The organism is Marinicrinis lubricantis (assembly GCF_042658665.1).
Classification (GTDB): domain Bacteria; phylum Bacillota; class Bacilli; order Paenibacillales; family KCTC-33676; genus Marinicrinis; species Marinicrinis lubricantis.
This window is the reverse complement of sequence record NZ_JBHSQV010000178.1, coordinates 1-57,671: the sequence shown is the minus strand read 5'-3', so window position 1 is coordinate 57,671 and position 57,671 is coordinate 1. Positions and strand designations below refer to the sequence as shown.

Here is a 57,671-nt window from a genome sequence, read left to right as displayed (position 1 = left end):
TATCTCCTTCATAGCCCTCTACCACTTCACCGAGCTTTTCTTTCAAACTTTCAAGGCCTTCTTCCTTCGACACGAAGCGGATTTCATTCACCCCGCCAATCGCGCCGATCTCGTTTTGAATCGATTTCAGCTGCTCGTCATCGACGATGACATCCAGGTAAACGCGGATTTCCACTTGCTCTTCAAATTCACCGGCCAGATGATCCACGTTCAATGCCAATAAGGAGAAAACACCTAATATAAATAATGAAATCGCGATGGCGCTCGTCGAAGCGAAAGACATCCAGCCGTTGCGGAATACGCTTTTGCTGCCTTCCCGGACGTGCCGGCGTATGGTGCTAATCTTCATAACCGTATTCACCTCTGTATTGATCCCTCACGATTTTACCGCCTTCAATCGCGATCACCCGTTTTCGGAACGTATTTACAATATCTTTGTTATGGGTGGCCATGACAATGGTCGTTCCTCGCAAGTTGATTTCCTCAAGCAGCTTCATAATGCCGATGGAGGTCTCCGGGTCAAGATTCCCTGTCGGCTCGTCAGCAATAATGACGCTCGGATTATTGACAATCGCGCGTGCGATCGATACCCGCTGCTGCTCTCCGCCTGAAAGCTGGGAAGGAAGAGACTGCGCTTTGTGCTTCAACTTGACCAAATCGAGGACTTCCAAGGTACGTTTGCGGATCATTTTCTTCGGCGCTTCGATGACCTCCATCGCGAAGGCCACATTCTCATAGATTGTCAGCTGGGGAAGCAGTCTGAAATCCTGAAAAATGACGCCTATATTTCTGCGGATGTATGGGATTTTGCGCTGTTTGAGCTTAGCGAGGTTAAAGCCGTTGACAAAGATTTGCCCTTTCGTTGGCTTTTCCTCCCGGTACATCATTTTCATAAAAGTCGATTTCCCCGCTCCGGAGGGACCGACAACATATACAAATTCATTACGATCAATTTTTACATTGATGCCTTGGATTGCCGCATTCCCGTTCGGATACGTCTTCCATACATCCTGCATCTCAATCACGCACATCACATCTCCTCATGTTGTTAGCCGTAAGCAGTAAGTGTCCAAAATTTAACTTTTCAAGAGAAGTCATGCTTTTACGGGAACATTCAGTCAAATCGCTATGGTTCCACATGCCATACTTAAAGTTCGACACAAAGCTCTAAAATCCTTTCATTTCAAAGAAAAAGCAACAGCATTTATGCCCCCGCCCATTATATCACGGACCTTTTGTCACGATCTGATGGCGAAGAGCCAATAACATGGATAAGCCCTTCCATACGCTCATATACATGGTTATAAGCTGACTTTCTGCAAATATTTCCGCCTTGTATTTATGGCTTACAGTTCGTCAGCCAGCAAGAACAATAACGAGAAAACGGAAGTGATCATGATGCTGCCCCCAGCCTGGCAACCGCGACTTAAAAAGCTGTGCATTGGACTCGGGCTCGCCGCTGTTGTCCTGCTGCTTTCTATTTACTTTTACGGCAAGGTAAACCGGGTCCCGCCGCAGATGACCATCAACGGAAACTCCCTTCCTTCATTCAGCTACAAACAGCTGGCACAAGCACTGTACTCGCTCGAAGCAGAGCTGCAGCAGCTTACGGTGACACTGCACGCAGAGAAGCCTTGGCCGCATGAGGCAAAGCTAACCGCACAGCAGCTCGGGGTATACACGAATGCCAAGGAAATCATTCATGATCTGCATGAGCTGCGTCAAGGGTCGATTTGGCAAAAAGCCGCGAAGCGCTGGGAAAACCGTTCGAAAAACTGGGAGCTCCGCGTGTATGTAAACAATGATACGCTGCAGAAAACCATTACACAGCAGTGGAAAGCGATGCATGACATGCAGCCGGTCAATGCGAAACGGGAGCTGACTGCAAAAGACCAAATCCGATATGTCCCTGAAAAAAGTGTGTTCCGAGCGGATCTTGCCAAGCTGCAAAATCTAATCACCGCACAGCTGCAGATGCAGCTCGATCAAAGCCCGCTGCTCACGCCGAAGCTGCCTGACCGTATGGCGCTCCCGCTGCGAGTCGTACAGCCGACCGTCACGGTTGATATGCTGAAGCAGCAAGGCATTGAGCAGCTTGTGAGTGAATTTACGACAACGTTCCCGACCAGCCAAAGCGGCAGAAACCACAACATACAAGCTACCGCCAAAGCGCTGGATATGACCGTCCTGAAGCCCGGTGAGGAATTCGACTATGGCAAGATTATCGAAGAAACCCGCAGTGCATACGGGTTCAAGGAAGCCCCGGTCATTTTGAACGGAAAAATGGTGCCCGGTATCGGAGGCGGGATTTGCCAAGTCTCGTCGACGCTGTACAATGCCATTCTATTGTACGGACTGGACGCTTCGGAGCGCCGGAACCATTCCCTGCCCGTCAGCTACGTGCCGCTCGGACTGGACGCGACTTTTTCCACCGGGTATATCAATTTCAAATTCAAAAACACGACCAAGCATCATTTATTGATTCATGCTGAAGTAATAGACGGATCCATTACCGTCAAGCTGTTCGGGAAAAGAACAGATCCCTATACCTATTCGCTGCGGTCAGAAGTGATCGAAACGATTGAACCGACCGTCAAATATGTACATAACGGAAAGCTCTCGCCAGGGGAAACGGAGACCATACAGAAAGGAAAACCCGGTTACGTCGTCAAGACAGTTCGCGTCAAAAAGCAAGACGGCAAAGTTATCAGTACGGAGGAACTTTCGAAGGACAGATACAATGCACGTCCCACCATTATCGCAGCCAATTTGGAGGGAATTGAATCGAAGACTGAAAAAAGGCCGAAGAAGCAAATTATTGAAGATGGCGTCGAAGCTCCATCGTTTGGGGACAACGGGTCACCTGAGCCGATGGAAACCTTCTTCCCTTATGAATGACCCGAAGATCGCAAGAGCAGTACGCGATATTTGTAGTGCAAAGAAATCTTTTAGAAGCCTCTGCATATACTATTTCCATTCCGATGATGTGTCCTCCGGACGCGGGTGGACCTCCTGATTTGATTTCGTGTGACAGAAAGGGAGAGGAAACAATAAGATGAACAACCTACACATGCGCTGGGCGGGATGGATAATGATGATGCTGTGCGGCTGTTTCGTGCTTGCCAGCTGTGGACATCAAGTTGTGCATGCTTCCTTTTTGAAACAGGGTGAGTTCGAGGTGTTTCTAGAGCTGCCGGACACAGAGCTGCATGCAGGCGAAAGCTTTGTCGCCGAGACCTCGCTCGTCAACTTAACAGACAAAACGTATGAAATTCACCACGGAGTGCCGCTCATTTTCATTGAAATTGAGACGGATCATTGGTCCGATGTGGAGCCCAAGGTGAATCTAGTATTGGATGTGGAGGCTACGATGAACCCCCATGAAGTGTACGATCCCGATACCGAAAATTTCATTAATGGGCGCCGTACCCTCATGATTACGTCACCCGGTAAATACAGACTGACCGCGTCCGCTCACTTCAACGTGTACAATCCAGACAAGGAAAAGTATGAAGGCGTTGTGCTCCGTTCGGAACCGATGGAAGTCGAAGTGAAGCCATGAGTGAAAGAGGTTGGATGCTCTGAAAGTGAGGATGTATAGTGAAAGTTGAATTACGCAGGCGCTCCTCCACCAGATACGAGACCCTTCCCTCGTATTCGGCGCCTGCTTACATCACGCAACATGGGGCATCTCGTTTTTTGGGGATGAAATGAAATAAGCTAGACTCCACCGCGATTCACAGCAGCGGAGTCTAGCTTATTTTGAGCTATTAAAAATGTATTAAACCACGATCTTCCATATCATCGAAATACCATCAATGGCGGTTTCCTAGGCTATTGCTCTTATTTTTCCTCTACCGCCGACTTCTCGGCTACCCACTGTCTGGTTTGCTCCAGCGCCGCTTCCGCACGCACAATTGCGCCTTCCACCTGTGGTTTGGCCGTTCCGCCGTATACGTTCCGTGCATTCACGACTTGCTCCGGCTTCAGTACTTCGTAGATATCCCCATCGAACAGCTCCGAGAACTGACGGAACTCGTCCAATTCTAGATGGAGCAGGAATTTGTGATGCTGAATGCAGTACAGTACCGTTTTTCCAATGACTTCATGCGCCTGACGGAACGGCAGTCCCTTATTCACCAAATAATCGGCGATATCGGTCGCATTCGAGAAATCCTGATTCACGGCTTGTCTCATCTGTTCGCCGTTCACCTTCATCGTGGCGATCATCGGCGCAAACAGCTGCAGTGCTCCCTGCAGTGTCTTCACCGTATCCAGCATGCCCTCTTTGTCCTCCTGCATGTCCTTGTTGTATGCGAGCGGCAAAGATTTCAGCAGTGTCAGCAGGCCGACCAAATGGCCGTACACGCGGCCGGTCTTTCCACGGACCAGCTCCGGTACGTCCGGATTTTTCTTCTGCGGCATAATGCTGCTGCCGGTGCAAAACGCGTCGTCCAGCTCAACGAAGTTAAACTCGGTGCTCGACCAAAGGATCAGCTCCTCGCTCATCCGCGACAGGTGCATCATAATCAGTGAGGCCGCAGCCAAGAACTCTACGATAAAGTCACGGTCGCTGACCGCGTCAAGACTGTTCTCGTATACCGAAGCAAAGCCCAACTGCTCCGCCACGAAATGGCGATCGATCGGGAACGTCGTTCCCGCCAACGCCCCTGCGCCGAGGGGAAGCACGTTAATCCGCTTGTACGCATCCTGCAGCCGTTCGATGTCTCGTTGGAACATCGAAACATAAGCCAGGAGATGATGTGCGAACAAAATCGGCTGAGCCCGCTGGAGATGGGTATATCCCGGCAGGATCGTGGACGTATGCTGCTTCGCCTGCAGCAGCAGCGCCCCCTGCAGCTTTTCCAGCATATCGACGAATTCTACGACTCTGCGGCGCAAATATAAGTGCATGTCCGTTGCCACTTGGTCGTTACGGCTTCTGCCCGTATGCAGCTTGCCCCCTACGGGGCCGATTTCTTCAATAAGCATGCGTTCCACATTCATGTGAATGTCCTCATCGCCGATCGTATATTCCGCTTCGCCGCTGCGAATTTTTTGAAGCACCTTTTGCAGGCCCTCACGAATCGTCTGCGCGTCTTCTTCCGGAATAATACCTTGCTTGCCCAGCATCGTCACATGGGCAAGGCTGCCCTGAATATCTTCCTCGGCCAGCTCTTGATCAAAGCCGATGGAAGCTGTATATTCCTCAACGAGCTGGTTTGTTTTCTTCGTAAACCGTCCGCCCCACAATTTCGACACGTATGTAGCTCCTTCCTCATCCGCTTGCTTGTTTCACCATAACACATCGGTGTGCTATGGCGCATGAATATTTGAGGCCGCTGTGCACTTATGGCAAACAGCGGCTCGCCTGCAATCTATTTGCTTTGCTGTACACCGGCCGACACTTTCAAGCGCAGCGCGTTCAGCTGAATAAAGCCTGTGGCGTCGTCTTGATTGTATGCTTGTGTCGGATCGGCTTCCATCGTTGCAATATCCGGATTGTACAAGCTGACCGGACTTTGTACACCGGCGGTGATCACATTGCCTTTGTACAGCTTCACTTTTACTGTTCCGGTTACGTTCTTCTGGCTCTCCGTCACTAAAGCCTGCAAGCAAAGACGTTCTGGAGCAAACCAGAAGCCGTTATATACCAATGTGGCGTATTTGGAGATAAGGCTGTCCCGCAAATGCATTACGTCGCGATCCATCGTCAGAGATTCCATGACGCGATGAGCGTGGAACAAAATCGTTCCGCCCGGTGTCTCGTATACACCGCGGCTCTTCATGCCGACGAAACGGTTCTCCACCATATCCACGCGGCCAATGCCGTGCTTGCCGCCCAATTCGTTCAGCTTCTCCATCACTTGAAGCGGCGTCATCGACTCACCGTTCAAGCCGGTGCAGTTGCCCTGCTCGAAGCTGAGCTCCAGATACTCCGGCTGATCCGGCGCATCCTCAGGAGATACGCTGAGCACGTACATTCCCTTATTTTCTTCACTGCTGGCGTCAAACCACGGATCTTCCAGCATGCCGCTCTCGTAGCTGATGTGCAGCAGGTTGCGGTCTGTGGAATACGGCTTCGCCGCCGTTGCCTTCACTTCAATGCCCTGCTTCTCGGCGTAAGCGATCATTTCCGCACGGCCTGGAAACTGCTCGCGGAACTGCGGGTCACGCCATGGCGCGATGACTTTGATCTCAGGTGCCAAAGCGGCCGCCGCCAATTCGAAGCGAACTTGGTCGTTGCCTTTACCGGTTGCACCATGTGCAATCGCCGTAGCTCCCTCTGCACGAGCGATCTCGACCATCCGCTTCGCAATTAATGGGCGAGCGATGCTTGTTCCAAGCAAATATTGACCTTCATACAATGCTCCCGCTTGAAACATTGGATAAATAAAGTCCTTGGCAAACTCATCGCGCAGGTCGTCAATGTACACTTTGGAGGCTCCGGTTTTGATCGCTTTTTCTTCAAGTCCTTCCAGCTCATCCTGCTGACCCACGTCAGCCGTGAATGCAATGACCTCCGCATCATACGTTTCCTTCAACCATGCCAAAATAACAGATGTATCTAATCCGCCGGAATAGGCGAGTACGATTTTCTCTTTTGCCACTTGCAGCTCATCCCTTTCAACATCAAAATAACAGCTGTGTATATGTTCGGCGAAACGGCAGCGGTTCGCCGCCGTCTCAGCTTGGTTTCTTTATTAAAAGTGTTACGCCATCAAAGCCGCCATAACCGCTTTTTGCGCATGAAGACGATTTTCGGCTTGATCAAAAATGACCGAGTTCGCTCCATCGATCACACCTTCCGATACTTCCTCCCCGCGATGGGCCGGCAAGCAGTGCATGAACAGATAATCTTCCTTCGCGTATTTCACAAGCTCCTCATTCACTTGGAAGTTTTTGAATGCCTGCTCCCGCTCCTGCTGCTCTGCTTCGAAGCCCATGCTGGCCCAGACATCGGTGTATATTACGTCTGCATCCGAGATGGCTTCCTTCGGATCGTTCGTTACGAGCAGCGAGCCTTCGTTCTGCGCCGCATGCTCCTTCGTCATTTCCGTCACTTCCGCATCCGGCATATAGTTATCCGGACTAGCTACTGCCATATGCATGCCGAGCTTTGCAGCGCCCATCATGAGCGAATGCGCCATGTTGTTGCCGTCTCCGATGTAGGCGACCTTCAGGCCCTTCAGTTTACCCTTAATCTCATAAACGGTCTGATAGTCGGCAAGCGCCTGGCACGGATGGTATAGATCCGTCAAACCGTTAATGACCGGAATCGTCGCACCTCTCGCCAGCTCTACCACACCACGATGAGCAAACGTGCGGATCATAATGCCGTCCAAATAACGGGACATGACCTGCGCCGTATCCCAAATCGTCTCTCCCCGTCCAAGCTGGAGATCATTACGGCTTAAAAATAAAGCATGGCCTCCGAGCTGAAACATGCCCACCTCGAAAGAAACCCGCGTTCTGGTAGATGATTTTTCGAAGATCATTCCCAGCGTCTTCCCTTTCAGCGGATGAAAGACTTCTCCGGACTTTTGCTTCTTCTTCAACTCGATTGCAAAATCGATTAAGTATCGAATCTCGTCAGGTGAGTAGTCCGCCAACGACAAGAAATCCCTTCCTTTAAGCTGCATTGCAATATCCTGCTTCGTCATCGTTTCTGTCATCTCTCAGACTCCCTTCATCCTTATATGCACTTCATGATGATGAAGACACCGATGCGGTATCAAACACCACGTTATGAATCGTATTTACCGCTTGATCTATCTCTTCTTCGGTCACGAGCAAATTCGGCAGCAAGCGCAGTACGTTCGGCCCCGCCTGAACCGCCAGCAGCCCTTTCTGTTGAGCTTTGGCAATATACTCTCCGACAGGCTCCGAAAATTCGATGCCGACCATAAGACCTTTGCCGCGGATCTCCACGAATTGCGGATGGCCGCTCAGTGCGGTGCTCAGCTTCTGCTTCAACAGCTCACCCATTTCGGCTGCACGCTGAGGCAGATTTTGCCCCGTGATGGTTTCCACAACGGCCAGGCCGGTCGCCGCCGCAATAGGAGTGCCACCGAAGGTCGTTCCGTGTGATCCCGCACCAAATGCTTCCTTCAGCTTCGCTTTACCCAGCATCGCGCCGATCGGAAATCCGTTGCCTAAGCCCTTGGCTAATGTGAAAATATCCGGCTCCAGCCCGTAGTGCTCGAAGGCGAACATTTTACCGGTTCTGCCCATGCCGGTTTGAATCTCGTCGACGATGAGCAGCAAGTCATGCGCTTCGCACAGTCTTACGATTTCCTTCACAAACTGGGGATCCGCCGGATTGACGCCGCCTTCGCCTTGCACCATCTCCAGCATAATCGCGCAGGTCTTATCCGTGATCACATTTTGAAGCGCTGCTGCATCGTTATACGGCGAGTAGACAAATCCCTCGGGCAGCGGATGGAAGCCTTCCTTCACCTTATCCTGTCCCGTCGCCGTTAGTGTCGCCAATGTTCTGCCGTGGAATGATTGCTGGAATGTAATCACTTCATAACGATCTTTTTTCAGCACTTGATGATTATATCTTCTAGCCAGTTTGATCGCGGCTTCATTCGCTTCCGCCCCGCTGTTGCAGAAAAATACCGCATCCGCGCAGCTGATTTCTGTCAGCCGCTTCGCCAGCTTTTCCTGGTTCGGGATATGGAACAGATTGGACACATGCCACAGCTCATCAAGCTGCTGCTGCAGCTTTTCCTTCACTGCCGGATGGGCATGCCCTAAGTTCGTTACGGCTAGCCCGCTCATAAAATCTAAATATCGATTTCCTTGATCATCCCACAGCCAGCTTCCTTCTCCCTTCACTAATGCAATGGGATATCTGGCGTAAGTCGGAAACAACGCATGTTGTTGCTCCATAGAGATTCTCTCCCTTCCGTTTATCCATGACCGCCTGCCATGTGATGATGTCTCCCTACATATGACGATGCAGCACCGCTTCGGGATGCAGCTGTCTTCATAATCACTGCGATTTGCGAATCCGCGTCCCCTCGGCTTCTCCTCGCAGTACTCTGCCGAGCACGCCCGGCTTCGTACCGCTGACAATGACAACCTCGGACACTCCGCCCTGCAGACACTTCAGTGCTGCTTTCACTTTCGGAATCATGCCGCCGTAGATTTCGCCGCTTTGGATCATTTCCTGGATTTCTGCTTCCGTCGTCGCCGGCAGGATGACCTTCTCTCCATTCACGGTTTTCATCATCCCCGGAACGTCCGTCACGACGATAAGATGCTCCACGCCAAGGGATGCAGCCACTGCTCCTGCTGACGTGTCAGCATTAATGTTATACCTTTGTCCCTTCGCATCAATACCCAGCGGCGCAATGACAGGGATCGCTCCAAGCCCAATGATGCCCTCAATCAGATCCGCACGCACCTGTGTGACGTCTCCTACAAAGCCGATCTCCTCATGACCTTCCACCGGCTGCGCTTCGATCAAATTGCCGTCAATCCCGCTTAGTCCGATCGCGTGCGCCCCTGCTTGATTGAGCTTGCGCACGATCTGTTTATTGATTTGGCCGGAGAGCACCATCTCTACCACATCAAGTACTTCTTCACTTGTTTTGCGCAGTCCATTCACAAATTGTGTTGGAATTTCCAGCTTTTCGAGCGTTGCCGAAATTGCAGGTCCTCCGCCATGTACAATAACCGGTACGATCCCATCCGATTGCAGCTGTTTTAATTCTTCGAAAAAAAGGTCAGGAAGAGCAGCCAACGTGCTCCCCCCGCATTTCATCACAAATGATGGCATAACTGCAGTTCTCCTTTGATCTCTTGCTTTTACCCAAATTCCGTTCATTCCGGCTTAAGTACGGTAAGCGGCATTAATTCGAACATATTCGTAGGTCAAATCGCAGCCCCAAGCAACCGCTGATCCAGGTCCATCATTCAAATCCACCTGAATGTGCACGAGGTCCGCGACCTTTAAATATTCGCAAGCCGCATCATCATCGAACGGCACCGGTGCGGACTGCTCCAGCACTTTAAAATCGCCGACGGCAATATCTACCTTCTCGGTGCTGACCTGCACACCCGCACGTCCTACGCATGCAATAATGCGTCCCCAGTTCGCATCAGCTCCGAATAAAGCCGTCTTCACCAGGCTCGAACCCATGATCGTCTTGGCGATGGCACGTGCTCCGTCCGTCGTTGGCGCTCCGGTCACTCGAACCTCGACCAGCTTCGTAGCTCCTTCGCCGTCACGGGCAATCGCCTTGGCGAGCACCTCCGCCACATAGCGGAACGCGTCTGCGAAAGCTTGCCAATCGGGGTGCTGCGGCGTCAATGGATTGTTGCCGGCCAGACCGCTGGCCATTGCCACCAGCATATCGTTCGTGCTGGTGTCGCCATCCACCGTGATCATGTTGAACGTCACATTCGTCACTTCACGCAGCAGACTTTGAAGGACAGACGACTCAATCTGCGCATCCGTCGTCATGAAGCCCAGCATCGTCGCCATGTTCGGATGAATCATACCCGAACCTTTAGCTGCGCCGGAGATGATCACTTCTTTCCCGTCAACGAGGACCTTGCTGCTGGCCGTCTTTTTCACTAAATCGGTCGTCAAAATGGCCTGACAAAAATCGTCGCTTCCATTCGGAGAGATGACAGCAGGCAGACGCTCAATGCCGTTGAGTACTTTTTCCATCGGAAGCAATTCACCAATGACACCCGTCGAACCGACCGCCACCTCATGCTCGGATACCCCAAGCGCTGCGGCCATTGCGGAGCGCATTTTGCGCGCATCCTCTTCCCCTTGCTGGCCTGTGCAGGCATTGGCGTTGCCGCTGTTGACCACAACCGCTCGGAGCGTCCCGCCTTGAGCCAAGCTTTCGCGTGTAATTTTAAGAGGCGCCGCCTGAAACAAATTCGTCGTATATACCGCCGCGGCAGACGCGGGTACCTCGCATAATATAACGCCCAAATCATGGCGCTCGGTTTTTTTCAGGCCGCAATGTAATCCGCCTGCGCGAAAGCCTTTCGGAGCCGTGACCTGACCTTCCTCCAACACTTCAAACGATGCATTTGCCATAGCCTTTTTTCACCTATCCCTTATCTGTTTTACGGATAGACGGGGGTAAAGTCGAGTCCAAGACCCTCATCCCAACCCATCATCAAATTCAAGTTTTGTACGGCTTGCCCGGCCGCTCCTTTGACGACATTGTCTATCACGGAAATGATCGTTACCCGATTCGTGCGCTGATCGACAGCGAATCCGATATCGCAGTAGTTGGAGCCCCAAACTTCCTTCGTAGCCGGCCAAGTACCTTTCGGTCTAATGCGGACGAACGGTCTTCCTTCATAAAATTGCTCATAATATTCAATAAAGTCCTCTTCCGTCTTTGAATCCGTCAGCGTCGCATAAGATGTGCACATGATGCCCCTGGTCATCGGCACCAAATGCGTTGTGAACGTGGTCACCACCGGCGTTCCCGCTTCATCAGACAGCGCCTGCTCAATCTCCGGAATATGCTGATGCTTATTCACCTTGTACGCTTTGAAGTTCTCATTCACTTCCGAATAATGAGACCCTAGGCTCAGACCGCGTCCTGCTCCGGAAACGCCGCTCTTCGCATCGACGATGATCGATTTCAGATCAATCCAACCGGACTTCACTGCAGGAATTAATCCTAACAGCGTGGCCGTTGGGTAGCAGCCAGGATTCGATATGAAGGATACATTCTCATTCACGCGATCCCCATAAATTTCTGCAAGTCCATATACCGCCTGATCCAAGTAAGCTTGCTCCGCAGCCTCGCGCTTATACCATTCCTTATAAGCTTCTCGCGATCTGAGGCGAAAATCTCCGGACAAGTCGATCACCTTCAGCCCCGCATCCAGCAGCTGAGGCGCGATCTCCGCGCTTACACCATGGGGCGTCGCCGTAAACACAACGTCCGCTTTGCTGCGAATGAGCTGAACATCTACTGGATCCAGCTTATCGCGGATAATGGTATGCAGATGAGGGAACCCCTCACTAATCGGCGCTCCCGCCGTGGAGGACGAAATCACGGATGTTATCTCCACATGTGGATGACGAAGCAGCAATCGGATCAATTCCACACCTCCGTATCCTGTAGAACCGATGATCGCTGCCCTTATCGATTTATTCATTTTCGTTCCTCCTGTTCCGAATCATCAATATGTATAATTATACTGGTCCTAGTATAATAATTCAATCGCATTTTTCTCTGAAAAAGCTTATATCCTCGGGAGTATACTGCCTAAAATGAGTCAGGAGACACAATATCTAAAGCGTGTATTTTATCTCGAAAGCATGGATTCACCGCACATCTCCATCATTCCCCCGAGAAACCGACTAGGCCGAGATGTTCAGACACTCTTACGCTCCCGACTTAAAGCCTTCACCCAGCACCTCTGTTGCATCGCTCAATATAATGAACGCCCCTGGATCTACATCGCGAACCAAGGCTTTCAGCTTCGTTACCTCGGTCTGTCCGACGACCACCATCAGCACTTCCCGGGAAGCTCCCGTAAAGCCTCCATACGCGGTCAGACGCGTGAGCCCTCGGTCCAAATCATGCAGTACCGCTTCGCGAATTTGCTGCTGCTTTTCAGAGATAATAAAGGCCATCTTCGATGTCGAAAGTCCGACCTGTACGATGTCAATCGTCTTGCTCGTAACAAACAATCCGATCAGCGCATACAGCGCCTTCTCGGGACTAAACACAATTCCAGCGGTCAGCATCACGAGACCGTCCAGCATCGCCACGCATAACCCGAGACTGATGCCGGAATATTTATGTATAATTTGCGCTGCCGTATCCAAGCCGCCTGTCGAGCCTCTTCCGCGGAATACGATGCCGAGCCCCGCTCCAACACCGATCCCTCCGTAAATCGTCGCGAGCAGCAAATTGTGCGTTGGCGGCGTCCACTCGGACGTCAGCAGAACAAACAGCGGCAGGATGACAGATCCTACGGCCGTCTTCACGCCAAAACGCCCTCCAAGGAGCCATAACCCAGCTATAAACAAGGGAATATTGAGTGCCCACTGGACAATGGCAGGCTCCCAGCCCAAAAGACTCTCTGTAATCGTCGAAATCCCGCTAACGCCGCCAGAGACGATTTCGTTCGGGTTTAGGAACAAATTAAAGCTGGCTGCCACAAGAAACGACCCAACGAACAAATACATGTATTCCATGATCTTAAACATCATCGAATTCATCGGCAGCCTTGGCGCCCTTCTGCGATGCTTCGATGGAAGCGGTTCTGTGGGTCTTGTTTCGTCTTGTATCGTGCTACTATTCATACGATCAATCGTGCTTGCCGCAAAGTCCGGAGCATGTTTCATGTGCTCACCTCGATGTCCATTTTGGATGGTTTCCGCTCCAGTGTCAATCCTGTCTTTTCCATGCTTGAAAGCAGCCTGGGTTAGTTCTTGCAACTTCAATTCAAAACGATGATCTCCTTGGAGCATAGGCTAGAAAAAAATCCTACACTTCCGTGTAGGATCATCCAGCCTGTGAAGCTTCGGAAGCAACCCGCTATATATTTACCGCCAGCGTCCGGCGTTATTCCATAAGCCCCTTACTGCTGCGAAACACTTCATTTTTGAGTAACCTTGCTAATCGCGGCGAATCATTTTGCGCAAATAGGCGTCAATAAACATGTCCAGCTCTCCATCCATGACCGCATCCACGTTCCCTGTCTCCGCTGAGGTACGGTGATCCTTCACCATACTGTATGGATGGAACACATACGACCGGATTTGGCTGCCCCATGCGATATCGGACTGCTCTCCGCGAATGGCTGCGATCTCCTGCTGCTGCTCTTCGATTTTGCGCTCATACAGCTTAGAGCGAAGCACCTTCATGGCACGTTCGCGGTTTTGAATTTGTGAACGCTCCGATTGGCACGTGACTACAATGCCTGTCGGTATATGGGTAATTCGCACAGCGGAGTCCGTCGTATTGATATGCTGTCCGCCTGCGCCAGAAGCGCGATACGTATCGATCTTAATGTCCTCGGTTCTTATCTCGATATCACCGACGTCCTCTTCGATCTCCGGTACCACATCACAGGATACGAACGAGGTGTGCCGTCTGCCGGAAGCATCGAACGGCGAGATCCGCACCAAACGGTGAACTCCCTTCTCTGCCTTTAAGTAGCCATAGGCGTTGTATCCCTTAATAAGCAAGGTTACGCTCTTCACCCCTGCTTCATCTCCAGGTAAATAATCCAGCACTTCTACCTTATAGCCCTTGTCCTCCGCCCAGCGGCGGTACATTCTCAGCAGCATCTCCGCCCAATCCTGGGACTCTGTGCCGCCCGCACCGGGATGCAGCTCAAGGATGGCATTCGACTTATCGTACGGCTCGCTCAGCAGCAGCTGCAGCTCGAAGCCTTCCACGTCCGCTTTCAGCTTCGGCAGCGTACTCTCTACCTCCGCAGCCATCTCCGCGTCATTTTCCTCCTGCGCCAGCTCCGCCATCATCTGCAAGTCATCGTACTCGGACTGCAGCTTCTGATACTGCTCGACGACGGCCTTGACTGCATTCGCTTCAGCGATCAGCTTTTGTGCCTTTTCGTTATCGTTCCAAAAATCAGGTTCGCTCATTTTGACTTCATAGTTCTCGATCTGCTCCAGCTTGAGATCTAAGTCAAAGAGACCCCCTTAATTCACTTAATCGACTGCCCAGCTCTTTCAAATCCTGTCTTACCTCTGCCTCAAACATTCCATTCACCTCGTGATTGATTATATTAGATCGCTTCATTTTCAAAAAAGAGTATACAGCACGAATGAGGGGTGGGTATAACCCACTCCCCCATCTATCAAGCCTCACATTGCAGCTCATACTGAACGATTCTCCATCGGAGTGTTCCGATTACTGAGCACCGTGACACTGCTTATATTTCTTGCCGCTGCCGCATGGGCATAAGTCGTTGCGTCCGACCTTCTCTTCACGACGTACCGGCTTCTTCGGCGCAGGCTCTCCCTTAGGATCCACCGCCTGACCTTCAGCAACAGCTTCACGCTCCAGGTTTTTCTCTACAACGGCTTTCATAATGTAGCGAGTCACTTCTTCTTGGATCGTCTCAATCATCTGCTCGAACATTTCGAAGCCTTCGAATTGGTACTCACGAAGCGGATCAGTACCGCCATAAGCCCGCAGATGGATACCTTGACGCAGCTGATCCATCGCATCGATATGATCCATCCATTTGCTGTCTACCGCACGAAGCGTAACGACCTTCTCGAATTCGCGCATCGTCTCCGCACCCATTGCTTCTTCACGCTCGTTGTACAGCTGTTCTACCAATTTGGTGATATGCTCGATAACCTCATCCTGCTCTTTGTCTTTCAGGTCATCTACGCTCAGCATACCCTCTTGCAGGAAGGTCACATTCGCATAATCGACCACGGCCTGCAGATCCCATTCCTCCGGAATGACATCCTTCGGACAATGTGCTTCGACAATGCGCTGGATGACCGGTGTAATCATGCCCCATACGACTTCGCGAATGTTCTCGGACTCAAGCACTTCTTTACGCTGCTTGTAGATGATCGTCCGCTGTTGGTTCATCACATCGTCATACTGCAGGACGATTTTACGCACATCGAAGTTATTGCCTTCCACTCGTTTCTGGGCGGATTCGATCGCACGGCTGACCATCTTGCTTTCAATCGGCTGATCTTCTTCGAATCCGAGACGGTCCATCAAATTCTTGATGTTGTCCGAACCGAAACGGCGCATCAGCTCATCTTCTAATGAGATAAAGAATTGAGAAGATCCAGGGTCTCCCTGACGACCCGCACGACCGCGCAGCTGGTTATCAATACGACGGCTTTCATGCCGTTCTGTACCGATAATGTGAAGACCGCCCAACTCAGCAACGCCTTCACCGAGCATAATGTCGGTTCCGCGGCCGGCCATGTTCGTGGCAATCGTAACGGCTCCTGCTTGGCCAGCCATCGCAACGATTGCCGCTTCTTCCTCATGGTATTTCGCGTTCAGCACTTTATGCGGAATACCTTTTTTCTTGAGGAGTGCGGAAATGTATTCCGATTTCTCGATCGAAACGGTACCTACGAGCACAGGCTGCTTCCTCGCATGTCTTGCCGCGATTTCTTCCACGACCATATTAAATTTGCTTTTTTCCGTTTTATATACGACATCCGGCATATCTTGACGGAGCATCGGACGGTTCGTCGGAATGACGATAACCTGAAGACCGTAGATTTTGCTGAATTCTTCTTCCTCGGTCTTCGCCGTACCGGTCATACCGGACAGCTTACGGTACATCCGGAAGTAGTTTTGGAACGTGATCGTCGCCAGTGTCATGCTTTCATTCTGGATTTTGATCTGTTCTTTCGCTTCAATCGCTTGATGCAATCCATCGCTGTAACGACGACCCGTCATCAGACGACCGGTAAATTCATCGACGATGATGACCTGATCCTCTTCCACGACATAATCGACATCGCGCTTCATAATAACGTGTGCTTTCAGCGCTTGCGTAATATGGTGGTTCAAGGTTACATGCTGATGATCGAACAGGTTCTCGATCCCAAAGGCACGCTCCGCCTTAGCTACCCCTTCTTCGGTCAATGCTACGTTCTTCAGCTTCACATCTACCGTATAATCGGTTTCCGGAACCAGCATCCGGACAAAACGATCCGCTGCAATATACAGCTGAGTCGATTTCGCTGCTTGACCGGAAATAATCAGCGGGGTTCTCGCTTCATCGATGAGAATGGAGTCCACCTCGTCGATGATGGCATATTTTAAAGGTCTTTGTACCATTTGCTCTTTATATAAAACCATGTTGTCGCGCAGATAGTCGAATCCGAATTCGTTATTCGTTCCGTACGTAATATCGCAGGCGTACGCTTCTCTTTTCTGCTCGTGGGATAAGCTGTTCAGGTTGCAGCCCACGGTCATGCCAAGGAAGTTATAGACCTGGGACATTTGTTCGCTTTGTGTAGACGCCAAATAATCATTGACCGTAATGACATGCACGCCTTCTCCGGCCAGTGCGTTCAAGTACGCAGGGAGTGTCGCAACGAGCGTTTTCCCTTCCCCTGTGCGCATCTCGGCGATTTTCCCTTCGTGAAGCACCATTCCCCCGATCAGCTGCACATCAAAGTGACGCATCCCGAGCGTGCGTTTCGAGGCTTCCCTTACCGTAGCAAAGGCTTCTGGCAGAAGATCGTCCAGAGTTTCCCCTTTTTCTAATCTCGCTTTAAATTCATCGGTTTTCCCGCGCAACTGCTCATCGCTTAATTTCTGAAAATCGGGCTCCAATTGGTTAATTTGCTCTACCTGTTTATATAAACGCTTGAGCTCTTTTTCATTTGGGTCGCCGAAGATTTTTTTAACAAGTCCTAGCATCGGTGGGTTGTTCCCCTTTCAACGTTCAATATCTCGATCATATAAATTTTAACAGTTTGCACCTATGTATTCAATCATTTCAGCCGATGTTCCACTGTTCTCCTATTGCAGGCGAATACTTGAAACTGCGGACACATCCCCATCATGCCTTACGGCGCTTATGATCTTAGCATTTGACGAATAAATAAAAAAAATGCCTGCTGTGAATATCCGTATGACGAACCATACAGCTCCCAGTCCTGATCACTACGTTTACCCCGCTTACATACCAACAATAAAAGAAAACGAATACCTTCCATAATAATAAAAGCCCCGCCCCATAATTACAGGGCGAAGCTCGTGTCTCTTCCTATTTAATTAGCGGGTTCGATGAGGCCGTATCGGCCGTCGTTTCGTTTATATACGACATTCACTTCTTCGGTATCCATATTCGCAAAGACAAAGAAGCTATGTCCGATCATATTCATTTGTAAAATCGCTTCCTCCACGTCCATCGGCTTCAGATCGAAGCTCTTGGTCCGCACCAGTTCATAATCATCATCCAGCTGCTCTGCGACAGCTACACTTGACGTTTCTGCGTTTTCCTTGAAAAGGACTCTAGGACTGCCCTGCTGCCGCAGCTTGCGGTTCAATTTTGTCTTGTGCTTGCGGATCTGCCTTTCCAGTTTATCGAGCACAAGGTCGATAGAAGCGTACATATCTTCGCTCTTCTCCTCGGCTCTTAGCAGCACCCCGGACAACGGAATCGTCACTTCAACCTTCTGGCGATCCCGCACGACGCTGAGCGTCACATGTACATCAGAAGTAAGGGGAGTATCAAAATACTTTTCCAGTTTGCTCAGCTTTTTCTCTACGTACTCTCTCAAAGCTGTAGTCAGTTCCATGTCTTTTCCACGAATGTGAAATCTCATATGCAACTCCTCCTTTTCTGACTCCATTGTAACACAGGCGGGCATGGCACTTCAAAGGAATTGTGTAGAATATATTAAATTTTCTGAATATTTTGTCCGATCGTTGAAATTACGCGGGTTGTGAGGTGTGTCATTGTTAAAATTTTGCTAAATCATAGGCCATTTCATGTTCTGTCCACAGGCTAATAGTATCCGATTGATTTTACTCGAACAGCTTATCCACAGTGGATAACATCTACAAGCTGAAATCCCTAAAAATACTATAAACATGAAAAGCACCCTGTTTCCAGGGTGCTTGGTTTGCTAAACCGTTCAAAATGAAACCATCTATATGTGAGGCCTCATCAGCCACGATGATTAAATTTTTACTACGTTAGCTGCTTGAGGTCCGCGTGCGCCTTCAACGATGTCGAACTCAACCGCTTGACCTTCTTCAAGAGTTTTGAAACCGTCCACTTGGATCGCGGAAAAATGAACGAATACGTCTCCGCCTTCTTCAGTTTCGATAAATCCGTAGCCTTTCTCAGCGTTGAACCATTTAACTTTACCTTGCATGTAATACATTCCCTTCATCTTCAAATACGTGAATTGGGTATCCACACTTAGAATATATCACCCGAGGATGCCAATGTCAACGCAAATAAACCGAAGGAAAAGCCCTTTTTTCGGGCAAAATTAAGGGATGTCGAGATTTGACATCATTCGCTAAAAGGGCGTATATTTTTTAGTTTTTAAATTGGTTTTATTTACAAGTTTCGCTTCATTCCTCCGTTTCATTCGTGAAGAAACCCTTTGATTAAATTCCGTTAAACTTCGTCCACACTCCGTAAAATCCTTATCTATAGAATCGACTCCTCATTGGCCGAGAAGCGAATTAGGTATAAACTACTGAATATGGATGTCGAATTGTCTGAAAATTCGACTATTTACATGTTATTCACTTTATGAAAGCTTATTTTCATTGGTTATGCACAGTTTTATCCACATTATCCACATGTATTTCGAACCGATTGTGAACAATTTGTCCCCATAGATATAGAGTTATAAACAAAATATCCACCCTTCCTGTGGATAAGTGGGTGGATATTGGTGGATATTTTATTTTTTTCGGTCAAAAAAGAAGCTTTCGGATGAATAATTCGATTCGTAAACATTTCTTTGAGTTTTGGCCGTTCTTAATTTATTCAGTCCTTGCTTTGCCTCCAACAATTTCAAATGCATCTGATTGAGGATCTGTTCATCATAGGATAACAGCTTCTTTACTCGATCGGAATAAACTTCCTTCTGTGAAGAATCTATTGAAATCTTCTTCATCTCATCGATCAGGGATTGCCTCTGGTTCACATAATACTCGAAATCTTGAGCTTCCATTTTATCCAATTCATTCAAAACATTGGAGGTTAGTGCTTCTAATCGTTCAATCCATTCATCCATACGTTGCACCACTATATGAACTTCCAATACTTTTTGAGGCTTGATACCATGTTTCCCGGAGTTCAGTTAAATACCCAAGAACTTCATGAATTGGTTCAATATTTTTCTTGGTATTGGACTCAAACAATCTTCGATTCATATATTCATACAGAGGAATCAAATTGGCAGACAGTTCGCTATTCTTATCCATTGTGATGATAAATTCATTAATGATCGCCTGAGCTTTCTGCAGCTCCCGATTCGCTGCAGGTATATCCCTATGTTCGATCGCATCAATCGCTAATTTACATGACCGAATCGCACCGTCAAATAACATAATTAGCAGCTGTGCTGGAGATGCAGTCTGTATGGAGTTTTCTAAATATCTATTCCGTTGTTGCTGATTCATCTATGCTGCCCCTCCTTACAGAGAATATTACGCAAATGCATTCGTCAAATATGCAGACTGACTATTGTAATTACTAATCACTTGTTCCATTGTGCTAAATTGTTTGTAGTAATTATTTTCTAAAGTCACTAACCTATTATTCATTTGAACCAAACGACTCTTGAGGTTATACAATTCGTTACCAAGAGTACTCGTATCCTCAGTCGAAGCATTTGGATTACCTGCCTTACTGGTCAGGTCATCTAGATTTTGTTTCAGATTCTGGTACATTTTTTCAATGACGCCTTTATCCGATCCATCTGCTGCCGTTCCTTTAGATAGAAAGATTTGTTCCACGGCATCGGGGTTTTCCTGAAGTGCTTTACGAAGCTTGTCCTCATCAATAACGAGATTACCGTTCACGTCACTATTCTTACTGTAACGCGTTGTCTCTACACCGATGGATGCTAGAGAATTATACTCGCTTCCTGTGGCATAAAGTGTTGTAATAGCAGACCTCATATCATTGATGGCGTCTTTTAATATGGAATCGTTTCGGATTAATCCACTTCTTGCTAAACTTGTCCACTCATCAATATCATAGCCACTTTCTTTAAACTCTTTTCGCTGGTCATCAGTTAATGGCTCATAATCCTTATGTCTTTCTTCATTTACTTTAGAGGTGAGTAAGTTCAAAGTTTCATTGTATTTCGTCATGAACTGCTTTATGTTTTCAACAATCTTATCTATATCCTTCCCTACTTCAACGGTGGCAGTGCCTCCACCCTCTTTCAACAATGTGATATCCATACCATTGATACTGAAAGTATTTGTATTTCTAGTTGTCTCCATGCCATTTATGACGACCGTCGCTTTATTACCTACTGTCGCATTATTGGTATCTGGATCTGTGGCACCATCGGCTTCTGTATAATTATTTATCTTTAAAACTTTTTGAAGGAAATCCCCGCTTGTATCTTCAAAGGTTATATTCGCTAAATTTCCGCCAACTCCATTTACTTCTCCAGCTTCTTTAGCTACAAAGGAAAGTTTTCCGGAAGAATCATCAAAGAATACAGATACATTAGCATCAGAATCCTTATTGATTTTCGATATTACATCATTGAGCGACTCCTCGGCCGTATTTACAGTAAACTCTTTACCATTGACTTTAAAAGAATATGTACTGTTCAGCCCAGTCATTTGTGTAGAAAGCTTTTCACCAGCGCTAAAAGAAGTCAACCCAGCAGTAATACTGCCATAACTATTCTTAGTCGCTGCCTTCGCTAGCTCCTTAACTTGAATCGAAAGTGATCCCGTTGCAGTACTGGATGCATTAACCGACACTGCAGAAGTATCTCCACTCAAATTTGCTTTTTGAGCATCAAATGGATTCCCAAGAATCACACCATCAAATAAATAATTGCGAAATTCTAAGATTTTCGTGTTCATATTGCGATAGTCTTCTTGCTTCCATTCAACAATCTGCTGCTTCTGCTCCAACTTCGTTACAGGTATTTTATGAGCAGACATCAACTGTTGAACAATGCTTTCCGTATCCATGCCTGAGGCTAAACCGCTCATACGTAAAACCATTTTGAAATTCCTCCTTTTACTTTCTCTCGTCTATAAATAGTCCGGCCATCTCCCAGACCTTAGCTAAAAAATCGAGATTTTTCTCAGGAGGAATTTCCTTCACGATTTCTCCTGATTCATTATCAATAATCTTCACCATGATTTGCTTGGTCTGCTCGTGAACGGAAAACTTCAATGAAGTCGCTTTACCTTCCACAGCCTTGATTGCTTTTTCAATCGCTTTGATCAACTGTTCATCGCTGACCGGAATATCGGTGCCAGATATTTGTGCTTTCTCTAATTCACGGGTCGAATGAATGAATCTGACGACTTGCTGCACTTCACTTTTCTTCCCCTCCATCGAAGGGGTGTGAACGGGTATATTTCCCGTCGTTTGGAAGGACACATCAGGCCTCATCACACATCATTCCTCGCATTCTCCATATATAATTACTACATATATCGGCGTTTTTCAGCGAGAACGTTAGAGAATTTCAAGAAAAAGAAGCGACAGTCGCAATATTTTATTTCCTATAATAATCCAGTACCTTCTTGACCGTTTGAACCACATCTTGTACATCCCTATCGGTCATCCCAGGGAATAGCGGAAGCGTAAGTACTTCTTCATACCAGTGCTCGGCTCGTGGACACAAGCCTTTAGCGTACCCCAGCTCCCTATAATAAGGATGGTAATATACGGGAATATAGTGAACGTGTACGCCGATGTTCTCCGCACGAAGCGCATTAAATATTTGTTTGCGGTCTACCGTAAACAAATCCATCTGCATGCGCAGCATATACAAATGCCAAGCCGAATCGCTGTATGGCAGCTGGTACGGTATGATCACACCTGCCACGCTGCTGAACTCCTTCGAGTAATAGGCTGCAATATCCCTTCGTCTTGCGAGAAACGTGTCCAGCTTGTCCATCTGAGAAACGCCCAGTGCAGCTTGCAAGTCCGTCATACGGTAATTGTAACCGAGCGCCTGCATCTCGTAATACCATGGCCCTTCATCATCACGCTGCAGATTCTCCCGTGTGATGCCATGACTTCGGAACAGTCTCAGCTTATTATCATATTCATCCGAATCGGTGACAATCATCCCGCCTTCACCTGTCGTAATATGCTTAACAGGGTGGAAGCTGAACATCGTCATATGCGCTAATGTGCCAACCTTTTTCCCTTTATAAAGTGCCCCGAGCGAATGTGCGGCATCTTCGATCACAACTAATCCACGCTGTTCAGCAATTTCCATAATGCGCTCCATATCCGCAGGCTGTCCTGTAAAATCAACAGGAATGATTGCTTTCGTACGCGGAGTTATGGCTTTTTCCAACAGGGATGCATCAATGTTATACGTCCATTCGTCGATATCCACAAAGCGTGGTGTTCCACCGCAGTATAATACACAGTTGGCGCTTGCCGCAAAAGTGATGGGTGTCGTCAGCACCTCATCGCCGGGCCCTACCCCTGCAGCAAAGCATGCAGCGTGAAGGGCCGCCGTCCCATTGCAAAATGCAACGGCATGACGAACGCCCACGTAAGAAGCAACTCTTCGTTCAAATTCCTGAATGGCAGGTCCCTGGGTAATATAGGGGCTTTTCAATGTTTCTAGAACATGCTCGATATCCCTGTCATCTATGATCTGCTGTCCATATGGCAAAAAGGATTCCCTCACTGGCTTTCCGCCGTTCACTGCTAATTCCATGTCAGCCCTCCGTTCCTAAAAAAAGAAGGTGCAGTACAACACTACACCAGGTTCGTTTCTTTAATCCAAGCTTCGGTACGGCGAATGCCTTCTTCTAAGTCAACTTGCGGTTCCCATCCCAGCAGCTGCTTGGCTTTATTATAATTGCATAGCAGCTTAGCAATCTCACTCTGCGGATGAATGTGTGGAACGTGCTCAATTTGATCTGCTCCCGCAATGAGCTCAGCTAATGCATTAATCGAGATATCCCTACCTAGACCGGCATTCACGATGTGTCCATCCACCTTTGAGGAATAGCCAGATTGTACGACAAAGCGAGCACAATCCTCCACATACAGCAGATCACGGGTTTGATTGCCGTCTCCGTAGATTTGAAGCTTTTTGCCGTTTAATTTATTTTTTATGAAAATAGCTACAACTCCGCCTTCACCACCGGTCTTTTGAAAGGGACCATAAGTATTAAACGGACGAATCACCACAGCGGGCAGACCATACGCATGGTAATAGGACAGCACCATGTTCTCTGCAGCAATTTTAGCTCCGGCATACGGAGAAGCGGGTTTAATCGGATGAGCTTCTGTAATCCCTTGTTCATCGGTACACCGATCATAAACCATGCAGGTACTCATCAGTACAATTTTCGTTTCATGTTTCCGGCATTCCTCAAGCACGTTAAACGTGCCAACTGTATCATTGTTGAAAGTCGTCTCCGGATCGTCGATGGAATCCTGCACATTAATCGAAGCACCCAGATGATAGCACAATGCAAATCGATGATCCTGAAACAGCTGCTCCAGCAGCTTACGATCCTTTATATCCCCCTGGATAAAATCGATCAAATTCGGATGATCCTTAAACTCAGCCAAATTTTCTTCTCGCCCATTCGATAAGTCATCCAGCACCCATACGTGATGCTGATCTTCTAAAAGACGTTTCACGACCCAACGACCGATAAATCCGGCTCCACCGGTAACAAGTACGTTCATCATTGTTCTCCTATAAATTCAGTAGTATTTAAAATGCTTTTACCAACGGCGGCTCATGCTGCGGCAGCTCACCGTCCAAATATTTATCAACAATATCGTTGTTAAAAGTATTATAAATCAGTCTCAAATGCTGAGGATGCCAATCCGCCGAAGTAAACAGCTTGCCGGATGATTTCTGGGGTACCGGCGTCATTTCCTTCCCATTCATCTTCAAATCCAAAATGTGTACGAGATCTTGCGCTGCCTGCATAACGGCTTTGCATGCTACATCATGAATTCCGTCGCCCCGCTCCAATTCCGGTACGGCATGATGAATAATATCTCCTCCATCTAAACGTGAGGTCAGCTGATGAATCGTCATGCCTGCCCAATTCGGCTTCAAGAAATAAAATGGCCAGAACAACGTTATATTCCCTCTGTACCAAGGCGATAGTCCGCCATGAATATTCCAAGCTGTATCGGGCAGCACATCGAGGACCGATTGACGCAAAATATGTACACCATACGAGATGACAGCATCGGGTTTATATTGATGAATCCAGTCGACTACACCTTGGCCATTCAATTCTTCGGGTTTAACGCGAAGCGTTGGAATGGAGGCAAGCTCTGCGTACTGTCCATCTCCGAAGAAGCGGAGCTCTGAAGCCTCTCGATCGGCAAAGTGCCGAATGAAGTTTTCCTTATCCTGCTGTAATATATTCGCCGGAGGCGATGGAACTAAGGCCTCTCTTTCTTCTACCACCAAAGCCTGCAGAAAGCCAGACTTTGCTAATTGGCTGGCGACATATAAATGTCTCGGATGCGATCCTGTTAACAACATTACATTCATGAGTCCAGCCCTCTCTTCATTGAATATGGGCCTTTCAGAAGCCCTTTGTCCAGCAATAATTGAACAATTGGAATTAAATCAATGACCGAACATTTGCACTTTTCGGCAATCTCCAGCATCCGATGTTCCCCATCACAATAATTAAGGATGGTTAATATCCGATTTAATTGCTGCCTGGAATCGATAACTTCATTGTTGGATTTCGAGCGCGTCTGATGTGAATTCATATCTGGATAGAGCCCATGTCGATCAAGCTTCACTTCTCCATAGGGCGATTGATTCACATAATATCCATCAAACTCCAACGCCTTCAATATCGTCTCCAGCTGGTCTACACTGTCGAGCAGTGTATTCAGCGGCATATTCTCTTTATTATCCAGCGATGTATGGTATTCTTTATATCCGCCATCTAGCTTTCTTGATATTTGGCCAACCGGTAGATTAAAGCCCGGTGAGCCATATTGTCGTTCATCCGATCCATAATTCGGTGTGAAGGGCCTTTCCCGCAGTTCCAAACTATTATTTTGTGCCAAATGCGAAATCATCTGATCGATGGGAGCATCCTCCCTACGGCTGTGCTTAAAGCTCAAAGACTCATGTCCACCAACACAGGTAACCACCAGCCCGGAGTACAAGTTTTGCTTCAGCTCTTGTCCAAAGCGGTGCAAATACGCAATGGATCCGATCGTTTCCGGCACAAATACAAACCGATAAGTAAATCTTCTTTTGTTCCATTTCTTCAATCTTTGATACAGCCCTGCAGCCGTCAACGGTCCACTTAACTCATTGTTCGCCATCGAAGGATGACAAACATAAGTGCTAATCAGAATCTCCTCGCTGCTTTCCCCTGGCAAAATGGCATGAGCATAATTCAGCTCGCCATCCACCAGCTCGCTATCAATCTTCGCATGATATTTTCCCGGCTTCAATTGTTCTCGCACAGAATGAGGAATACAGAACCCCCATCGCTCCTTGTAATAAGACGTGACGTAAGGGATTGCATCGGGAAGTTGTGGCAGCGAATGAAGATGTGTCTGCAGCTGCTCCAGCTCCAGTGTCTCATCTACAGGTACACTGTAATTTAATACATGAAGATTGTGTTGAGTAAAGTCCGCAATAACTTCGCCATCCGGTGCTGTTAATCTCGCTCCGTATATTCTCCATTCCTTTGGTACCTTCCAGTCATATACCTGCTCACCTGTAGGCACGCCAAAAATCTGTAAGGGTATGAATTCCGTTAAAATCTGAAGTGTTTCCCGAAGACCCGGACCGGTAATGCTTCTGCATAACGGAAACAAGCGGTCAAATAAGTGCTCCATCGATTCGAGTTGGTCCAAGTCGAACAGATTTTGTAAAGATCTTGCTGTATCGGTTTCGATCATATTTCTCAATCCCTGCATCAAATTTTAGAGCACATCCCACGTTAAGGGCGTTCCTGCTTGTACATCTTTAGACACGGTCTTACCCAGTACAATATCCATATATTTGGTTGGCAATCCTAGTCCCGGTCGAATGGATTTTACGTGTTCCTTTGTCAGCGTTTCGCCTTGTTTCACATCTTTAGCGATATAAAGAGAACGGCGATGCTTTAAGGATGGCTTCTCTGCTTCCGTTGGTCCGTACTGAATCCCCCCTAAGCTTTCCCATGCTTTTTGCGTTTCTTCAACAAGTGCCTTCATCTCGTTAGGCTCCATCGAAAATGCGCTGTCTACGCCGCCCTCAGCCCGGGACAGTGTGAAATGCTTCTCGATCACGGTCGCTCCCAGTGCAACGCTGGCGACCGATACGCCGATCCCTAAGGTGTGATCGGATAAGCCTACCTGACATTGGAACAGTTCGCTCATATGGGGAAGAGTACGAAGATTAGAATTGGCGGGACTGGCGGGATACGTGCTCGTACATTTTAATAGTACAATATTGGAGCATCCATATTCCCGCAGCGTGCGTACCGACTCATCCAACTCAGCAGGCGTAGCCATGCCCGTAGACATGATAACCGGCTTGCCCGTTGCCGCAATTTTCCTCAATAGCTGTATATCGGTATTTTCAAAAGAGGCGACCTTATAACAAGGTACGTTTAACGATTCTAAGAAATCGACAGCAGTCTCGTCAAAAGGGGTGCTGAACGGAATGACGCCCTTCTCACGACATCTGTCGAAGATCGCTTGATGCCATTCCCAAGGCGTATAAGCTTGCTGATACAATTCATATAGCGAGGTGCCTTTCCACAGATTCTGTTCATCCTCGATAAAAAACTCTCCCGTACGAATATCGAGCGTCATCGTATCCGCAGTATACGTCTGCAGCTTTAGTGCATGGGCACCCGACTCTGCAGCTGCATCTACTATCGATAGAGCCCTTTCCAGCGATTGGTTATGGTTTCCGGACATTTCTGCAATAATCATTGGCGGGTGATTGGGACCCACTTTTCGGCTGCCGATTACAAATTCCTTCATCATTTACACCTCAGTCTGAAAATAATCATGGTTCGTCTCTATGCTGTACGTGTACTTCTTAATATATATCGGCTGCACTCCGCCAAAAGTATATAATAAAGCTCAGGTACTTTTTAGGTAATCGATTAGCGAATGCCCCGGCTCGGTCCGGTCTGAAGCCATTAACTGCTTTGCTTTCACCGACATCGCCTCCCATCTGTGGGTGGGCTCTTGGACATTGCTAAGAATATGAAGATAGTTCGCAGGTTGAACTTGCTCGTGCCAACCGATCCAAAACACGGCACCAAAGTGAGCAGCAGCTTTCGTCGAAGCGATTTGGTTTTCTGCAACCGTCGTAACCACCGACGGCAGTCCCAGGAAACAACGTTCCCACATCGTGACGCCGCCTGCCCCTAGGGAAAGATCCGCCTCGGCCATCAGATCGGCTAAATAATCAATTTGGCAGTGATATTGAATGCCCATTTGACTGCACATCTGTTCGATACGAAAACGATGGGGATTTGCACTTCCTACAACCACATCTACGCCATACGGTCGGTTCGTTATGCTATCCATAGCTTCCAATGCTTTGAGTGTCTCGCACGTCGGATCGCTTCCCCCAAAAAATACGAGTACTCTTCGGATGTGATTATCTCTTGTCCTTCGTCTGCCCGCTGCTTGATAAAACTCCGGGCGCAAAATCAAATATGCCGGTCCGAGCAATAGACGGCAGTGCTCCGGAACAAGATCCGCATATCGATTTTGCAGATCTTCATTATAATTTTGATCCAGCAAGAGATCACATGCGTGTCTGCGATTCGCTAGATCATCGATGACAAGCACCCGTCCTGTGATGGACTGCATGGCTTCCTCCCAACGATAGTCCAAACCATAATGGTCTACTACGATGGCATCAGGCCGAACGCCGAGCTCTTCGATACGAAGTTTCATTTCCTGCGCATCCCTTGCCTGATCCAGCGGTTTTGAAGCATCCAAACGAAGGACTGTATACCCGGCTTGCTCGAGCCATTCGCATAAATTGCCTTGCTCTGCCCGGCATACGAAATACACTTCAAACCGTTGTTCCCGCATATAGTTCGCCAACGTTGCACAGCGCATCACATGTCCTGTACCGATCTGAACCGAAGCGTCTGTTCGAAAAGCAACCTTCACCTTCTTCACCAACTTGTCCATCGATTTATCCGCGTGATGTTACTCCACCGGTTTTTGCTGAATATGAGCATTGATGCTGGATACCTCTGGGTGATCCAACAAATAACGAATCACTTGTTCAGAAGAGACTAGCTTATCTCCGTTAAAGTAACCTGCTATGCTGCGGCAAAGGTCATAATCCTCAGGCGTATCTAATGTAATGCGCAGTTGAGGCTGGCATTTGGCAGCAGGAGCTTCATACACCGCGGTTTGGAATTTCTCCGCAAACTCGTAGCCATAGTAAGTTACATGTTCCCGGTGCCTAGGCTCTGTTCCATGCTGGTGAATGTACTCCAGAGCGGAATAGGCGAACACCTCCACGGCTAGCCCCCTCGGCAGATCTCCCTTCAATTTCACATAATCCGCACGCGTATGTTCCATGACCCGAATCATATCTTCCGCCATCTCCACGTCGACGAATGGACAGTCCGAAGTGACTCGAATTACGCAATCGGGTGCATACGATTGGGCACATTCGTAATATCTCGAGAGGACGTCATCTTCCGATCCGCGGAAACAAGTCACGCCGCTGCCTGCACACCACTGCTCAATTGCATCATCCTGCGGAAGCACAGAGGTCGCTACAACTACTTCGTTGACATCCAGCTTCTGGCACCGGCTAACGACATAATCCAGTACCACTGTATTACCGAGCGGCATCAGCACTTTACCCGGCAGCCTGCTGGAACCCATTCGGGCTTGAATGATAATTATTGTCTTCATCTGATCACTACCTCGTTATTGTTCGATAAACAAGTCTTCTGCGTACCTGACCATCTTTATACCGTTCTTTCGCTCAAACGAATAACTCCCCAAATGAATTCCCTGTGACTCAAGAAGGGCCCAATAAAAACTGTCTAAGCCTGCTCTTATGCTTGCTGTTGAAGCCCCTCCAAATCTGCTGTTGCATTCAATAAAATGAAATGCGCCATCTCGATCCATCATTACCTGCACTACTACATGCCCGTATAACCCCAAGGACTCAACCATTCTTACAGACTCACTTTGTAGTTTCTCGTCCTCAAATACCGTCGTTATCTGGGACTCTCCGCCAACCGTTAACTCCCTATATCTGCATATACAGCCCTTCACTTTTCCATTCATGCCTACGTATAGATCAATACTGGCTTCACTACCCTCTATATAGGGTTGAAAAATGGGATGTCGCATACGCTTGGCCCAATCCTGGGCTTCCTCCACCGTTAGGTTTAAACCAATATTGCTTGAACCTGCACCGAACCGCTCTTTTACTGCATATCGATCATATGGCAGGGTGCTTACATTCAATGAAGTAGGAATAACGGGATAACTGCGATCTCTACCAAATGTGTAGAACTCCAATTTGTCCAAGCACTTCTGGATGGAAGAAAAGCTGCTGATCATAACATAAATGCCTTCTCTTCGAAGTCGTTCCTTTATCCCCGCGAAATACAGAAGTTCACCATCCCTAGTAGGAATAATGACATCAACCTGCTTCTGTGCACAGAATCGAATAAGTTCTTGTTCGCTTAACTCTGAAAGAAGCGGCATTTCCCAAAAATCGTCTACAAAATATTTTCCCACACATTCACGATTGCTGTCCGCTCCGATAATTTGATGATCGCCTTTTATTTTGGCAGCAGCTTCCCTTACTGCACGAATTAAGGGTACCTTTTTTGAAATACTTGTAATTAATATGTTCATAGGTTTATCCTCAGCCCTTGCCTCTTTTCGGTTCAGGTCCGCTGTAATGATGAGTTTAGATAGAATAATATGTCTCACGACAGCTACTCACTGTATGGTAATAAAGAAGCCAGTGATGTCATGGTCTCATCAGCTTCATATTCTGGCTCTAATTTTGTGTTCATATGATCACCGACGGGTCGAACAATACGAATGGTTTTCATCCCCAAACGTTTGGCCGTAATGAAATCCTTATGAGGATTATCTCCGACATAACAGCAATTTTGCGGCAATACAGCAAGCAATTTTGCTGCTTTCAAATACGGCGCTTCGTGAGGCTTCCAATAACTTGTACCGCCAAAATCATCCGATACAACAATGGCTTGAAAATACGGTTTTATCCGTAAAGATTCAATTTTATTCCATTGGACTTGAGATGCCCCATCGGTAATCAATCCCAATTTTAATTCATGTTGCTGCGCGTACTCCAGAAAAATTTTAGCATCTTCATATAATTGAATGGTGGGACGATGACTACGATACAGATCAACCAACAGTTGAGTTTCCATCTGAATATGAAGCTTACTTATGACCGTATCAAAGACCTTGCCTCTACCTTCTGTTGTCCAAACGGAGAGCAATTCATGATATATTCGATCCACACCATAATCGCTTCGCTCTGCCAAAGCTTTGGCCACTGCAAGAAATCCGGATTTAACGTAATCATGTTCACAATATAATGTATCATCCAGATCCAATATATAGGTTATAATCATGAATTCCTCTCGCTCCAATAATAGAATCTCTCTAATAGACAGTGGTTTTATACCATTCGTAAGTTTGCACGATACCTTCGCGCAAACTGATCGATGCTTTCCAACCCAACTGACTTAATTTCGTTATATCCAAAAGTTTTCTCGGCGTTCCATCCGGCTGATCCGTATTAAATCGAATTTCTCCCTCGTACCCAACAATCTGCTGAATCAATTGTGCCAATTCTCTGATCGATAAATCTTGACCTGTCCCAATATTAACAAATCCGTCCAATTGTATTGCCGATACGTTTTCCATCAAATATACAGATGCATCAGCCAAATCATCAGCAAATAAAAACTCCCGCCTTGGATTCCCTGTCCCCCAAACCTCCACAAACGCAGAGTTGGTCACCTTAGCTTCATGAAACTTTCTAATCAAGGCAGGGATGACATGTGAATTTTGCAGATCGAAGTTGTCCCCAATCCCATATAAATTAGTAGGCATAACTGAAAGAAAGTCTGTTCCATACTGGCGATTGTATGCTTCACACATTTTCATCCCGGAAATTTTAGCGATCGCATAGGGCTCATTGGTAGGTTCTAATTCACCAGTTAATAAGCACTTTTCCTTCATCGGCTGAGGAGCAAATTTAGGGTAAATGCAAGAACTTCCTAAGAACAAAAGCTTCTTCACTCGAGATTGATATGCAGCGTGTATCACATTGGTCTGAATAGCCAAGTTATCATAAATAAACTGTGCCGGATACGTTCGATTCGCGTGAATTCCGCCTACCTTCGCAGCAGCTAAAAAGACATACTCGGGTTGTTTCGTGCGGAAAAACTGCTCTACTGCTTCTTGGTTCCTAAGGTCCAATTGACTGCTGGTTCGAGTGATTAAATTCGTGTACCCCGCGGCCTGCAAGCGTCTGTAAATCGCCGATCCAACCAAACCGCGATGACCAGCCACGTAAACTTTAGAATCCCGCCTCAATCCAACTCCCCCTTTCACTCGTAGTAATTCCGGACAGAAAACCCCTCTTTTTCAATGACAACATCTTTTTGTGCTTCCTCAAGGTCGGAGTGTACCATCATGCTGACCAGCTCTTTAAATGTTACTTTGGGAGACCACCCGAGCTGCCTTTTCGCCTTACCCGGGTCGCCCAGCAATACATCCACTTCTGTCGGCCTAAAATAGCGCGGGTCCACTTCGACCACACTACGGCCAGAAGCTTTATCTATTCCTTTTTCGTGAACACCTGAGCCCTGCCATTCTAATTCCATATTCAGCTCCTGAAAAGCAGCCTCTACAAACTCGCGTACGGTTCTCGTTTCACCCGTAGCAATAACGTAATCCTCGGGTTTATCCTGCTGCAGCATCAGCCACATCGCCTCGACGTAATCACCGGCAAATCCCCAATCCCGTTTCGCATCGAGATTGCCAAGATACAATATATCCTGCAGTCCAAGCTTCATTCTTGCAGCGGCTCGTGTAATTTTACGGGTAACAAAAGTCTCCCCGCGCAATGGTGATTCATGATTAAATAGAATCCCATTGCAGGCAAACATATTGTAGGCTTCACGATAATTCACTGTAATCCAATAACCATAGATTTTAGCTGCTGCATAAGGGCTTCTTGGATAGAAAGGGGTGTTCTCGTTTTGCGGCACTTCTTGCACTTTCCCATACAGTTCACTAGTAGATGCCTGATAGAATTTTACCCGCTCCGTCATACCTAAAATTCGTATGGCTTCCAGCAATCGAAGTGTCCCTAATGCATCCGAATTGGCTGTGTATTCAGGCGTTTCAAAGGACACTTTAACATGGCTCTGTGCGGCCAAATTATATACTTCGTCCGGCTGTACTTCCTGCAAAATCCGAATCAAGTTCGTTGAATCGGTCATATCTCCATAATGGAGAAAGAAGTTGACATGCTCCTCGTGGAGATCCTGATATAAATGGTCGATGCGGTCCGTATTAAACGAAGAGGCCCTACGCTTAATTCCATGGACCTCATACCCTTTATTCAGAAGAAATTCCGATAAGTAAGCGCCATCCTGTCCTGTGACGCCTGTAATGAGTGCTTTCTTTTTCATATGCAATCCCCTTGCTTCATTAAACTAACCACTATATTGCAAAAGAACAGGCCTCAATTCCCTCCATGTCCATTTCAAATCGGAGGATGTGACATGAGGATTCGATTGAATTTGGGTCAAATTATGGTTCGCATCCATATAATTCGGTATGTCTGAAAGGACCTCCTGAAGCAGTTGAATCGCCTCTTCTTTATGTCCCATGCATCCCCATGCTGCAGCAAGATTGTTTCTTGCCGCCCCGTGATGCTTGTCTTGCTTTAACGCTTCACGGAATGATGTAGCGGCTTGCCTAAACTGTTTGCAAATTACAAAATACAGCCCATGGAAGAAATAGAGTGATGCGGAACTATGACCTTCCGCAATAAGCTGCTTTAAGTAGTGATGGCCTTCCTCATACTGGTCCAAACGGTACAGTACCGAAACATAATCGGCAGCATTGATGACTATCGGCAGGTCTCTGCGGTGAATGGCCTCTTTAATAAATTCGAGACGATATTTCTGAAGCACCCTTCTTTCCCCATCTAACATAGACTTAATATGTGATGAAGCATTGGAGGAATGTCTTCGAACCGTGAACAATGGTTCGTTAATATATAGGAAGCCTCCTCTTTGGGCAAGTCTCAACCATAAATCCCAATCCTCTGAATGAGAGAGTTCTAAATCAAAGAGTCCCGCTTCAATTGCAGTTTGTCGATGGACCGAAGTACCAGAAAGATAAACATGATTTCTCACGAATTCATAGCCTAAAATCTCATGTGGGCCAACTTGCTTAAATTGAGTAATTCCAGGCAATAAATTTCCGTGCTCGTCGATCTGTCTATAGGCACTATGGCATAATACGGCATGAGTTGCCTCATTCGTGGCCAATAACTGAACGTGTGTTTCCACAAGTGTCTGATCAACCACATCATCCGCATCCAATAACAAAATCCATTGCCCCGATGCCTCGCCGAATCCTTTATTGCGTGAGTATGAAACTCCGCGATTTCGATCGTTCCTGATCACTTTGATCGGTATGCTCGTTTGCTCCATCCATTTAGCAACGATTTGAGCGCTTTGATCCTGACAGGCATCATCGACAACAATAATCTCTTCGAGCGGATACGTCTGGCTGCATAAACTTTCTAATGTTTCTTGAATATATAGCTCCGCATTATACATCGGAACGACAGCCGAAAATGTGAGAGAGGCTTTCCGCGGATTCATGCCTATCGTCATCCGATTAGTTCCTTCCAAGAATAAATTGAAGTCTGCGCTCCTAGACGTTCCCTCAGCTGTTCCATGATGATTCGATCACTCGTACTCTCGACACTCAGCAAAATGACATCGTACGCATCTCGATTCTCCATCAGCCACTCGCTTCCATGAATGGGGACACCCTCCAGATAGCTCCCTTGCTTGTTTACATCATTATCAATGAAACAAACGGTCTCGATCTCCTCACGACGCAGGTCGGATAATAAATACAACGCCGTCTTTAAGGTACCGAATACAACCGCCTTCCGCAATCCGATATCCTTTATCTTTCTCGTAATCCCACGTCCGCTCACCAGCCATTGCTCCAGCCATTCACGATACAGTGCATTGTTTTGAAACTCCGTGGACATCAGGTCGACGTTTTCGATGAAATGCTTATGAATAATCCGCTCACTTTCCTGAAGCATCTTCCACCGTGTACGATAATTGGAGGAAACCCCCCCAAGTTGAAATAAGGCGACCGTTCTCGGGAAATAATCCATGCTGGTACCGTATTCTTTGAACAGCTTAATCATCAAATCAAAATCAGCAGCTATGCGATAAGACGTGTCAAAGCATCCGGCCTGCAATAATATGGATTTCTTGGCAAAGAACGATTGATGCGATGGCCTGTGGCCCATTTTCAAATCATTTAGTGTCAGCTTTCGCCCTTGCAGGGAACAATATGAACCGTCAACCACACGGACATTCCCATATAGCGCCAATAAACCTTTTCTCTGATAAAAATAATTGGCCACATCTTCAATGACTGTGTTATCCTCTAAAACATCATCAGAATTTAAGAAGTAGATGATGTCACCGGTTGCAGCCTGTATCCCTTTATTGAAGGCATCATAAATCCCCTCATCACGTTCCGAAATCACTGTATCTATCCGGTCTTCATACTTCCTAATCAAGTCCAGTGTATGATCTGTGGAACCTCCATCGACGATGACATATTCGATATTTGGATATGTCTGCGATAAAACACTCTGTATGGTCTTTTCGATATTCGCTTCGCTCATGTAGCAGGCTGTGATAAAAGAAAATTTAATTGAATAATCATCTTTCATTCTTCGATTTCCTCAATTTTTCTTAGTTTGTTTGCCAAATCGTCTATATATAAGATCATTTCTTTCCAAGAAATGATCTGCTTATTGTTTGTTTTTAAATAATCAACTAGTTGTTTTTTTACTTGTAAATCATGATTTCCTTCTATAGATAACAATATGACATCAAACTTTTCTTCATTTTGTTCTATCCACGAAGGATGAAATATTGGAATACCTTCAAAATTCTTTTCCAGACTGATTTTATTATCTATGAACGCTACTAAGTCCAGATTCGAACTATCTATCTCATTTTTTAATCCTTTTGCTATTGTCTTGGTACCAAATATAACAATTCTAGAAAAACCCCAATCTCTTAATAACTGTAAAATATCATTACCAAAAAGTTTAAGTTCCAACCATCTTTCTTTATAGTAAGTAACGTTCAACACTTTGCTATCATTTTGAATCTTATAAATATGTTGTTCAGTATACTGATCTAGTAATATATCCTGTATCATTAATGATGGGTGAGTTAATGGAAGTTTAATCTCCTCTAAAGGCAGGTTTGATAATAAGTCATCTAATTGTGTGGTTTGTGTGGCATCGTTTCTTCCAAATCCGATATTTGTAACAAGGTTAACCCTGGGTATTATCGTTAATGCACGATGCAACCAACTCGTTAATATCCACTGGTAATCCCACGAATGTTCGTTTTTCCCTGAAAAGGTATTTTGGAATTTCCCATACCAATAATTCACCACCTCAGGTTCATGTAGAATGTCATTTAGAAAACCTTTATCCCGTACCCACGGCCAAATCGACATATTAATGTCATATAAATCCCACGCCCTCTTCCATGTTGCCCACCCCCATATATGGGGATATCTCGAAAAGGAGTAATCTCCCTCATTCCTGGGGTCATAATCACTATTGAAATTATTACCTGAGATAGTCATAATCCTGGAATCATATTTGTACCTATCTAATAGTTCCTCACAATACGAAAAAAAGGAGGGGGATGGCAAGCAGTCATCCTCTAAAATAATGGCAGTTTCTACATGTTCAAATACCCAGTTTAATCCTGTGTATACTCGCTGCCTACACCCTAAATTCGTTTCAGAAAAATTTTTGTACACTTTACAGTTCCAATCAATATCATCTACTATTGTCCTTACCTTTCTACATAAAGTTCTATCACCAGTATTGTTTTCTCTCGGCCCATCTGCGATGATAAATAGCTCCTTTGGCTTAACCCTTTTTATTTCTTCAAAAACAAGAGCTGTGGTATCTGGCCTATTAAAAATTATAAATACGACTGGTGTATTTAATTGTTCCAATATTAATCCCCTTCCACACTAATATATTCATTGACTTTAATCACATTATCACCATGAAATCATCGTTTTGCTTCATGCCAATTTCAATAAGTTGTTGACGAATCTCATTTGCCCAAGTCGAAGCAATAAATATATACATATTTCTATCTATATCTCGAGGGCCAATAATCTCAATACCCGAGAAAAACTGGCCCCATTTACTCAAATTATTGTCAATAAAATATCGAACATTGATCCCATGCTTTTCTAATACCCTAAGTATTTTAGCCCCATACTCTCCTGCCCCGAAAATAACTACATGTCTGGATTCTTTATTTATTTCTTCTAGTTTTGCTTTAAGCTTCACCGTATCAAAAAAATACAGAAAGTCAATTGGAAGAGTGCGTTTATAACTTGTTGCCACATTCACAGCCATATCCCTAAACAATTGAGAAAAAATATGTTTGTCAGAATTTAACGCAATTTGACACATATACTGAATACATTCTTTATAATATTTCGCAGTATCAGAATGTTGGGGTCCTTTCGAAAGTTCGCCATCCAATATATATTTTCCGCATTCATCCACGGTTATTTGTAATTCGCTATATTCTTTTATATCAGTTACGTTATTAACAATTCTTTTATCATCCCAAAAACACACCGTATTACCTTCTGCTTGTTTTTCTATTATATGTTGATACAAATTAAGGTATTGCTCACCTACAACTTCCAAACTATATCTATGGACTGCCCTAATCCTTGCATTTTTTGATAGTTCCTCAAGCCTCCATTTGTTACCCAACACCCACTGGATACCACGTGCCAAATCCGCTGGCTCAAAAGGTGTCGCAAGGTAACCACACTGTTCATGTTCAACGATATCTTGTGGTCCATTTGCATCAAATGCTACTACAGGAGTTTGACATGATAAGGCTTCTATTAATGTTTTTCCAAAGGCCTCTTCTATCGAAGGGGCCACGAAAACATCTGCAGATGAATAAACTAGTGCAAGTTTATAATCATCATTAATAAATCCAAGTAACTGATATGAACAACCAAGTACTTGAATCTCTAATTCATCGCATTTTCCGAATACGACAAGATGATACTGTTCCCTATCGACCAGATGTGTGAAAGCCTCTTTTATTTTCCCAAAACCTTTTGTATTGTCCATCGGTCTAATCGAACCAAGCAAAATTATTTTTTTATTTTTCGGGATCCCCAATAAATCCCTAGCTTCTTCCTTTTCATACGGCCTAAATATATCAGTATCTATACAATTGGGAATCATTTCTACTCTTTGATTCCTAAAGATTTCACTATTTTCTGCACTCAACTTCAACCAATTACTAATAGCAACTGGAGTCATGTTATGTTTATATTGATTTTTCTTTTGTATCATTATTAATCTAGTCAGATCCTCAGGATTACTACTATTTAATTGCGGGCAGCTTCCACAACCAATTTCGTACCTTCTACAATCACCTGAATAATGACAACCTCCGGTAAATGGCCACATATCCCGAAAAGTCCATACAATGGGTTTTTCGATTTTTGAAAATGAATCTAAACCAATCATCCCGCCGTTAATCCAGTGAAAATGAATAATATCAGATTCTTTATATATGTCAGTCTGTGTAATATCAGCCCCTTCTACACCAACACTAAAAATTACATCTCTCCTATCTAGATATATTCCATTTAATAATGCTTGATCTAAAAACCTACTGTATTCAATTTCATTAAATCGCTCTAAAGTTGAACTTAGTTGTATGACATTATCATCCTTAACATTATCCTTGTGTGTCACGAGCACTTTAGAATTTATTCCCTTTTTTATTAGTCCTTTATGCAGAAAGTAGGCTCCTCGAGCGGCCCCGCCTTGTAGATTTCCACTTACAATGTGGAGTATATTCATCATATTCACCCGGCATTTTGAATAGTTTCAAAGATAATATCGATATATCCTATATTGTATTCATTTTAGAAAGAAGTTCATAAAAGATTGATGTTAATTCACTAAATACCCAAGCAATTTATATCTTTATAAAAGATAGTCGTCCTCTTTTCCCTGTATTCAAGAGCAGCCATCCCTTTAAAATCAAGTCTATTAAAACCCTCATCTTCTAGATATTTTTGTCCATCATTATAATATTCTCTTTCGGTATCATCCCAAATAATGACTCCATCATCTTTCAATGCATCTATTGCATTCATTGCACAATTGACTCTATCCCTTCCATCTACAATCACGACATCAAATTCTCCCTTGTATTTTTTAACTTCTTTACAATAATCTCCTCCATAATCCAATTCGATATATTGCATTTTTACGTTAATAGGCATTTCCTTTCTAAGTTTTGCTTCCCATTTTAAATCATGCTCACATGTATATACTTCTTTTACCTTATCCGCCCACCATAAAGTACTGTATCCTGATCCATATTCAAAGACCGTCATTTCGCGAGAAATCCGATTCTCCAAAAAGTGTAAAGCAGGGTAGGTTATCCAAGGTATCGGATTATCTTGGCGATCAATGCATTCCATTTTCAAAATACTATTTAACCAACCCCAATCATGAAGAGGTCCTTTACCTGAAAAAATTTCTTTCATAACCTTTAGCTTTATATAATCTTCAAAATATTGATCCTCAAATAAAGATTCAATAATTAGGTCCCGATACCTATGATCATTCTTGAATTTCTCTACAATTACGATAGATGTTTCTTTTTGTCCTACACAAACTAATACCCCGTCAGTATTCTGTAATAAATCTAATGGAACGTCATCTTTGTCTTTAAAGACATTTAAAGACTGATCTATCTCGGTCCCCACGATCACGCCTTTACGATCTATACAACCGCATACAACACTATTCCGAGATTCTAATAACCTTGCCCCGATCTCACCAGATGTATTTGTACCGTACAGTAAATACCTTTTCATTCCTTGAGTCATCCTCACTGTTTAGATAATATTCTCAGCCTCAAACCACTTTTTTATTGATTCCTTTGCTATAGCACTTTGTTTATTTAGAGTTGGAATACTACTCAATTTCTTGTTAATAATTGAATCACTTTTGCTAGACTTGTTGAACACGGGTACTAACATGTACATATCATCATATTCTATTGAGAGCCGGTACTCGTCTCCAGTCATTAATTCCTCGTATCTTTTTTCACCCGGACGCAATCCAATTTCATTAATCTGCACTGAATCTTGTATGCAATACTTATTTTTTACCTCTTCTATAATCACTTCCACCAAATCGCCCAGCCTGATCACCGGCATCTTCAACACAAACACTTCTCCACCTTCAGCCATCTCATTGGCCTTCAGAATCAGCTCAATCGCCTGGCTTGGCGTCATCATGTATCGAAGCATGTCAGGATCGGTAACCGTAACCCGTCTTTCCTCTAATATCTGCTTTTTAAATAGCGGTATCACAGATCCTCGGGAGCCCATGACATTTCCGAATCTTACGGAAGAAAATATAGTCTTTTTCGGACCCTTCTGAAATTCCGCGGCAGAGATCAAACGTTCTGCGGTTAATTTCGTTGCCCCGTATGTGTTGGTCGGGGAGATCGCTTTATCCGTGCTGGTAAACAGTACTTTCTTCACATTGGCTGCGATCGCGGCTTGAATGACATTTTGGGTACCGATCACGTTCGTCTGTACCGCTTCAAAGGGGTTATACTCACAAGAAGGGACATGCTTCATGGCAGCCAGATGGAACACATAATCAATGTCTTCCATCGCCCGACGGACGCGATCCGCGTCCCTCACATCACCAATAAGGAACCTCAAATTCCGATGTCCGCTCAACCGCTGCTGCATCTCCCATTGCTTGTGCTCATCTCTGCTAAATATACGGATCACTTCAGGCTCATCCTGAAGAAGCCGGTTGGTTAAATGGGTACCTATCGTCCCCGTACCGCCGATAATTAATATTTTCTTTCCCTTATAACGCAATGTCATCCCTCTATTCCTCAGAAGTCATCCAAGACGAGATCTTAATATCATCAAAACCGGGCGCAGTTCTTCATAATCGTCAAAGCATTTACAAATAAACGCTTTAAATTCGCTAATTATTTTTTCCGCTCTCTTAAAATAATCTTCAACCGTCTGGAACCGTTCGAGATTCTTGACCATCATCTCGACCTGCGCTGCATTCATCGGTTCCAAGAAGGAAAGATAGATCTTCATTTTCTTCATTTTCATAAACTGGTGATCAAATTTGGCCAGGAGCTTGTCCACCTTTTGCTGATCGTTGGCTGCAGCTGCTGCATTAGCTTCGTCGATCTGTTTCAGCATCAATGGGAACATCCGGTCAAGCCATTCGATCTCTTCAGCCAACTGAACCACGGCATCGATAGCCGTTTGCAAACGATATGGACGATCAAGGCACTGCTGCCAAGTGTTATCGACAACACCTGATTCCGCCAAATACGTTTCAATTACCCTTTCCATATCCATGAAGGGAGCTCTTTCAATCTTAGCCCCGCCCTTGGTCGTGTTTATGAACGTCATGTCATCTGCATATCGTTCAATCACGGCACCAAGCTCACTCTTCATTCGTTCAAAGCCTTCATTCGTCTCGATCTGATTGCCATATACGTCTTCCGTATAGATTACATTTTTGCGGTCTCGTTCCGTCAACGTATCTGGACGGCCCTTGTATCCGATCCCAGTGGAATAAAACTGACTGTTCCGATAGCCTAGGTTTTGTCCTGCAAAGATGACCGGATTACATCCGATTCGCTGCATCACATGTACCATAATGATTGCAATCGAAACCGCGTCCGGCACGGAATTCAATTCCTGCTTCGACTTTGCCGTCATCATCGGGGTCACTTGGTCCTGCTGCATCACCATATGGAACTTAGAGCCTGGATAATCCGGCAATGTTTCATGATAAACCGATGTGCCAAATACAAGCGGAATCGATTGGATCCCCTTTTCTACGACCGTCCGAAACACATTTTTATTATTTTTCATTGGATCGTATGTAAAGGCCGCATCCGGTTCTATCCCGTTCGCGATCAACGCTTGAATGGCCGAACCGGCAGAGAAAATATAAGCTAATCCGTTCTTTTTAATATATTTCAAGTGTTCAATCTCATCTGCTAAGGATGGTCCTGCTGACACGATGATGGCAGGTTTCCCCTTGAACACCGAATGGTCCATGGTCAAAAAGTTTGGCGTGGACAAGATGTCCTTCATATTCAAGAGACTATTCATGATCCACGGCTTTTGCATCATGCGAGTCGCTCGCAAGTTGTATGCTTTCTGTGAAGCGAGATTAGTAAACAGCTGTTCAAATCGCTCATAATGCTCCGAAAATAATCTGCGGTAGCTTGGCAAAGGAATATAAACAACAGATCCATTCACCAGATTTACCCATTCATAAATTTGCTGGATAAAAAGGTCACTTTGATCGTCCACGATCAATTCTCGTATATTCTTATGTTCAAGGAACTGCACATCCCTCGTCCGTACCAGTGTATCAAATACACCAAGATGTGGTTCGATAACGGTTATTTCCACTTCTGGATTTCTCTGTATGAATTGCTCGACATGGTAACCCAGACCAATGCCATAAAACAAGACATGGCTTGATTGATCTATTTCATAAGCTTCGATTATTTTCTCCGCTTCGTGAATAGGATCATATTTACTGTGTAAATAAGTGGTGGATGCATTCTTCTCAACTACAGCGGTATATGCCCCATTTATTTTGGACGGCTGAGCACTAACGATAAAGTTCGATGAACTTGTATGATTGTCCAGTTGTTCCAATACTTGCGGGAAACGCCGCTTCAATATTACTTCGTTATTAGTGAGTATCATTTCTGACTACCTCTTGATCTATAATCATCTGAACACAATCTAACAAACGCTGATATTCAGGGATTGCTTCATATTTGAGCAAATCGCTTACTGACGTATAGTCCTGTTGTTGTAATGCTTCCTCAAGCTCCTCTACAAATTCAGAAAAAGCGGCGGCTTCTAAAATTTGCTCGTATCCTCTTGAGCGTAATAATTGCACTACACTTTGGATCCACTCGAAACCTTTAACAAACTGATTGAACTGCTCCCATGTTTCCTGATTCGGAGACGGATAAAATCCATTAACTAATAATTCTAATGATGGAACAGCTCGCTGAAGATAATTGTGCAATGAGAGTATTGTCTGGTTAATAAACTCTCTTTCATTAAGAACGATGGCTTCTACCTTTTCTATCGAATTAATCTTGTCAAGGATTGTTTCGTAAGGATCTTCATATACTTCAACTTCTCCATTGATGATGATATGACTAAAAATCGTACCGGTTTCTTTCATTCTTTCATTAATATCATTAAACATTTGATCCAGTCCTGATTTATCCGCCTGATATACGAGCACTTGATCTTGAAATATTAATTGCATATCGTATTCCCTCCGAACCATTTAGCGACAAAAGTTGACACGTTTTTCTTTGTCTTTATTATCGGTTAAATGGGTTCTAAAGTGTATAGATAAATATATCCAAGACAACAAAAAGGGCCTCGTGAGAGACCCCTTCGCATTTCTACTTATCAATGTTATTATCTTAACAGCTGCAATACACCTTGAGGTGTTTGGTTAGCTTGAGCAAGCATAGATTGAGCAGCTTGTGTAAGAATGTTATTCTTCGTAAAGTTCATCATTTCTTTCGCCATATCTACATCACGAATACGGGACTCGGAAGCAGTCAAGTTCTCAACTGTCGTGTTCAAGTTGTTGATTGTCATTTCCAGACGGTTTTGCTGCGCACCTAGGTAAGAACGAGCTGAAGAAACCTCTTTAATTTGGTCGTCGATACCACCGGTACCGGAAAGAGCACCTCTTGCACCGGAAGCAGTACCAAAATCCAAAGCATTTACATACGTAGCAACACCGGACAAGGAGAAGTTGCTAGCATCCATTTCCAATGTTTGAGCTTTTTCTTGACCGATCTGCAGTGTTACTTTACCACTTGCTAGACCAGTACCACCGCTACCAGCTAACAATTGAATACCGTTGAATTTCGTGTTGTCACGAATGTTTTCGATTTCTTTCGCAAGCTCTTCAACTTCTTCTTGAATACGATCACGGTTTTCATCTTGAAGCGTACCGTTGGAAGCTTGAGTAGCTAGTTCTTTAATACGAACGAGCATATCGTTAACTGTTTGCAGTGCACCTTCTGCGGTTTGCACAAGGGAGACTCCGTCTTGAGCGTTACGGGAAGCTTGTTCCATACCGCGGATTTGCGCTCTCATTTTTTCAGAGATAGACAAACCAGCAGCATCGTCAGCCGCACGGTTAATGCGGTAACCGGATGACAATTTCTCGATGTTTTTGCTTGCGTTTGCAGTGTTGATACCCAGTTGACGGTGGGTGTTTAAAGCTTGAATATTGTGGTTGATAATCATGTGATATTTCCTCCTTGAAATGTTTGCTTATCCCGCTTCCTTGCGGAATGTATGTACCTCAATCGAATAGGTCGGCCGCCCTACTCATTTCGGCTCTAATTTATATATCGTACTTTTGGGATCAATAGTTTAGTGCCATTTCTAGCCATTTCTAATCATAATGTTTTATTTCCCATTGTTTTTCTCTTCTTTACTGAACAATACCCTTTATTTTATGCGATTTTCTCCTTTTTTCAGCATACCAACCAAATCTGATGTTGAAATTTGACTATCTACAGCTTCCCTATTACTTTTTTGAATACTTTCATATACCTCTTTGCGATATACGGATATGGACTTTGGAGCATTAATCCCAATCTTAACGATGTCGCCTTCTACATTCGAAATCATGATTTCAATGTCTTCTCCAATCATGACTGCCTCGCCTTTTTTTCTACTTAGTATTAGCATCGGATTTCCCTCCCGGAGCAGCTTGGCTAAAAAGTCTGTGCTTTGTGGAGTAGCTGCTGTGTGCCATCACATACTGCTTTGCAACATTTTTATGTACATTAATAACTATGGGAGCAAGCAAATTCGTTGTTGCTTGTGAAATGGTTTTATCCGAGGAAACAATGGTATAGATTCGAACATCTTGCTCATTAAAGATTTGCAAATCTTGAATAAGCTCTTCCGATAAACTGATCTCATAGTCAGGGAAGAAATAGAAAGGGTCAGTAATAATAAAGCTGATGTCCCCATCATCTATAGACTGCAGGTAACTAAAGGGAACGTCTTCATCAATCGGAACGATAATAAATTGATTTATACAGCGAAAACCGGGCAGACCTAATGGAAAGCGTATTACTTGTGAAGACTTGTAGATAATTTCACCTAATCGTTTGGTTAATAATTTCATTCTTCTCAACTCCAATCTAAAAATATTCTACCCACAAAAATAAAGCTACAGAGTCGCTCCAACTTACTCCATAGCTTCATTATACGGCTACGATCGCCATTATTATAATTTCATGTCGATTTGTGGCGGTATGATCGTCACCTTGGCATATTGAGCCATTGAAATTTCTACGTCTCTTCGGTGATACATAATTTCTGGCCGAACCCATGGAGTCATATTTTCCACATGTCCTGCGTGCACTTCAATCACAGGTTTACGCGCAATATACTCGATATCAATATTATCGTAAGCAGCTGGTCCAGAGATTCTAGGTGCTGCCATCGGTGCAAATGCATCCATAGCATTATTTTTGATCGCATTGGTTTTTTTATGAATTGCAGCCAACTGGTCCCCTTCTTGTACTCTCCGCGCAATACCTTGCAGTGCTATACTCTCGGCTTGATCATACAATCGCTTCATGACCTTCAAATGATCACCGAGCGCCATCGCATCCCATACCCGATCTTGATTAATATGCAATTCCCCGGACGGCGAATGAATTTCAAGACGAGGCCCCGTTGTTTTCAGTGATAAAGTTTGATGGTTTTGTTTCATCTCATAATGACCCAAATTGGGATCAATACTGATCTTAGCAAATTGCTGCTGTATTTGAATCTGAGGAATAGTCATATGTCACCACCGATTTATCTCAGAAAATCAACCAATGTAGGCTGAATCAGCTTAGCACCCACCGATAAGGATGCTTGGTATACATTTTCCGCCATCGTTAAATTCGTATACACTTCGGCAACATCTGCATCTTCTGTTTTGGATTGCAATGACTTGAGGTTTAAATTAATATCTTCAAGTCTGGTCTGAACCAACTCTACACGGTTGATCCTCGCACCTAAGTCCGCACGAACACCTAGAAATTGATTCATTCTTGTTTCAATTTTACCAATTGAGTCATTGATCGCATCAAAATCAGCTGGATCTGATAAAGCAGTAGATAATTCATCCATAATTTTAAATACGTTGTCATTATCTGTTGTCAACCCAAAAACGTCATTACCCGTAATATTCGTAGCCATTTCTACACCTTGACTAATTTCAAGCTTCACTAAATACGGGTCGGTCACTACACTGCTCGCAGTAGCTTCATCCGCATATGGCTTAATATCGGTCTTTTGACCATTAAAAATATATTTCCCATTCAATTGACTGTTTGCAATGTCCAACATCTGCTTCTTGAGCTCATCTACCTCGGATTTAATCGCATCTAAAGCGGATTGCGGATTGGTACCGTTCGAAGCCTTCACCGCTAATTCATTCAACCTTTGCAAAACGTCGCCGGCCTGAGATAGCATTTTATCCGAATATTCTAAATATGATAAGGAATTATCTACATTGGTCTGATACTGTTCATTCGCTGCGAGATCGCTGCGGTAACGAAGACTATAGGTGATTCCAACCGGATCATCGGACGGCTTGTTAATTTTCCGACCGGTCGTAAGTTGCGTGTTCCACTCATCCATTCTGCGCATGTTATTACTTAGGCTTCGAACCAGCTGCATATTCATCATGCTTTGCGTTACTCTTACAGGCATTTCCTCACCTCAATTCATGTATTATATTATTTATCTTCCTACGACACCCATACCGTTTATGATTTTATCTAACAATTCATCTACCGTTGTCATTACTCTAGCTGCTGCGTTATAAGCATGTTGGAACTTTATCATGTTAGCCATCTCTTCATCTAACGAAACACCGCTGACCGATTGTCTGCGGACATCTACTTGATCCACAATCACCTGCTGATTGCTCTGCTGACGTTCTGCCTCGGCACTCTGAACACCCAGCTGTCCTACGATGGATGTGAAGTAGTCATCGATCGTTCCGTTACTTATCACTGAATTGGTACCACCCGTACCTTGGAACCTAAACTTCGTTTCTCTCAGCTGTGATATCAGAGTTGCCAAGGTGTTGTTCCCTTTAATTACTTTCTTGTTCCCGCTACCGTCATCTTCCGTTCTTAGTGAAGCCGCAATCCGATTCGGATCAGCATCTATGATCGAATTAAGTGAAAAGTTGGCTGCGGTAATCGTTCCTGAGCCATCTCCCGCAACAAAGAAATCCACGCCTGTCTGAACCGGATCAGATAACGTATAGCCTAGTTTATGCAGTTCATTGAGTCCCTTAATCGTAACCGTAAGATCACTTGTTAATGTACCGGATACTCCATTCAATGTCACTCCATCCGGGAGCACTGAACCTTCAGGTAATGTTATCGTAATATCTCCGTTCGCGATTGTATTGGCCATAGTATTCAATTGATTGATGTAATCCGCCACATAACCATCTCTGGACTTTATCATTCCATAAACTTCACCGCTACCGAGGTCGCCGGAGCCGTATGCACCTACCAATACAGCAGAGTCGATTGCGGTAGCCGTTTGTCCTTGTACTAGGGTGATCCCACCAATAGCAACATCATAACCCTGCGGTGTTTCCTGCACTGTTACGTTAGCTACTTTAGAAAGCTGGTCCACTAATAAGTCCCTTTGATCCCGCAAATCATTGGCATTATCCCCGAATCCTTCAATCTTCTGGATCTGCTTATTCAAATCTGCAATAGAACTTGCGATATCATTAATCTCTGTTGCTTTCACTTCAATATTCTGTGTTAGATCGTTCTGCAAATCCGTCAATTGTTTACTAGTTAAATTGAAGGTGTTTGCTAATGCGATCGCATTTTCACGAACGAGCTTACGCCCCGTGATATCCTCTGGATTATTGCTCAAAATGGACCATGATTCCCAAAATTTATCCAAGACGGATCTCAGTCCTGTGTCAGAAGGCTCGTTTACGATACCTTCAAGCTTCTGTAGTGTATCCAACTGCACTTCCCAACTGCCTAACGATTTATTTTCATTCCAATATTGATGATCCAAAAATTGTTCCCGAATCCGAGTAATCGAACTAAACTCAACTCCAGTACCCAATTGTCCAGGAATTGCGCTGTGTGTCATTCCGTAGGCTTCGATCGGAATCGAAGTCTGCATATTGACGACTTGTCTCGAATAGCCTTTCGTGTTCGCGTTCGCAATATTATGGCCGGTGGTGGACAATGCCGCTTGCTGCGTATTTAAGCTTCTCAGCGCCGTCTCTAATGTGTGAAAGGTTGATCTCATGTTTACACATCCTTCTATCTAAATCGAATCCATCTATGCCCGCGTATCAAATAAACTTTTCCGTTTGCTGTCCTTCTGCTGCGCTGCCGGATTATGGTACACTGCCTCATCTTCCTCCGCACCAACGAGCATATCCAAGGAGTAATTCACAAAGCTGAGCGACTGCCGAATCAGCTGCTGGTTCAGTTGATTCTTCTCCTTGAGCTGTGCGATGACCTGAACCAGCTTCTCCTGGCACCCTAACAGCTGCTGCTTTTCTTCCTGTTGAAAGATGAATTTCGAAAGCTGGCTGATCGTGATCCCGACCGTTACCGGCAGCCCGCGTCCTTTCATGTATTCATCTATTCGCTGCGCACGTTCCATATCGGCTTGAGCAACTTGCTTCACAAGCTTGCTCTCGCGATTCACAATACCGTTCAGCTCTTCGATCCGATTATGAATCAGCGCTTCTTTCTTTTGATCCGCTAATTCCACCAAGTGCACGTGCAGATCATACAAACGTTCAAGTTGTTCCAATACCGGCTGTATCGTCATGTGGTTCACCCGTTCTGGTATGGATTTTTAAAATAGCCCAGCATTTTCTCCGCTACTTTACCCGCATCGACTTGATAAGTTCCGCTGCTCACCGCTTCTTTAAGCTGCTCAAGCTTCTCAGCCCGCTCCGGAGACCTCGTCCCTTGCAGAAGCTCTTTGGCTTCTGAAGAAATATGAATCGAATCTTTCTGTTTGCCCTTTGCTGCCGCGCCGCTGCTCACGGCCATGTTCTGCTGATAGCGTTGAACCGCACCGGTTCGTTGTATGTCATTGATTTTCATCGTTATCCCACCTCGATTTCCACAAATAAAAAAACCGAATTATCATTATTGATAATATCGGTTAGTCTATGTAGAAACTTTATAGTCAATATCTACTAATCGAGCTACTCTTTGTTTTGGCGAATGTTATAGTTTACAGGCTGCGCAGCTTCTTGAGCATCAGATGACCTCGCTTGACCCGTCGTCATGCGCTGCATATCCTTGGTAAGCCTGTTTCTGCAATTATCGCACATGGTACCGCTGTGGATCAGCGTGCCGCACACTTCACATGGAATTCCCATATTCGGAGCATCGACAATCGAAATCCTGCCTTCTCGAACGAACTTCGTGATCTGCTTGACTGGAACTTCCGTCGCTTCGCTTAATTCATAAATGTTGCAGCCTTTATTTTTTCTCAAATAATGCAGGCAAGCCTCGTACTGCTTTTCGATCTCCTGGCGGCACATGCCGCACACGTCACCAAAACCTTTATTGTATAAGCGTCCGCATCTCGGGCAATTGGCCGCCATCAAGTTCATACCGGCTCCTCCTATCAGGATGTTTTTAATATCCACAGAAATCGACATGCACTTAATGTCGAATTCCCACATTCTGAATTAAGCTATATTATAATCCATGCCTTGTCCTTTTGAAAAGGGGTAACTTTGTTTGGTATGCCTAGGATCTTGCGGCTGTCAGGCAAAAAATGGGGAGCGGAATGCTGCCGCGAACGACATTTGAGGCTTCTCTCAATGTGCTTCCCGTCGTATAGATATCATCGATCATCACGATGACCGGCTGTTTTTTCTGCTTCGATGCCCAATGATAAAGACGTCCCGCTTCCTCTCTGTTTAAACCGAACACATGCTTCAGCGATTCAGCGCGTTCCGTTCTGCTTTTGAAGCTTTGTTTCTCCGTATGTCTAACCCTCTTAAGCAATTCAAACACTTTAAATCCTTGAAGAGACGAGAGCCTCTGAGCCATTTGCTCCGTCTGGTTAAATCCGCGTTCCATCGCCCTTTCTTGGCTGAGAGGAATATAGGTCACGGCCACAGGCAAGCCTCGCAGTTTGGGAATATCATGCGTCAGCCGTTTCCACGCAAGCTGCAGCAAATCCCCGAATAAGGCGGATAGCTGTTCATCGCCTCTATATTTATATCGGGCCATCCAATCGATAATAGGCTCCTCGTAGCGGACAGCACTGCGATTGCAAATAAAGCCTTGGCGGCGAATTCCAGCACAATCCGGACAGTCCATATCTCTTCCGCAGATTCTGCACTTCAATTCGCTAAGCCATGGAATATTCGATGCACACCGCCTGCACAGACCGTGAATCGATTCTGACAGCGAGGCGCCGCAGCCCATACAAGTGATTGTCTGCCCCTCAAACAGTGCTTTCCATATCTTCATTGCGCAAATATCCTTTCTTCGCCGCAATCTGATTCATTCGTTCAATTTGCCTTACCGCTCCCTGCTGTGATCTTGTTCTAGCACTGGAGAAAAAGTATACCTTGCCTTGAGGATCCAGAGGAGACCGCCCGGCTCTTCCCGCCATCTGAACAAGCGACGCCTCATCGAATAATGAGCTGTCCGCATCCAAAATGAACACATCACTTTTCGGGATGGTTACGCCTCGTTCCAATATTGTCGTCGTGACCAAAATCCGAGAATGGCTTTCACGGAACTCCATGACCTTGTCCCCCCGGTGCTGGTCGACAGAGGAAGTGCCTTCTACCCTAATGTGTGGAAATACCCGCCTTAGCGAACCCACCACCGGTTCAACAAGCCGAATCGCAGCCACAAACACGAAAACCTGCGCCCCCCTGTCTACCGACATATGAAGCATGCGTTTCAATTGATCCGGTATCTGGCGTCCACCACACCATTGTTTAACCGCTGGAATGGTATAATGCATAGGCACAGGCAGAGGATACCTGTGAAAACGGACAGGCACCCTAACATGGTCCAGCACTCCTCGCTTAACTTGACGCTGAAGCTCTTTCGGCGGGGTGGCGGACAGAAATATCATTTTGCCGTCCGGCTTTAACGATTTACGAGCTGCATAAGCAAGCTTAGGATCGTTATGGTACGGGAACGCATCCAATTCGTCGATAATGACCAGCTCGAATGCTTGTTCAAAACGGAGCAGCTGATGCGTCGTAGCCAATATGAGATCCGCCCATAACCATCCCTCGTCACTTCCGCCATATAACGTCGCAATGTTTACGGCGGGAAACGCCTTGTTCATCCTCGGAGACAGCTCGAGTACGACATCTCTCCGGGGAGTCGCCACGGCCACCCGCCCGCCTGTTGAAAGGACTGCCTCAATCAACGGATAAATCATCTCAGTCTTACCCGCTCCCGTTACCGCCCAAATCAGGAATCCTGGAATGGGGGTTTTTACTTTCGCCTTATCAGATAAGGCCGCGGTCCGTTCAATAAATGCCAGACCGCTCTGAACTGCTTCCGTCTGTGCAGGACTTAGCCCCCATGATTCCAAGCTTCTCATCTGGACGGGGACAGCTTGTCCGTGCTGTGAAGCTGGCAGGCTGTTTCCGATGATTAGCACCGAACAGCTTCGGCTTCTGCCCATTGTCAAGCACCCCTTGCAGTACCAGCATGCGTCCCCGCAAGCAGCGCAAGGCGTCCGCTGTAAATCATCACCAGACGATCCGCATCTTAAGCAGTAAGGCCCCCCATGATGGGCCGTACCTTTTATCCTGCGAAACAGCTTCCTGCAGATAGACACGCCCTTCCCGTTCACTCCATCATGGATACCGCATGCCAGCCTAACCGCTCCTGTCAAGTACAGTAGTTGAGTCCAGCGCTGCCATTCCTCCGCTTCGTCGATTAAATCGTGATCCTGCAGGAGCCGTTTAAATTCTTCTGGAAATAGGGAACGCCCCTGCATAAGCCTCGCCATCTTTCTGCAAACGGCCTTCTGCGCTCCGGAAAGTCCGATTCTCTCCCTTGGCACATTGGATAGCGTATACCAAGAAGCTGCCTCATCGACTGCTGCCGAAGGCTCCGCCGTCTTCTCTTCATCCTGGGACGGATGGAATCGCACCTTGTCCCAGAATGGAATGCGTCGCTGTTTAAAAGTCGCTGCCTCTGCTGCCTCTCCTGCATTTGCCTGCTTCCATGCCCTGCTCCAGGATAGGCTGTCACACAGGAGCCGCAGCCCCTTCACTTCAGGCTTCGCCAACCATACGGCCAGATCCGATGCCAAATGCAGCGTTGGTACGACCTGGGCAGCACCTTGAACCGTCACGACTTCGTACAAGCTTGCTTTCATGTTCCCCCTCCTCTCAAGCACAAAAAAACACACCTCTGCGGATTTAACCGGGGTGTGCTTCACGCCTTTTCAACGCAGTGAATCCATTCCAACGATGAATAAAATACTGAATGAATTGGATTCCATTATGAAATTAGATCTCGCTATGATTCGATCAATAAAACAGCTGCAACCGCTTCAAATCTTCTACCGGCTCAAGGTGAATTTCAACGGTATGTTCATCTTCACGCATAAGTGTCTCCACGAGCGCCAATTCCGGCTGTATCATCCGATGCTCAATGCCCCAGCGGTGCAGCAGTTTGGCTGCAATATCCATCGTCTCGCGTGATGCGTCCTCGCTCACAATGGTCACTATAAACTGCCGTCCCCTCATCCAGTGCCACATCTGAATGGATCGAAGGATCCATTCCATCTGCAGCTGCTTGTCTTTGACCCATAATATATAATGGCTTCGGGCTTTCGTACGGCCTTGGGATACCCGATGTATAAGGTGAACGGTCACTATCGCGGAGCCGTATAAAACAATGATCCAAACTAATCCTTCGATCATGAGGCTCAACCTCCCTTTACAACACAATATATGCTGCAGGGGAGAGGGAAGTGCCAGTTCGAAGGCGCTGTGCTTCTTCCAATTGTTCTATGCCGGACCAATAGTAAAAACGAATTTATAGAACGTTAGATCGTAACCCAGCCGATTTTAATCGCATTAATGACCGCCTGCGTGCGATCATCAACCTCCATTTTTTGAAGAATGCTGCTCACGTGATTTTTTACCGTTTTCTCACTTATGAACAGGCATTCACCGATGACCTTGTTGCTCTTGCCTTCCGACATGAGCCTGAGTACCTCGGCTTCTCTGCGGGTTAGCGGGCTTTCCTCCGCCACGTATCTTGCGCCGGCTTCCTGTACCTGCTGAGATGCGGCCGCCACATCGTCTTCTCCCATGTATGTCATTCTTCTTAATTGATTGATCAGCTTGCCAGTCACTTTAGGATGAATATACGCATGACCTTGAACGACGGTTCGAATGGCATTAATCAGCTCGTTTGCTTCCATATCCTTCAGCAAATAACCGGAAGCCCCTTTACGCAATGTTTCGAACACATAGCTCTCGTCATCATGAATCGATAAAATAATGACCTTCACTTGCGGGAAAATATTGCGCAGCTTCTCCGTAGCGCCTACACCATTTTCAATCGGCATATTAATATCCATGAGCACGACATCCGGAAGCAGCTGGTTACACTGCTCCACCACTTGAATACCGTCACCGCATTCACCGACAACTTCGAAATCATCTTCCATATTCAAAATACGCTTTAAACCTTCTCTAAATAATGCATGGTCATCCGCAATAAGCAGTTTGACCTTCTTCTCTACAGATGTAATCACAAACTCACTCCTTCCCCAAACTATCATTTATAGGAACCATGATTTTCAATTTCGTACCCGCATCCACTTCGGATTCAATTTCGAAAGTACCCTCGAGCAGCTCAATGCGCTCCTTCATCCCCATTAAACCGAAGTTCTCGCCTTCCCGCAGCTTCTTTCCAATGATGCTAGGATCGAACCCGACTCCATTATCCTGAATGAATAATAGAACGGCATCGGATTGAAACGTAAGACTGACTTCGACAGAGGTTGCCTTGGAATGCTTGAGAACATTAGAGAGTGATTCCTGCACGACCCTGTATATCGCCACTTCCATCGCTGAAGGCAGTCTAGCTTCTTTGCCATACAGTTCAAAACGGGCACGAATCTTATACTTATCCTCAAAATCCTGCACGAACTTGTGAAGTGTCGGAACCAGACCCAGGTCATCTAGAGCCATCGGCCTTAGGTTAAAGATCATTTTGCGAACCTCTTCCAAATTGCTGCGCACCTGCGTCTTCAGATCCGCTACTTCTTCTTTCACCAGCTCGTATTGTTCCTTCATCAGCATGCGCTCGGTGATCTCCGTCCGAAGGATGAGATTGGCCATCGATTGAGCAATGCCGTCGTGGATTTCCCGGGCAATTCTTTTTCTTTCTTCTTCCTGTGCGAGTGTAATCTTGAGGCCCATGATCTGCCGGTTTCTCGCCGACTCGATAATTCGGGTGACTTGCTCCAGGTCGCCGGATAAGTACTCCAGCACCACATTTAATTGAGAGGCAACGGTTTCCGCTTTTTCAATCGTCTTATCGACATTGCGGATCCGCTTCTGCAAATCGTCCCGGCGGGCTCTTAAATTAGCCTCCTTCTCCCGATAAAGCAGAATTTCCATTTGAATTTGGGTCGCAGCCTCGTAGGCCTGTTTAATATCCTGTTCCTTGTAGCGGCCGAAATCTCTGCTCACCTCTGACAAACGGATTCTCGCCAGCTTGAATTTCTTCTCCAGCTCATCCACTTTATCCATGGCGCTGTATGCTTCTTCCGTAACCTGTGCCAATTCTTTGTTTAAACTATCCAGTTCAGAGCGGGCGCTTTCGCAAATTTCAAAGATTTGATATTTGCTTTGATCCATGACTTCCAGTGCATTTTTAAAAATGCGGTCTATTGCGTCCGACTGAAAATTCACTGCGCCCGTCTCCTCCATATCAACTATTATAGTCTATTTATTCCAATTTTTATAGTTTTAGAAAATGTTCGGCATACCCTTTTCGTGAATGATTGCTATATGGTTTTACGAATTCAAATGCAACCACTACATTATACTAGCATAATATGGAATCTGGTAATTAAGCATTTAGCCCTATTTACTGGAGGGTGATCGAGTTAGTCTTCTGGTCCCATCCGACCTTCCAGCCTAATGTTTCCGCAATGAAACGAAGCGGCACCATTGTTCTGCCATTCATTGCCTGCGGAGCAATCGGTGCGGTCACCCGCTTCCCGTTATAAATCATTTCCGGGTTATCCAGCCACATGTCTATCAAGCTGTCCCCTTTAATGATCGTCAGCTTCTTCGCCTGATTGTTCCAAATCACTTCTCCGCCCAAGGCATCCACTATGAAGCGGATCGGAATCATTGTGTTGTAGTTATTCACGATCGGAGCTTGATCTACCTTCATAGCTATGCCGTCCACGTTCATTTCTTTACTTCCTACTTTAAAGTATACCGTAGAATACGATGCTTGTGCACGTTCCACCGGATACTGGAACTTGATATTGTCTATCGCCATACTTCCGACAGCAGCGCGTTCATCCTGTCCATCTTCTGGATTGACGACATAAATACGCTTCAGCTTGATCGGATAAGCCAAATCCAGCGGAGTTAGATCTGCCGTTACCGTCTGCCAGCCTGTCCAATTTACATTTCTCGTAAAATCAACATACTGCTCTTTGCCATTCGCATCGACGACGATCGCTCTTACCCAGTTATAGCTGTTATCTCCGTACAAATCCATCTTCATCTGCATTGGCTCGCCCTCTACAGCAACGCCAAGATCATTATTAAACGCAGCGTAGACAGCTTTCGTGCCGGCGCCTTCCGTAAAGTCATAATCAATTCGCAGCGCGTTGCCGCTGCTTCCACCTACTTGAGCCGTGGTTACGGCACCCCTTATTTCTGTTGGAGTTACCTTCACTGCCGGAGCGAGCTGCTTCGTATCAAAATCCGCGAACAACCGGTCTTCTCCGGAGTGAAGTGTCAGCATCGTACTAAATCCGTCGTATCTGGCAATGATTTGTGCCGTACCTGTTCCGTTCACCGATTGAACGTCAATTCCCTGCTCCCCTAACGCTCCTTGGAATCCTCTAAACTCCCATTCCAGCGACGTTAACGGTACAGATCGCTTACTACCGTCCTGAAGTACCGCTTCCGCCGTCAGCGGAATCGTCGTCCCCGGAGTCACCATGACGGTCTGCCCCAGCGAGAGCTGCAGGCTTTGCACTTCTTCACTGCCGATGATGCGGACTTCCTTCGTCGCTTTGGCATTTCCTGAAACAGCACTAATCGTTTCTGTTCCTTTACCTACGGCTACAAACTCACCATTCGCGAACGCCCCGACACCATTCTTCACGCTCCACTTCACTTGATCCGTCCCTATACTCATCGGGTTGTAATACTGGTCGTATGCGCGCAGGCTGAAGCTTGCCTTCTCACCAATAAACAATACGTCCGTACCATCAACGAATATTCCCTTCACCGTCCCCTGCGGTGCAGTAGAGTAAACCCCGATTCCGTTCACGATCTGCCGCTGTCCACCAAACTCTGTCGTATTAACCAGTACCGGATTGACAGCACCCAACGGACGGGACACAAGCTGCGTCGAACCTCCGCCATCAAGATTAATCCCTTGATAGATCCCCAGTTTCAGCATGAGACGCTGGAATTCAGATACCGTAAGTCCAGCGCTGTCAGCCGAGTGGTCCGCTGTTATGAGGTACACGTACCGGCGATCCTGGGTATATCCTACACCTGTTCTGGAACGATTCCCTCCAATACCGGAAACATCCCGAGAGTACTGCGCGGCTTGACCATCCTTCACCAAAATGGTATGGCCGCCGATCAGCATTTTAAAGGTTGTCGGGTCTTCCGTATTGTTCGGATTCGTAGACTGCATGCTGTAATCGATGTGGATCGGATCGCCTACCTTCAGGTTCTGCTCTACATAAGTCTTCGCTGTACCTGCCGCACGCAGAATGTATCCGTCCTCCGGCACGAGCATGTCCAGCTTCTGGCCGATGGAGATCTGTTCGATGATTCCGTTCCGAATCAGCACTTCCGTTGGGGTGGTTGCTCCGTCATTACCCCGATCTTTGCTGCCCCAAGCGGATGTGTACAAGTAGATTTTGTTTTGATGGCTGTGTTCTGTTTTAGATACCCAGTAATACGTCTGATTAATTCCCTCCAAAGGGAACATGCTGCCGTTCGCAGCCGTAATCTGACCTTGGAACGTATACATATCGATCACAGGTTTATTGTTCTGATTAATACCGAACGTGTATAGACCCTGCAGTTTAATCGGGCTTGTAATCACCGTACCTTCGCTGACACTGGGTCCCATGTAACCGCTAAACTAGAATCAACGGATTCCGCTAAATAAGAATGAACAAAACTTACCATACCCTTCCTATTAAGATATCATAGAACTGGTAATTCTAGCATCAGGGGGAAGCGGTATGAGGAAAGA

54 protein-coding genes (1 of these 54 running past the window's edge) are annotated in these 57,671 nt (G+C 45.9%); 2 read left to right on the top strand and 52 right to left on the bottom strand.

The genetic code is table 11. The features are described 5' to 3' along the window. Together ftsX and ftsE are read right to left on the bottom strand one after the other, a co-directional pair. Nucleotides 1-349 carry the 5' end (the start) of a permease-like cell division protein FtsX gene (ftsX, locus tag ACFPXP_RS17745; protein ID WP_379895709.1) on the bottom strand. It extends 557 nt beyond the left edge of the window, so 349 of the gene's 906 nt are visible here — the first part of the coding sequence; the start codon lies at nucleotides 347-349; its stop codon lies beyond the left edge, outside the window. After that, nucleotides 339-1,025: a cell division ATP-binding protein FtsE gene (gene ftsE, locus ACFPXP_RS17740; RefSeq protein WP_379895723.1), complete on the bottom strand. Its 687-nt coding sequence runs from the start codon at nucleotides 1,023-1,025 to the stop codon at nucleotides 339-341. Before ftsE ends, ftsX begins: the two co-directional genes overlap by 11 nt. A gap of 370 nt (nucleotides 1,026-1,395) precedes the next feature. On the opposite strand from ftsE, the gene ACFPXP_RS17735 reads away from it, so the two are divergent. Continuing rightward, the gene (locus tag ACFPXP_RS17735) at nucleotides 1,396-2,898 is read left to right on the top strand and encodes a VanW family protein (RefSeq protein WP_379895708.1); all 1,503 of its coding nucleotides are present in this window, start codon (nucleotides 1,396-1,398) and stop codon (nucleotides 2,896-2,898) included. A gap of 157 nt (nucleotides 2,899-3,055) precedes the next feature. Then, nucleotides 3,056-3,562: a hypothetical protein gene (locus ACFPXP_RS17730; protein WP_379895707.1), complete on the top strand. Its 507-nt coding sequence runs from the start codon at nucleotides 3,056-3,058 to the stop codon at nucleotides 3,560-3,562. A 281-nt stretch (nucleotides 3,563-3,843) separates the two neighbouring features. Here ACFPXP_RS17730 and argH read toward each other — a convergent pair whose 3' ends face one another. The 50 genes from argH to ACFPXP_RS17480 all read right to left on the bottom strand — a co-directional run bounded on the left by argH (nucleotide 3,844) and on the right by ACFPXP_RS17480 (nucleotide 57,545). Further along, nucleotides 3,844-5,262 (bottom strand): argininosuccinate lyase, encoded by a 1,419-nt coding sequence (argH, locus tag ACFPXP_RS17725; RefSeq protein WP_379895706.1) that lies wholly within the window; start codon nucleotides 5,260-5,262, stop codon nucleotides 3,844-3,846. A 116-nt stretch (nucleotides 5,263-5,378) separates the two neighbouring features. Beyond that, nucleotides 5,379-6,611: an argininosuccinate synthase gene (locus ACFPXP_RS17720; RefSeq protein WP_379895705.1), complete on the bottom strand. Its 1,233-nt coding sequence runs from the start codon at nucleotides 6,609-6,611 to the stop codon at nucleotides 5,379-5,381. 102 nt (nucleotides 6,612-6,713) lie between these two features. After that, nucleotides 6,714-7,676 (bottom strand): ornithine carbamoyltransferase, encoded by a 963-nt coding sequence (gene argF / locus ACFPXP_RS17715; RefSeq protein WP_379895704.1) that lies wholly within the window; start codon nucleotides 7,674-7,676, stop codon nucleotides 6,714-6,716. 31 nt (nucleotides 7,677-7,707) lie between these two features. Further along, nucleotides 7,708-8,898: an acetylornithine transaminase gene (locus tag ACFPXP_RS17710; protein ID WP_379895703.1), complete on the bottom strand. Its 1,191-nt coding sequence runs from the start codon at nucleotides 8,896-8,898 to the stop codon at nucleotides 7,708-7,710. Nucleotides 8,899-9,001: 103 nt separating this feature from the next. Further along, nucleotides 9,002-9,790 (bottom strand): acetylglutamate kinase, encoded by a 789-nt coding sequence (gene argB / locus ACFPXP_RS17705; RefSeq protein WP_379895702.1) that lies wholly within the window; start codon nucleotides 9,788-9,790, stop codon nucleotides 9,002-9,004. A gap of 54 nt (nucleotides 9,791-9,844) precedes the next feature. Beyond that, nucleotides 9,845-11,071, bottom strand: coding sequence for a bifunctional glutamate N-acetyltransferase/amino-acid acetyltransferase ArgJ (argJ, locus tag ACFPXP_RS17700; protein WP_379895701.1), 1,227 nt, complete (start codon nucleotides 11,069-11,071; stop codon nucleotides 9,845-9,847). A gap of 29 nt (nucleotides 11,072-11,100) precedes the next feature. Continuing rightward, a complete protein-coding gene (gene argC, locus ACFPXP_RS17695; protein WP_379895700.1) occupies nucleotides 11,101-12,153 on the bottom strand; it encodes an N-acetyl-gamma-glutamyl-phosphate reductase in 1,053 nt (350 codons plus the stop codon). Nucleotides 12,154-12,382: 229 nt separating this feature from the next. Further along, nucleotides 12,383-13,225 carry a YitT family protein gene (locus ACFPXP_RS17690; RefSeq protein ID WP_379895722.1) on the bottom strand — a complete coding sequence of 281 codons (843 nt, stop codon included), beginning with the start codon at nucleotides 13,223-13,225 and terminating at the stop codon, nucleotides 12,383-12,385. Nucleotides 13,226-13,624: 399 nt separating this feature from the next. After that, nucleotides 13,625-14,735 (bottom strand): peptide chain release factor 2 gene (gene prfB, locus ACFPXP_RS17685; RefSeq protein WP_379895699.1). Its coding sequence is split into 2 segments (ribosomal slippage): nucleotides 13,625-14,662 and nucleotides 14,664-14,735, totalling 1,110 coding nucleotides; the frame shifts between segments, so codons are not numbered across the junction. Nucleotides 14,736-14,885: 150 nt separating this feature from the next. Next, on the bottom strand, nucleotides 14,886-17,393 hold the full coding sequence (secA, locus tag ACFPXP_RS17680; protein ID WP_379895698.1) for a preprotein translocase subunit SecA: 2,508 nt from the start codon (nucleotides 17,391-17,393) through the stop codon (nucleotides 14,886-14,888). Nucleotides 17,394-17,746: 353 nt separating this feature from the next. Continuing rightward, nucleotides 17,747-18,304 carry a ribosome hibernation-promoting factor, HPF/YfiA family gene (hpf, locus tag ACFPXP_RS17675; RefSeq protein ID WP_379895697.1) on the bottom strand — a complete coding sequence of 186 codons (558 nt, stop codon included), beginning with the start codon at nucleotides 18,302-18,304 and terminating at the stop codon, nucleotides 17,747-17,749. Nucleotides 18,305-18,661: 357 nt separating this feature from the next. Further along, a complete protein-coding gene (locus tag ACFPXP_RS17670) occupies nucleotides 18,662-18,859 on the bottom strand; it encodes a cold shock domain-containing protein (RefSeq protein ID WP_379895696.1) in 198 nt (65 codons plus the stop codon). Between the two features lie 543 nt (nucleotides 18,860-19,402). After that, a complete protein-coding gene (locus ACFPXP_RS17665) occupies nucleotides 19,403-19,738 on the bottom strand; it encodes a hypothetical protein (protein WP_379895695.1) in 336 nt (111 codons plus the stop codon). Further along, on the bottom strand, nucleotides 19,731-20,126 hold the full coding sequence (fliS, locus tag ACFPXP_RS17660) for a flagellar export chaperone FliS (protein ID WP_379895694.1): 396 nt from the start codon (nucleotides 20,124-20,126) through the stop codon (nucleotides 19,731-19,733). Before fliS ends, ACFPXP_RS17665 begins: the two co-directional genes overlap by 8 nt. A gap of 27 nt (nucleotides 20,127-20,153) precedes the next feature. Further along, nucleotides 20,154-21,701, bottom strand: a complete 1,548-nt coding sequence (gene fliD, locus ACFPXP_RS17655) for a flagellar filament capping protein FliD (protein WP_379895693.1) — start codon at nucleotides 21,699-21,701, stop codon at nucleotides 20,154-20,156. A gap of 16 nt (nucleotides 21,702-21,717) precedes the next feature. Beyond that, nucleotides 21,718-22,098 (bottom strand): flagellar protein FlaG, encoded by a 381-nt coding sequence (locus tag ACFPXP_RS17650; RefSeq protein ID WP_379895721.1) that lies wholly within the window; start codon nucleotides 22,096-22,098, stop codon nucleotides 21,718-21,720. A 106-nt stretch (nucleotides 22,099-22,204) separates the two neighbouring features. Further along, nucleotides 22,205-23,389, bottom strand: a complete 1,185-nt coding sequence (gene pseC / locus ACFPXP_RS17645) for a UDP-4-amino-4,6-dideoxy-N-acetyl-beta-L-altrosamine transaminase (RefSeq protein ID WP_379895691.1) — start codon at nucleotides 23,387-23,389, stop codon at nucleotides 22,205-22,207. Between the two features lie 41 nt (nucleotides 23,390-23,430). Further along, nucleotides 23,431-24,375, bottom strand: coding sequence for a dTDP-glucose 4,6-dehydratase (locus ACFPXP_RS17640; RefSeq protein WP_379895720.1), 945 nt, complete (start codon nucleotides 24,373-24,375; stop codon nucleotides 23,431-23,433). Between the two features lie 28 nt (nucleotides 24,376-24,403). Further along, a complete protein-coding gene (locus ACFPXP_RS17635) occupies nucleotides 24,404-25,204 on the bottom strand; it encodes a formyl transferase (RefSeq protein WP_379895690.1) in 801 nt (266 codons plus the stop codon). Next, complete coding sequence (locus tag ACFPXP_RS17630; protein WP_379895689.1) at nucleotides 25,201-26,586, bottom strand: DUF4910 domain-containing protein; 1,386 nt, start codon at nucleotides 26,584-26,586, stop codon at nucleotides 25,201-25,203. Before ACFPXP_RS17630 ends, ACFPXP_RS17635 begins: the two co-directional genes overlap by 4 nt. A 24-nt stretch (nucleotides 26,587-26,610) precedes the next feature. Continuing rightward, a complete protein-coding gene (pseI, locus tag ACFPXP_RS17625) occupies nucleotides 26,611-27,660 on the bottom strand; it encodes a pseudaminic acid synthase (RefSeq protein ID WP_379895719.1) in 1,050 nt (349 codons plus the stop codon). Between the two features lie 102 nt (nucleotides 27,661-27,762). Further along, a complete protein-coding gene (gene pseG / locus ACFPXP_RS17620; RefSeq protein WP_379895688.1) occupies nucleotides 27,763-28,833 on the bottom strand; it encodes a UDP-2,4-diacetamido-2,4,6-trideoxy-beta-L-altropyranose hydrolase in 1,071 nt (356 codons plus the stop codon). Nucleotides 28,834-28,851: 18 nt separating this feature from the next. Then, the gene (locus ACFPXP_RS17615) at nucleotides 28,852-29,574 is read right to left on the bottom strand and encodes a cytidylyltransferase domain-containing protein (RefSeq protein ID WP_379895687.1); all 723 of its coding nucleotides are present in this window, start codon (nucleotides 29,572-29,574) and stop codon (nucleotides 28,852-28,854) included. A gap of 15 nt (nucleotides 29,575-29,589) precedes the next feature. Continuing rightward, nucleotides 29,590-30,612: an ATP-grasp domain-containing protein gene (locus tag ACFPXP_RS17610; protein WP_379895686.1), complete on the bottom strand. Its 1,023-nt coding sequence runs from the start codon at nucleotides 30,610-30,612 to the stop codon at nucleotides 29,590-29,592. 5 nt (nucleotides 30,613-30,617) lie between these two features. Next, entirely contained in the window at nucleotides 30,618-31,289 is a 672-nt protein-coding gene (locus ACFPXP_RS17605) for an HAD family hydrolase (protein WP_379895684.1), read from the bottom strand. Nucleotides 31,290-31,320: 31 nt separating this feature from the next. Continuing rightward, nucleotides 31,321-32,259, bottom strand: coding sequence for a GDP-L-fucose synthase (gene fcl / locus ACFPXP_RS17600; protein ID WP_379895683.1), 939 nt, complete (start codon nucleotides 32,257-32,259; stop codon nucleotides 31,321-31,323). 14 nt (nucleotides 32,260-32,273) lie between these two features. After that, entirely contained in the window at nucleotides 32,274-33,362 is a 1,089-nt protein-coding gene (gene gmd / locus ACFPXP_RS17595) for a GDP-mannose 4,6-dehydratase (protein WP_379895682.1), read from the bottom strand. A 24-nt stretch (nucleotides 33,363-33,386) separates the two neighbouring features. Continuing rightward, complete coding sequence (locus tag ACFPXP_RS17590; RefSeq protein ID WP_379895681.1) at nucleotides 33,387-34,568, bottom strand: glycosyltransferase; 1,182 nt, start codon at nucleotides 34,566-34,568, stop codon at nucleotides 33,387-33,389. Nucleotides 34,569-34,576: 8 nt separating this feature from the next. Further along, a complete protein-coding gene (locus ACFPXP_RS17585; protein ID WP_379895680.1) occupies nucleotides 34,577-35,671 on the bottom strand; it encodes a glycosyltransferase in 1,095 nt (364 codons plus the stop codon). Beyond that, nucleotides 35,668-36,987: a hypothetical protein gene (locus tag ACFPXP_RS17580; protein ID WP_379895679.1), complete on the bottom strand. Its 1,320-nt coding sequence runs from the start codon at nucleotides 36,985-36,987 to the stop codon at nucleotides 35,668-35,670. Before ACFPXP_RS17580 ends, ACFPXP_RS17585 begins: the two co-directional genes overlap by 4 nt. Nucleotides 36,988-37,027: 40 nt before the next feature. Further along, a complete protein-coding gene (locus ACFPXP_RS17575) occupies nucleotides 37,028-38,890 on the bottom strand; it encodes a glycosyltransferase (RefSeq protein ID WP_379895678.1) in 1,863 nt (620 codons plus the stop codon). Between the two features lie 98 nt (nucleotides 38,891-38,988). Beyond that, the gene (locus ACFPXP_RS17570; RefSeq protein WP_379895677.1) at nucleotides 38,989-39,915 is read right to left on the bottom strand and encodes a hypothetical protein; all 927 of its coding nucleotides are present in this window, start codon (nucleotides 39,913-39,915) and stop codon (nucleotides 38,989-38,991) included. A 21-nt stretch (nucleotides 39,916-39,936) separates the two neighbouring features. Next, nucleotides 39,937-40,947, bottom strand: a complete 1,011-nt coding sequence (locus tag ACFPXP_RS17565) for an SDR family NAD(P)-dependent oxidoreductase (protein ID WP_379895676.1) — start codon at nucleotides 40,945-40,947, stop codon at nucleotides 39,937-39,939. Nucleotides 40,948-40,965: 18 nt separating this feature from the next. Continuing rightward, a complete protein-coding gene (locus tag ACFPXP_RS17560; RefSeq protein WP_379895675.1) occupies nucleotides 40,966-42,819 on the bottom strand; it encodes a motility associated factor glycosyltransferase family protein in 1,854 nt (617 codons plus the stop codon). Beyond that, on the bottom strand, nucleotides 42,806-43,399 hold the full coding sequence (locus tag ACFPXP_RS17555; RefSeq protein WP_379895674.1) for a hypothetical protein: 594 nt from the start codon (nucleotides 43,397-43,399) through the stop codon (nucleotides 42,806-42,808). The genes ACFPXP_RS17560 and ACFPXP_RS17555 overlap by 14 nt, the downstream gene beginning before the upstream one ends. 158 nt (nucleotides 43,400-43,557) lie before the next feature. Then, nucleotides 43,558-44,403 carry a flagellin N-terminal helical domain-containing protein gene (locus ACFPXP_RS17550; protein WP_379895672.1) on the bottom strand — a complete coding sequence of 282 codons (846 nt, stop codon included), beginning with the start codon at nucleotides 44,401-44,403 and terminating at the stop codon, nucleotides 43,558-43,560. Nucleotides 44,404-44,610: 207 nt separating this feature from the next. Beyond that, nucleotides 44,611-44,853, bottom strand: a complete 243-nt coding sequence (gene csrA / locus ACFPXP_RS17545; RefSeq protein WP_379895671.1) for a carbon storage regulator CsrA — start codon at nucleotides 44,851-44,853, stop codon at nucleotides 44,611-44,613. Beyond that, nucleotides 44,837-45,298 carry a flagellar assembly protein FliW gene (gene fliW, locus ACFPXP_RS17540; protein ID WP_379895670.1) on the bottom strand — a complete coding sequence of 154 codons (462 nt, stop codon included), beginning with the start codon at nucleotides 45,296-45,298 and terminating at the stop codon, nucleotides 44,837-44,839. Before fliW ends, csrA begins: the two co-directional genes overlap by 17 nt. A gap of 102 nt (nucleotides 45,299-45,400) precedes the next feature. Further along, nucleotides 45,401-45,967 carry a DUF6470 family protein gene (locus ACFPXP_RS17535; protein WP_379895669.1) on the bottom strand — a complete coding sequence of 189 codons (567 nt, stop codon included), beginning with the start codon at nucleotides 45,965-45,967 and terminating at the stop codon, nucleotides 45,401-45,403. Nucleotides 45,968-45,981: 14 nt separating this feature from the next. After that, the gene (gene flgL / locus ACFPXP_RS17530) at nucleotides 45,982-46,884 is read right to left on the bottom strand and encodes a flagellar hook-associated protein FlgL (RefSeq protein WP_379895668.1); all 903 of its coding nucleotides are present in this window, start codon (nucleotides 46,882-46,884) and stop codon (nucleotides 45,982-45,984) included. Nucleotides 46,885-46,914: 30 nt separating this feature from the next. Next, complete coding sequence (gene flgK / locus ACFPXP_RS17525; protein ID WP_379895667.1) at nucleotides 46,915-48,471, bottom strand: flagellar hook-associated protein FlgK; 1,557 nt, start codon at nucleotides 48,469-48,471, stop codon at nucleotides 46,915-46,917. A 33-nt stretch (nucleotides 48,472-48,504) separates the two neighbouring features. Next, nucleotides 48,505-49,005 (bottom strand): flagellar protein FlgN, encoded by a 501-nt coding sequence (locus ACFPXP_RS17520; protein WP_379895666.1) that lies wholly within the window; start codon nucleotides 49,003-49,005, stop codon nucleotides 48,505-48,507. A gap of 5 nt (nucleotides 49,006-49,010) precedes the next feature. Continuing rightward, the gene (flgM, locus tag ACFPXP_RS17515; protein WP_379895665.1) at nucleotides 49,011-49,286 is read right to left on the bottom strand and encodes a flagellar biosynthesis anti-sigma factor FlgM; all 276 of its coding nucleotides are present in this window, start codon (nucleotides 49,284-49,286) and stop codon (nucleotides 49,011-49,013) included. A gap of 104 nt (nucleotides 49,287-49,390) precedes the next feature. Continuing rightward, the gene (locus tag ACFPXP_RS17510; RefSeq protein ID WP_379895664.1) at nucleotides 49,391-49,804 is read right to left on the bottom strand and encodes a flagellar protein; all 414 of its coding nucleotides are present in this window, start codon (nucleotides 49,802-49,804) and stop codon (nucleotides 49,391-49,393) included. A 139-nt stretch (nucleotides 49,805-49,943) separates the two neighbouring features. Further along, a complete protein-coding gene (locus ACFPXP_RS17505; protein WP_379895663.1) occupies nucleotides 49,944-50,675 on the bottom strand; it encodes a ComF family protein in 732 nt (243 codons plus the stop codon). Continuing rightward, nucleotides 50,650-52,560: a DEAD/DEAH box helicase gene (locus ACFPXP_RS17500; protein WP_379895662.1), complete on the bottom strand. Its 1,911-nt coding sequence runs from the start codon at nucleotides 52,558-52,560 to the stop codon at nucleotides 50,650-50,652. Before ACFPXP_RS17500 ends, ACFPXP_RS17505 begins: the two co-directional genes overlap by 26 nt. A 154-nt stretch (nucleotides 52,561-52,714) precedes the next feature. Further along, on the bottom strand, nucleotides 52,715-53,110 hold the full coding sequence (locus ACFPXP_RS17495) for a hypothetical protein (RefSeq protein ID WP_379895660.1): 396 nt from the start codon (nucleotides 53,108-53,110) through the stop codon (nucleotides 52,715-52,717). Between the two features lie 125 nt (nucleotides 53,111-53,235). After that, nucleotides 53,236-53,979 (bottom strand): response regulator, encoded by a 744-nt coding sequence (locus tag ACFPXP_RS17490; RefSeq protein WP_379895659.1) that lies wholly within the window; start codon nucleotides 53,977-53,979, stop codon nucleotides 53,236-53,238. Then, nucleotides 53,957-55,117, bottom strand: a complete 1,161-nt coding sequence (locus ACFPXP_RS17485; protein ID WP_379895658.1) for a sensor histidine kinase — start codon at nucleotides 55,115-55,117, stop codon at nucleotides 53,957-53,959. Before ACFPXP_RS17485 ends, ACFPXP_RS17490 begins: the two co-directional genes overlap by 23 nt. Nucleotides 55,118-55,295: 178 nt before the next feature. Beyond that, the gene (locus tag ACFPXP_RS17480; RefSeq protein ID WP_379895657.1) at nucleotides 55,296-57,545 is read right to left on the bottom strand and encodes a stalk domain-containing protein; all 2,250 of its coding nucleotides are present in this window, start codon (nucleotides 57,543-57,545) and stop codon (nucleotides 55,296-55,298) included. Between the last annotated feature and the right edge of the window lie 126 nt (nucleotides 57,546-57,671).

What these genes read in the sequence shown, in the direction of transcription:
- ACFPXP_RS17735 (WP_379895708.1), top strand. Translation starts at nt 1,396, where the DNA reads ATGATGCTGCCCCCAGCCTGGCAACCGCGACTTAAAAAGCTGTGCATT.
- ACFPXP_RS17730 (WP_379895707.1), top strand. Translation starts at nt 3,056, where the DNA reads ATGAACAACCTACACATGCGCTGGGCGGGATGGATAATGATGATGCTG.
- argF (WP_379895704.1), bottom strand. Translation starts at nt 7,676, where the DNA reads ATGACAGAAACGATGACGAAGCAGGATATTGCAATGCAGCTTAAAGGA.
- ACFPXP_RS17710 (WP_379895703.1), bottom strand. Translation starts at nt 8,898, where the DNA reads ATGGAGCAACAACATGCGTTGTTTCCGACTTACGCCAGATATCCCATT.
- argB (WP_379895702.1), bottom strand. Translation starts at nt 9,790, where the DNA reads ATGCCATCATTTGTGATGAAATGCGGGGGGAGCACGTTGGCTGCTCTT.
- argJ (WP_379895701.1), bottom strand. Translation starts at nt 11,071, where the DNA reads ATGGCAAATGCATCGTTTGAAGTGTTGGAGGAAGGTCAGGTCACGGCT.
- argC (WP_379895700.1), bottom strand. Translation starts at nt 12,153, where the DNA reads ATGAATAAATCGATAAGGGCAGCGATCATCGGTTCTACAGGATACGGA.
- ACFPXP_RS17690 (WP_379895722.1), bottom strand. Translation starts at nt 13,225, where the DNA reads ATGAATTCGATGATGTTTAAGATCATGGAATACATGTATTTGTTCGTT.
- secA (WP_379895698.1), bottom strand. Translation starts at nt 17,393, where the DNA reads ATGCTAGGACTTGTTAAAAAAATCTTCGGCGACCCAAATGAAAAAGAG.
- hpf (WP_379895697.1), bottom strand. Translation starts at nt 18,304, where the DNA reads ATGAGATTTCACATTCGTGGAAAAGACATGGAACTGACTACAGCTTTG.
- ACFPXP_RS17670 (WP_379895696.1), bottom strand. Translation starts at nt 18,859, where the DNA reads ATGCAAGGTAAAGTTAAATGGTTCAACGCTGAGAAAGGCTACGGATTT.
- ACFPXP_RS17665 (WP_379895695.1), bottom strand. Translation starts at nt 19,738, where the DNA reads ATGGATGAATGGATTGAACGATTAGAAGCACTAACCTCCAATGTTTTG.
- fliS (WP_379895694.1), bottom strand. Translation starts at nt 20,126, where the DNA reads ATGAATCAGCAACAACGGAATAGATATTTAGAAAACTCCATACAGACT.
- fliD (WP_379895693.1), bottom strand. Translation starts at nt 21,701, where the DNA reads ATGGTTTTACGTATGAGCGGTTTAGCCTCAGGCATGGATACGGAAAGC.
- ACFPXP_RS17650 (WP_379895721.1), bottom strand. Translation starts at nt 22,098, where the DNA reads ATGAGGCCTGATGTGTCCTTCCAAACGACGGGAAATATACCCGTTCAC.
- pseC (WP_379895691.1), bottom strand. Translation starts at nt 23,389, where the DNA reads ATGGAATTAGCAGTGAACGGCGGAAAGCCAGTGAGGGAATCCTTTTTG.
- ACFPXP_RS17640 (WP_379895720.1), bottom strand. Translation starts at nt 24,375, where the DNA reads ATGAACGTACTTGTTACCGGTGGAGCCGGATTTATCGGTCGTTGGGTC.
- ACFPXP_RS17635 (WP_379895690.1), bottom strand. Translation starts at nt 25,204, where the DNA reads ATGAATGTAATGTTGTTAACAGGATCGCATCCGAGACATTTATATGTC.
- ACFPXP_RS17630 (WP_379895689.1), bottom strand. Translation starts at nt 26,586, where the DNA reads ATGATCGAAACCGATACAGCAAGATCTTTACAAAATCTGTTCGACTTG.
- pseI (WP_379895719.1), bottom strand. Translation starts at nt 27,660, where the DNA reads ATGAAGGAATTTGTAATCGGCAGCCGAAAAGTGGGTCCCAATCACCCG.
- pseG (WP_379895688.1), bottom strand. Translation starts at nt 28,833, where the DNA reads ATGGACAAGTTGGTGAAGAAGGTGAAGGTTGCTTTTCGAACAGACGCT.
- ACFPXP_RS17615 (WP_379895687.1), bottom strand. Translation starts at nt 29,574, where the DNA reads ATGAAGACAATAATTATCATTCAAGCCCGAATGGGTTCCAGCAGGCTG.
- ACFPXP_RS17605 (WP_379895684.1), bottom strand. Translation starts at nt 31,289, where the DNA reads ATGATTATAACCTATATATTGGATCTGGATGATACATTATATTGTGAA.
- gmd (WP_379895682.1), bottom strand. Translation starts at nt 33,362, where the DNA reads ATGAAAAAGAAAGCACTCATTACAGGCGTCACAGGACAGGATGGCGCT.
- ACFPXP_RS17590 (WP_379895681.1), bottom strand. Translation starts at nt 34,568, where the DNA reads ATGAATCCGCGGAAAGCCTCTCTCACATTTTCGGCTGTCGTTCCGATG.
- ACFPXP_RS17585 (WP_379895680.1), bottom strand. Translation starts at nt 35,671, where the DNA reads ATGAAAGATGATTATTCAATTAAATTTTCTTTTATCACAGCCTGCTAC.
- ACFPXP_RS17575 (WP_379895678.1), bottom strand. Translation starts at nt 38,890, where the DNA reads ATGATGAATATACTCCACATTGTAAGTGGAAATCTACAAGGCGGGGCC.
- ACFPXP_RS17570 (WP_379895677.1), bottom strand. Translation starts at nt 39,915, where the DNA reads ATGAAAAGGTATTTACTGTACGGTACAAATACATCTGGTGAGATCGGG.
- ACFPXP_RS17565 (WP_379895676.1), bottom strand. Translation starts at nt 40,947, where the DNA reads ATGACATTGCGTTATAAGGGAAAGAAAATATTAATTATCGGCGGTACG.
- ACFPXP_RS17560 (WP_379895675.1), bottom strand. Translation starts at nt 42,819, where the DNA reads ATGATACTCACTAATAACGAAGTAATATTGAAGCGGCGTTTCCCGCAA.
- ACFPXP_RS17555 (WP_379895674.1), bottom strand. Translation starts at nt 43,399, where the DNA reads ATGCAATTAATATTTCAAGATCAAGTGCTCGTATATCAGGCGGATAAA.
- ACFPXP_RS17550 (WP_379895672.1), bottom strand. Translation starts at nt 44,403, where the DNA reads ATGATTATCAACCACAATATTCAAGCTTTAAACACCCACCGTCAACTG.
- csrA (WP_379895671.1), bottom strand. Translation starts at nt 44,853, where the DNA reads ATGCTAATACTAAGTAGAAAAAAAGGCGAGGCAGTCATGATTGGAGAA.
- fliW (WP_379895670.1), bottom strand. Translation starts at nt 45,298, where the DNA reads ATGAAATTATTAACCAAACGATTAGGTGAAATTATCTACAAGTCTTCA.
- ACFPXP_RS17535 (WP_379895669.1), bottom strand. Translation starts at nt 45,967, where the DNA reads ATGACTATTCCTCAGATTCAAATACAGCAGCAATTTGCTAAGATCAGT.
- flgL (WP_379895668.1), bottom strand. Translation starts at nt 46,884, where the DNA reads ATGCCTGTAAGAGTAACGCAAAGCATGATGAATATGCAGCTGGTTCGA.
- flgK (WP_379895667.1), bottom strand. Translation starts at nt 48,471, where the DNA reads ATGAGATCAACCTTTCACACATTAGAGACGGCGCTGAGAAGCTTAAAT.
- ACFPXP_RS17520 (WP_379895666.1), bottom strand. Translation starts at nt 49,005, where the DNA reads ATGACGATACAGCCGGTATTGGAACAACTTGAACGTTTGTATGATCTG.
- flgM (WP_379895665.1), bottom strand. Translation starts at nt 49,286, where the DNA reads ATGAAAATCAATGACATACAACGAACCGGTGCGGTTCAACGCTATCAG.
- ACFPXP_RS17510 (WP_379895664.1), bottom strand. Translation starts at nt 49,804, where the DNA reads ATGAACTTGATGGCGGCCAATTGCCCGAGATGCGGACGCTTATACAAT.
- ACFPXP_RS17505 (WP_379895663.1), bottom strand. Translation starts at nt 50,675, where the DNA reads ATGAAGATATGGAAAGCACTGTTTGAGGGGCAGACAATCACTTGTATG.
- ACFPXP_RS17500 (WP_379895662.1), bottom strand. Translation starts at nt 52,560, where the DNA reads ATGAAAGCAAGCTTGTACGAAGTCGTGACGGTTCAAGGTGCTGCCCAG.
- ACFPXP_RS17495 (WP_379895660.1), bottom strand. Translation starts at nt 53,110, where the DNA reads ATGATCGAAGGATTAGTTTGGATCATTGTTTTATACGGCTCCGCGATA.
- ACFPXP_RS17490 (WP_379895659.1), bottom strand. Translation starts at nt 53,979, where the DNA reads ATGATAGTTTGGGGAAGGAGTGAGTTTGTGATTACATCTGTAGAGAAG.
- ACFPXP_RS17480 (WP_379895657.1), bottom strand. Translation starts at nt 57,545, where the DNA reads ATGGGACCCAGTGTCAGCGAAGGTACGGTGATTACAAGCCCGATTAAA.